Source organism: Sphingopyxis sp. H115, assembly GCF_001468465.1.
In the GTDB taxonomy this organism is placed as follows: Bacteria; Pseudomonadota; Alphaproteobacteria; order Sphingomonadales; family Sphingomonadaceae; genus Sphingopyxis.
The window spans coordinates 1-52,859 of the sequence record NZ_LNSA01000030.1 but is presented as its reverse complement, the minus strand read 5'-3'; the positions used below and the strand labels follow the sequence as shown (position 1 = coordinate 52,859).

Genomic DNA, 52,859 nt, shown 5'->3' with positions numbered 1-52,859 from the left:
CCTCTGACGAAGCCCCCGGCCGCCGGGGAGGGGGGGCGGCGGCCGGGGGCTTCGTCAGAGGCTGTCGACGAGAACCAGTTCGGCGTCGTCGAGCGCCTCGACCTCGATCGTGCCGACATCGCGGATCGCGATGCCGTCGCGCGGATCGGCGTCCGTCCCATTGACCCGGATGCGGCCCTTGGCAGCGACCAGATAGGCGTGGCGTCCGTCTTCGAGGTTGTAGGAGACGCTCTCGCCCGCATTCACCGTGGCGGCAGCGACGCGGGCGTTGGCGCGGATCGGGAGGGCCCCAAATCCTTCAACGTCGCCATCGATCCCGCTCGCCAGCGTCACGAACTGTCCCGACCGGTCGGCCTTGGGGAACTGGCGCGCGCCCCAGCCGGGATTGCCGCCGTCGCGGTCGGGCATGATCCAGATCTGGAACAGCGTCGTTTCCTCATCCTCTAGGTTGAACTCGCTGTGCGTCACGCCGGTGCCCGCGCTCATCACCTGCACATCGCCCGCTGCGGTGCGGCCGCTGTTGCCCATGCTGTCGCGGTGCGTGATCGCGCCGGTGCGCACATAGGTGATGATTTCCATGTCGCGGTGCGGGTGCGGCGGGAAACCCGACTGGGCGGCGATTTTATCGTCGTTCCAGACGCGCAGCGCGCCCCAACCCATGCGGTCGGGCTCGTAATAATTGGCGAAGGAAAAATGATGACGAGCGTCGAGCCAGCCATGGTTGGCGTGGCCCAGCGTGTCGAATTTCCGAATGTCGATCATTGGCCTTGTCCTTTCTTCGCCGCCCGGCGCTTTGGTGCCCGGCGGCGTTCATCTGTTGAGGACAAAATAGGCTCTTGGATCGTTTCTAAAATAGCGTAGATGGAAAACCATCGTTTCCAATCATGAGGTGTTCGTGGCGCTTCCCGATTATGAAGGCTGGGCCTGTTTTGTCGCCGTCGCCGATGGTGGCAGCTTTACCGCCGCCGCCGCCGCGCTCGGCCTGTCGAAGGCCAGCGTGTCGAAGGCGGTGACGCGGCTCGAGGCCTCGCTGGGCATCACGCTGCTGCACCGGAGCTCGCGCGTGGTCGCGGTGTCGACCGCGGGGGCGGGGCTGCTCGACGAGGCGCGCGCGATGGTCGCGGCGGCGACCGCCGCCACCGAAGCGGCGCGCGGCGACCGCGTCGACCTGGCGGGCCCGATCCGCCTCGCCGCGCCGATGAGTTTCGGGATCAAGGTGCTCGGCCCGCCGCTCGCGGCCTTTCTCGACCGGCATCCGGCGGTCGAGATCGAGGTCCTGCTGAGCGACGCGCGCAACGATCCGGTGGCCGAGGGGATCGATTTGACGCTGCGCATATCGCCGCTAGCCGACTCGAGCCTGCTCGCGCGCACGATCGCGCCGGTGGCGGCGTCGGTGATCGCGAGCCCGGCCTATCTGGAGAAGCATGGAGAGCCGAGGCACCCGCTCGATCTCGCCGGCCACCGGCTGATCGGCTATGGTCACCGCCAGCGCGCCATGCCGCTGCATTTCCGTCGCAAGGACGAGGAGGCGACCGTGCTGCCCACGGGGCCGCTGTTCGCAAATAACGGCGATGTCATGGTGCCGTTGATCGTCGCCGGGGTCGGGATTGCGGTGCTGCCGGACTTCATTGCCGCCGAAGCTCTGGCCTCGGGCGCGGTCGTCCCGATCCTGACCGATTGGTCGCTGCCGCAGTCGCACCTGCACCTTTTGTCGCCGCCGTCGCGGCTGCGTCCGGCGCGCGTCCGCGCGTTGTCGGACCATCTGGTCGATACGCTCAAAATGTCCTGCAGCGGGGCACATGATCGCCATCTGGCGCTTCACCATAGTCCGGAAAGGGCCTGACCGACTGTTGCAAATAAGGCGCGACTCGTGGACTTGTGCGGGTTAAATCAAAATTAACCTTTTCCCTTCATTAGTTTCGTGGTTAATGTTCCGGCAGTCCTGCAACGGGGGTTGGTCGGTGACATCCTTGATAGTCACGCGATCGGTTCGCGGGATTATCGTGGGAACAATCAAGGGGTGCCCAATGCGCGTACTGCTGATCGAGGACGAGCCGACGACCGCGAAAGCGATCGATACGATGCTCACGACCGAAGGCTTCAACGTCTATACCACCGATCTGGGTGAGGAAGGCTTGGACCTGGGTAAGCTCTATGATTACGACATCATCCTGCTCGACCTGAACCTGCCCGACATGCACGGCTATGACGTGCTGAAGAAGCTGCGCACCGCCAAGGTGCAGACGCCGGTGCTGATCCTGTCAGGCATTTCGGAAATGGATTCGAAGGTGCGCTCGTTCGGCTTTGGCGCCGACGATTATGTCACCAAGCCGTTCCACCGCGACGAGCTGGTCGCCCGCATCCATGCGGTCGTCCGTCGCTCGAAGGGCCACAGCCAGAGCGTCATCAAGACCGGCAAGCTCGCGGTCAACCTCGATACCAAGACGGTCGAGGTCGACACGACGCGCGTGCATCTGACCGGCAAGGAATATCAGATGCTCGAGCTGCTCAGCTTGCGCAAGGGCACGACGCTGACCAAAGAAATGTTCCTGAACCACCTTTACGGCGGGATGGACGAACCCGAACTGAAGATCATCGACGTCTTCATCTGCAAGCTGCGCAAGAAGCTGGCGCTGGCCTGCGGCGGCGAAAATTACATCGAGACGGTCTGGGGCCGCGGTTACGTCCTTCGCGACATCGACGACGAAGGCAATGAGGTGCGCCGCGTCGCCTGACGCGAAACGTTTCACATAAGGTTACCGAGGGAAGCCGGCGCGGAGCGATCCGCGCCGGTTTTCCTTTGCGGGTCGCCGGCCTCCTGTCGGAACGCTCGCGCGTTGCCGCGCGCTATTGGGCCTTGCCGCGCCAGACGCTGCGCCCGAAATGCGCCGGCTGTGCCGCGCCGAGGACGAGGCCAGGCCGTCGCACCGGGGCGGTCGGGGGCGGAATGATTTCGAATCCCGAAGCGACGGCATGCGATGCGGGCACGGCGCCGCCGTGCGCGGCGCGCAAAAGGCTGGTGTCGATCACGCGGTCGGTTTCAATCCCGAATTTCTTCTCGACGACCCAGCGCACCGTGCCGAGCATCGGGTCGTGCCCGGGAAGGAGGAGGGTGATCCGTTCGCCGATGTGCAAGGGCGCGGGTCCCTGGCCGCCGATGCCGGTTTCGGAGACGTTACGGATCGTAATGTCGAATTGCCCGAGTCGCGAGCAGGCGAGCGCCGCCTTCACCAGCCGCGACTGGCGCGGCTGGCGCTTGTCGGAAGGGGCGGAAGAGGCCGGGGAAGCCTCGGGATTCGACATGCGCGACTCATCTCTGTCGCCCGACCCCCACGTCGACCGATTATTATGGTCCCGATCCAACCGTAACCGGAGAAGGTAAATTTTCGTTATAGACGTTCGGTGACGACTGGGACGCGGCGCGCCTTGGTGGTGCTGCGGCCACGCGGCAAGTCTATCCCGCGAGCGCACTCGCGATGCGTGCGACGAGCGCCTCGGCGCCTGCCTGGTCGTTGGTGGTGAAGCGCGCGGGGCGCGGGCTGTCGAGGTCGAGCACGCCGACCAGCTGGTCGTGCGCGATCACCGGCACGACCAGCTCGCTGCGGCTGTCGGCGTCGCACGCGATATGGCCGGGAAAGGCGTGGACATCGTCGATGCGCTGGGTCGCGCGCAGCCGCGCCGCGGCGCCGCACACGCCCTTTTCCAGCGGGATGCGGATGCACGCCGCCTTGCCCTGGAAGGGGCCGAGCACGAGCTCGGTCCCGTCGAAACGATAGAACCCCGCCCAATTGAGGTCGGGGATCGCCTGCCAGATCAGCGCCGCGACATTCGCCATATTGGCGATGCCATCGGGCTCGCCCGCGACAAGGGCCGCGGCGGCATCGCCCGCCTCGGCCCACAGCTCGGCGGGATCGGTCGCGGTGAAGGAGAGGGCGTAGCTCATTATTCGACGGCGAGCCCGGTCCACTTCGCCGCAAAGGCATATTTGTCGGCCGCCTCCGCGATGATCTTGTCGGTCGGCTTGCCGCTGCCGTGGCCGGCGCGGGTTTCGACGCGGATCAGGTGCGGCTTGTCGCCCGCCTTCGCGTGCTGGAGCGCGGCGGTATATTTGAAGCTGTGCCCCGGCACGACGCGGTCGTCGGTATCGGCGGTGGTAACCAGCACCGCGGGATAGGCCGTGCCGTCCTTGATATTATGATAGGGCGAATAGGCGAGCAGGTTCTTGAAATCGGCTTCCTTCGACGGATAGCCATAATCATCCACCCAATAGCGGCCTGCGGTGAAGCGGTCAAAGCGCAGCATGTCCATCACGCCGACCGCAGGCAGCGCCGCGGCGAACAGGTCGGGGCGCTGGTTGGTCACCGCGCCGACAAGCAGGCCGCCGTTCGACCCGCCCTCGATCGCGATCTGTCCTTTGCCCGCGATCCCCTCGGCGATCAGATATTCGCCGGCGGCGATGAAATCGTCGAAGACATTCTGCTTCTTGTCGAGGCGGCCGGCGTCGTGCCACGCCTTGCCATATTCGCCGCCGCCGCGCAGGTTCGCGATAGCGAGCACTCCGCCCTTGTCGACCCAGGCGAGGCGCGTGGGCGAGAAGCCGGGGGTCATCGACACGTTGAAGCCGCCATAGCCGTAGAGCAGCGTCGGCGATCCCTTGCTGCGGTCGAGACCCTTTTTCATCACCACGAACATCGGCACCTGGGTGCCGTCTTTCGATTTGTAGAAGCGCTGCTCGACGGTGAAGTCGTCGGGTTTGAAGGTCAGCTTGGGCTCGGCGAAAATCTCGCTCTTGCCCGTAGCTGTGTCGAAGCGATAAATCGTCGTCGGCCGCGCGTAGCTGGAGAAGGCATAGAAGGTTTCGGGATCGCTCGACTTGCCGCCGAAGCCCGAGGCCGAACCGATGTCGGACAGATTGATGTTCGCCACCGGCTTGCCGTCAAGCGCGACCATGCGCGCCTCCGACTTGGCATCGCCGAGGTAAGAAAGGATGATGCGGTCGCCGACGCGCGACGCCCCGACCAGCGTGTCGGCATTTTCGGCGACCAGCTGGGTCAGCTCGGCCGGATTCCTGATATCCATCGACACCAGCCGCTGGCGCGGCGCGCCCTTGTTGGTGAGGAAGGTGAAGCGCGTGCCCGCGTTGGTCACATATTCCCAGTTGTTCGCGAAATCGTCGACCAGCGTGATCGGCTTTCCAACGCGCTTGCCGAGCGGATAGAGCGTGAGGCCATAGCGTTCGTCGGTGCCTTCGGAGCCGACGACGAGCAGATATTTGCCGTCGTCGGTGACGACCGCACTGTTGTTCAGCTTGGGCTTGTCGGGGGTCGCGTGGATCAGCACATCTTCGCTCTGCGGCGTGCCGAGCTTGTGGAAATAGACGCTGTGGTTTTCGTTGAGCGACTGGAACGCCTCGCCCTCGGCGGGCTCGGGAAAGCGCGAATAATAGAAGCCGCTGCCGTCCTTTGCCCAGTCGAGCGCCGAAAATTTGACCCAGCGCACCTCGTCGGAAAGGTCTTCGCCGGTCGCAACGTCCTTGATGCGGACGATGCGCCAGTCGGTGCCGCCGTCCTGCACCGAATAGAGGAGATATTTGCCGTCCTCCGACGGGGTCCATTCGGCGAGTGCGGTGGCGCCGTCCTTGGCCCACAGGTTCGGGTCGATGAGAACGCGGCCCTCGCCCTTCAGCCCTTCGCGGACATAAAGCACCGACTGCGGCTGGAGCCCGTCGTTGCGGCTGTAGAAATAGCGCGTTCCCGCCTTGGTCGGCAGGCCGAAGCGTTCGTAATTGTACAGCTCGGTCATCCGCGTCTTGAACGCGTCGCGACCGGGCAGCGTTTCGAGATAGGCGTCGGTAACCTTGTTCTGCGCGGCAACCCAGTCGGCGACCTTCGGATTGACGCGGACATCGTCCTCCAGCCAGCGATAGGGGTCGGCGACATCGACGCCGAACTGCGGATCGACCGTGTCGCCGCGCGGCGAGTCGGGATAGGCGATCGCCGTCGAGGTCGCCGATGCAGCGGCTTCGGTCGCCTGCGCCGCCGCCGGGGTCATGAACAGGGCAACCAGCGCGAGCGGCGCGGACAGGACTTTACGAGACATGGCAAGGCGATCCTCTTTTTTTCCGGAAGAAATTATCGTGCGCCGATATGTAAGCATCGGCATGCGGCGGGCAAGGGGATTCGGTACCGCGAAACGCGGCTCAACGGCGCTCAGTGGCGATCCCGAGGCGAGCGAAATCGGTTTCGGTCTCTGCCAGCGTCAGGATGCCGGTGCAGGGTCGCGCCCCCGCCGGGGGAGGGCTGCCGTCCCGAAACCGGCGGAGGAGCGCGAGCGCCGCCAGCGTCGGGACATAGGGACCGCGATTGCCGTCGGCGCGTAAAGTCCAGCGCGCTTCGACGGGATTGTCGCTGCGATCGCGTCCGCGCACTACCATGTCCATCGCGCCGATGTCGGTGCCGAAGGGAAGCAGTGTTTTCGCAATCGCGAGGAGCGGGCGCGAGGCGGGGCGCAAGCTGGCGATCCAGCCAAGGCGGACGGGAATTGCGAGCAGGGCGAGGCCAAGATGCAGGATCGACAATTCCATGCCGGCGAAAAATTCGGCGCTGTCGCGCGGATGGTAACGCTGGACGAGAAGATCCTGTTCGGGTGTGTCGCAGACGCTGGCCCAGCGCGCGCCGACGCCCGGCACCCGCCAGCGGTGGAGCATTCCCCAGCCGGGGACGTCGGTCCAGCGCCCGCCGCGCCAGACGCGGACCGGATGCCCGACGTAGGACAGGATCGCCTGCACCACAGCGAGCCCGCGCGGGGCGCGGTTGCCGGGGAAGATGCCGATCCGGATCCGGTCGATGCCTTGCCAGCCATCGGTCAGCGCGTCGATGACCGCGTGCGACAGCGCGGGAATCGAGCTGGCCCCCGTCGTGACGCTGATCCCCGCTGCCTTTGCCCCAGCGTCATGGGCGCCGATCGCCGCGACGAAGGCGCGTCCGTCGGCGAGGTCGACATAATGGACCTTCGCCGCGATCGCCGCTTCGATCACGGTCGGGGCCGATGCCTGGAAAGGCCCGGCTGCGTCGATCACCACGTTGAAACCCGCAAGGTCGCTGGCGGTCAGCCGATTGCGGTCGAGCGGCCGTACCGGCAGCCCGCCGAGCCGCGCCGCAAGCGCATCGAGCGGTCCGCGCTTCCGGGCTGCCAGAGTGAGCGCGAGCCCGGGTTCGCGCGCGGCGAGTTCGGCAAGCCGGCTGCCGAAAACTCCGGTCGCGCCGATGATCAGGACGCGCAGCTCAGCCATCGCTGAACAGCGCGTGCTGGTTCACGACCTCGCCCAGCAGGGGGTGCGTCACCTTGAGGTCGAAGGCGAAGCGGCCGGACCCCAGATGCTGGTGCGTGACGATCGTCGTGCCGGGGGCAAGCCAGCGCGGCAGGCGAAGGCGCATGCCCGCCGCCGGCTGCCAGAAATAATGGTCGGACACAAAGATCAGTGCGTCGGCTTCGGCCCTCACGGTCAGCGCCATGCCGAACCCGCCGCCGATATGTTCTTCGAGCCCCGTCGGGCCGGTAAAGCTTTTCGCGCTATGGATCACCTGTGGATGGCCGCTCGCGCGTCCGTAAAGCCGCGTCCAGCATTGCCCGCCGCTCGCGCGATCTTCGCTGACCGCGACGGCGGCGGGCGCCGGCCCGCTGGCGGCGAGGGGGAGCGGGGCGCCGATCAGCCGGCATAATTGAGCAAGAAGCCAGCCGGCGCGGGACAGCCGCGTCCAGATGATTTCGCCGCTGTAGGCCGCGACCGCCTGCCCGGCGAGGCGCTTGGAAAAACGGCGACGGACATCGGCGGGAAGCGCGTCCCAGTCGGCGGAGGGGACGAGGCGGCGGAAGCGATAATCGTAGAGCGCATCGTCGCCGCATGCGGAAGGAGCGGGGGCCGTTTCGGCCGGTCTATGCTGCATGCCGCCCCACATCGCCTTCCTCCTACTGCGCGTCCTTGCCCTTACCCGGGCGCCAGTTGATGAGTTTCGTGACCCCGGCACCCAGCTTGATCAGCCGCATCAGCGCGGGTTTGGGCACGCCCAGCATCTCGTCGTGCCAGCGGCCCATCGTCGTGACGAAGTCGAGCATGTCGGCGAGGCGCGCCTTGGCCGCGGGGCTGAGCCCCGGATCGTCCGCCGCGCGCGCGACACACGCTTTCAGCGCCGCTTCGGCGGGGTCGACCTCGCGCGCCTTGCGTCCCGCAGCGATGCGCGTGACCATTTCCCAGATATCCTTTTCGGCGGTGAAATGGTCGCGCCGGTCGCCGAGCAGGGGGACGCGCTCGATCAGCCGCCAGCCGAGCAGTTCCTTGATCGAATTGGACACGTTCGAGCGCGCGAGCCCGAGCATCTCGGCAATTTCCTCGGCATGAAGCGCGCGATCGGAAATGAAGAGCAGTGCATGGATCTGCGCCACCGACCGGTTGACGCCCCATTGCCCGCCGAGATTGCCCCAATGGAGGATGAACTCGGTCGCCGCCGGGGACAGTTTCGAATCATATTCGTTTATTTCTGTCATAACAGAAATATCGGACATAACCGATTTTTGGTCAAGCTTTTTCAGTGGCGGGGAAGCGGAGAACGACCGATTGCAGACGCTACGAATCTTATGACTTCGTCATTCCCGCGAAAGCGGGAACCCAGAGCGTATGTAGGCTGATGCCACACTGGGTTCCCGCTTTCGCGGGAATGACGATATAGGGGAATGATGGCTTTCGAGCGATTTTTGGCCGTTAGAGATGTACACCCCGGCGAAAGTCGGGGCCCGGGATGTCAACGCTAACCTTGCATTTTGCCGCGCTGGGCCCTGGCTTTCGACGGGGTTTACGAGAGGCTGCTCACAACCCCGAGCCGGACAACCGCGCGATGGCGCGGTTCGGTCAGTCGCAGGCGCGGTGGAGCTTGACCGCGAGCCAGGCGGAGACCAGGCACATCGCCGCGCTCATCAGCAGCTGGTCGACGACGCCAACCCCGGCGAAACCAAGGCCCATCGCGAGCAGCGAGCCCGCGACCATCGCGCCCGAATTGACGATATTGTTCGCGGCGACGGTGCGCGCGGTCTGGTCTTTGGGCACTGTCGTCGTCAGGAAGGCGTAGAGCGGGACGACGAACATGCCGCCGCTGATCGCGATGCCGAGCAGCGCGGCGAGGAGCGGGATGACGTCAGCATGACCGAGGAAGCCTTCGATGCCGTACATCACCCCCGACGGGTCATGTTCCCAGTTGCGGCACACCCAATAGAAGGCGACGACGAAGGCCCCCATGACGATGACGCTGGCGGGGCTGTAGCGCGCCGACACCTGCCCCTTGAGCAGGCGGTTAACGGCGACCGAACCGATTGCGATGCCGATCGAGAAGATCGCGAGGAAGAGGCTGGCGACGCTCTTGTCGGCGTGGAGGATATTCTTCACCAGCGGCGGGAACTGGATGAACAGCACCGCGCCGATCGTCCAGAAGAAGCTGATCGACAGGATCGCGAGATAGAGGCGCGGGATGTGCATCGTGCCGCGGACCAGCGCGACCGACGACCGGATGATGTGCCAGTCGATGCCCGTTTCGGCATGTTCGGGCGGGGCAGGGGGCACCTTGCGCCCGGTCCAGTAACCGAGGCCCGCGACGAGCACGACGCCGAGCGCCGCCCATTCGACGTCGATCACGCCCGCAAGGATCGTGCCCGCGAGGATCGCGATATAGGTGCCCGCCTCGACCAGCCCGGTGCCGGCAAGCACCTCGTCGCTTTTCAGGTGCTGCGGCAGGATGGCATATTTGATCGGGCCGAAAAAGGTCGAGTGAATGCCCATTGCGAAGAGCGCGAGCATCATCAGCGGGATCGCGAGCAGGTGGACGGCAAAGCCCATCCAAGCGAGGACGAGCCCGATGCCGCCGACGAGCATGATCAGGATTTCGCAGAATTTGACGATACGGATGATCCGCGCCTTGTCGCGCGTGTCGGCGAGCTGGCCCGCGAGCGCGGAGAGCAGGAAGAAGGGCAGGATGAAGAGCCCGGTCGCGACCGCGCTGAACAGGGTTTCAGAGGCTTCGTCGTTGAACACGCCGTAAACGACGAACAGCACCATCGCATTCTTGAACAGATTGTCGTTGAACGCGCCGAGGAGCTGGGTGACGAAAAGGGGCAGGAACCGGCGTTGCTTCAATAGCGCAAAGGAGCCGGTCATGCGTGGTCCAATCTTTTCAAACTAGTTCGGTCAGCACGCGGGTCGCGGGCAATATGGTTGTCGCCCGGGGGGCTTATCGGCTAGGGCGGACAGGGTCAAAGGTCATTTTGGACCGCCTATATCGACGGGGATCATGCTGAGCCTTCCCAACATTCTGACCCTTTCGCGGATCCTTGCGGTTCCCATCCTGCTTTTCCTTCTGTGGCCCGGGGTGCGCGCGGGATCGCACCAGCCGCTCGCGATCGACTATGCGCTGGCTTTCGGCCTTTACTGCCTGATGGGAATTACCGACTATTTTGACGGTTATGTTGCACGCTCGCGCGGGATCGTGTCGCGGCTCGGCGCTTTCCTCGACCCGATCGCCGACAAGATCATGATCGCGGCGGTGATCTTGCTGCTCGTCTTCACGCGCGATATCGCGGGCTATCATGTCATCGCCGCGCTGATGATCCTGCTGCGCGAGATCATCGTGTCGGGGCTGCGCGAATTCCTCGCAACCCTGCAGGTGTCGATGCCGGTCACGCAGCTTGCGAAGTGGAAGACCACCTTTCAGCTTGTCGCTTTCGGTGCGCTGATCCTGGCAGGGGCCTTGCCCGCGATGGCATGGATCAAGACCGTCGGGCTTGTCTCGCTGTGGGGCGCGGCGGTGCTGACGCTGGTCACCGGCTGGGATTATCTGCGCGTCGGCTTGAAGCATATGGATTGAGGCAGAGACAATGGCACTGAATATCGCCTATTTTTCGTGGGTCCGCGAACGGATGGGCGTGGCCGGCGAGATGGTCGATCTGCCCGCCGACGTGGGCGACCTCGGCGCGCTGATCGCGTGGCTGGCGGCGCGCGACGGTCGCGGCGCGCTGGCATTCGCCGAACCGAATCGTATCCGGGCCGCGATCGACGGTAGCATGACCGGTTCCGACGCGCCGCTGGCCGGGGTGGGCGAAGTGGCGCTGTTCCCGCCGGTCACGGGGGGATGATCCGCGTTTCGGTCCAATCGGCGGCGATCGACATAGCCGCCGAGTTCGACCTGCACGATGCGGGAGGGCATGGCGCAAGCGCGAGCTTTATCGGGCGCGTGCGCGGCGATGATGGATTGGCCGAGCTGTTCCTGGAACATCATCCCCAAATGACCGAGGCGGGGCTCGCCGCGCTCGCGCACGCCGCGTCCGATCGCTGGAAGCTGTCGGCGCTGACGCTTGTCCATCGCGTCGGCGCCATGGCGCCGGGCGAGACGATCGTACTGGTGCTGACGAGCAGCGCACATCGCGCCGAGGCGCTTGCAGCGGTCGAGTATCTGATCGACCGGCTGAAGACCGATGTGATGCTGTGGAAGCGCGAGAGCTTCGCCGACGGGCGCGTGCAGTGGGTCGAGGAGCGCGAGGGCGACCAGCGGCGCGCGGAGCGGTGGGAATAGACTGTCGGGTGAAGGCGGACGCCGCGCGGCGGGGCGCACCCGGGCGCTTGCGGCCGTCGCTCCCCTTTATCGATATTCGATCTTCAGCTTCGATGCCGCCGCGACGGCCGCCGCGCGCGCATCGTCGGTGGTGCCGCCTTCAACGCGGGCGAGCGTAACGCCCATGCGGCGGTACGGGCGCGTGACGGGTTTGCCGAAGATGCGCGCATCGATGGCGGTTTCGGCGTTCGGCGCGGCGAGCGCCTCGGCGAGGCCGGTGATCGCGAAATCTGCGGCGTCGCAGTCGGCGAGCAGCACCGCGCTGGCGCTCGCGTCGGGAACCGCGATTGTCGGAATCGGCAAGCCGAGGATTGCACGCGCGTGAAGGTCGAACTCGGACAGCGATTGCGAAATCAGCGTGACCATGCCGGTGTCGTGCGGGCGCGGCGAGAGTTCGGAGAAGATTACCTCGTCGCCCTTCACGAAAAATTCGACGCCGAAAATGCCGTGGCCGCCGAGCGCATCGACGACCTTGGTCGCCATATCCTCTGCCGATGCGAGCGCGGCGTCCGACATCGCCGCCGGCTGCCAGCTTTCGCGATAGTCGCCGCGTTCCTGCCGGTGGCCGATCGGCGGACAAAAGGCGACGCCATGCTTGTGGCGGACGGTCAGCAGCGTGATCTCATAATCGAAATCGATGAACGCCTCGGCGATGACGCGCAGCCGGTCGCCGCGCATCCCCGCGGCAGCATAATCCCATGCGGCGTCGATCCCGGCGGCGTCCTTGACCGTGCTCTGCCCCTTGCCCGACGACGACATCACCGGCTTGACGACGAGCGGAAAGCCGATCCGCCCCGCCGCCGCCTGTAATTGCTCGCGCGTCTCGGCATATTCGAAGGTCGAGGTTTTGAGCGCCAGCTCGCGCGCGGCAAGGTCGCGGATCGCGTCGCGGTTCATCGTCAGCTGTGCGGCGCGCGCCGAGGGAACGACATGGAAGCCTTCGGCCTCGACTTCGGCCAGGATTTCGGTGCGGATGGCTTCGACCTCGGGCACGATATGGTCGGGGCGGTGCTTTTCGATCGCGGCGCGCAGCGCGTCGCCGTCGAGCATCGAGAAAACTTCATTTTCGTCGGCGACCTGCATCGCGGGCGCGCCGGCATAGCTGTCGCACGCGATCACCTGCGCGCCGAGGCGTTTCGCCGAGATGACGAATTCGCGGCCAAGCTCGCCCGAGCCGAGAAGGAGGATTTTTGCGGTGGGGGTCATGACAAACTCTCCATCGACGTTGGGCGCAAGATTCGGGACGACCCACTCTGTCCGCCTTGCCATATGAAGTTCATCGCCAAAGCGCGACAGCAAATGACAGGATTTCAGGCATGACCCACTATCACAAAACCATCTGGTCGCCGGTCGGCGACCTGACGCTCGTCGCCGATGCGGCCGGGCTGGCCGCGATATTGTGGGAGAACGACCAGCCGGGCCGGGTACCGCTGGGTCCGCTGGTTCGGGCCCCGCGCCATCCGTTGCTGTGCGAAACTGAACGCCAGCTAGGCGAATATTTTGCCGGCGCGCGGACGGCATTCGACGTGCCCTTGTCCTTTGCGGGCAGCGATTTCCAGCAGCGTGTGTGGCGTGCGTTGCTCACCATCCCCTTTGGTGAGACGCGGAGTTACGGCGAAATGGCGCGCCAGCTTGGCAATCCCGCGGCATCGCGCGCGGTCGGTGCCGCCAATGGCCGCAATCCCATATCGATCATCGCGCCGTGCCACCGCGTCGTCGGATCGACGGGCAAGCTCACGGGTTTTGCGGGTGGACTGGACGCGAAGGCATATCTGCTCGACCTGGAACGGCAGGCGCTAGGCGGTTGGAGCACCCGGGACAGAATGCTTCGCGCCGCGACGCTTATGTGATAGCCTTCGTCCAACGCTGCGTAACAACCATGAGGTTGATTATGACGGACGATTGGCGAGTGGATGACCTGGCGCTGTGCATCAGCCGGCACGCGCGCTATCCGGCTGCGGTGCGGCCCGGCGCGGTGTTTACCGTGCGCGCGGTGATTGCCAACATGCCCGACGTCCGTGGCGGGCAAGCGGGGACCGCGCTCAACTTCCGCGATGTGCCCGACCTCGGCCCGCGCGCCGCTTATTGCGCGCGGCGGTTCCGCAAGATCACCCCCGGCGCGCCCGATGATTTCGATAGCGAAGTAATCGATCTGATGGGCAAGGTGGCGAACCCGCACCGCTGATCGCGGTTTTGCGCAAATTCCGATCTATGATCGATTGCGTCGATAAGTCTGCCCGGAAATTTGGGGTTGAGTGCGGCGGCCGCTCGGCATAGCTGGCCCCTGCAAATATTTTTGCAGTGCAGCAAACAGCAGCAGATAAAAGGAAACACTCTCCCATGGGTATCATCGGAAGCTCGATCAAGCCGTTCAACGCCACCTCGTACCACCAGGGCAAGTTCGTCCCCGTGACGGATGCCGACACCAAGGGCAAGTGGGCGGTGTTCTTCTTCTATCCGGCCGATTTCACCTTCGTTTGCCCGACCGAGCTTGAAGACCTCGCCGACCAGTATGAAACGCTCCAGGGCCTCGGCGTCGAAGTCTATGCCGTGTCGACCGACACGCATTTCAGCCACAAGGCATGGCACGACAGCTCGCCGGCGATCGGCAAGATCAACTATCATATGCTGGGCGACCAGAACCACGTCCTCGCCAACAATTTCGGCGTGCTGCGTGAAGATTCGGGCCTTGCCGACCGCGCGACCTTCGTCGTGGATCCCGACGGCGTGATCCAGGTTATGGAAATCACCAGCGAAGGCGTCGGCCGCAATGCCGAGGAACTCGTCCGCAAGATCAAGGCCGCGGTCTATGTCCGCGCCAACCCCGGCCAGGTCTGCCCGGCGAAGTGGGAAGAGGGCGCCGAAACGCTCGCGCCCTCGATCGAACTCGTCGGCAAGATCTAAGCCGACCATTTGAATAAGCCCGTGCTCCCGCGAAGGCGGGAGCCCATCTCCCGGCGGCCTGATTTTGAACCCGCCGGTGATGGGTCCCCGCCTTCGCGGGGACACGGCATCTTATTTGCTCCCCACCCGAATCCGCCCGTCGTGCCCTCGCGCGGCGAACCCCTGCACCTGTCCGAAAGCCTCTCCCCATGCCGATGCTCGACGCCAATACGACCGCCCAGCTCAAAACCTATCTCGGCAACCTCCGCCGTCCGATCGAGCTCGTCGCGAGCCTCGACGCCTCGCCCAAGGCGGCCGAGATGCGCAGCCTTGTCGAAGAGGTCGCGGCGCAGTCGGATCTCGTCACCGCGCGTTTCGACGGTGATGACGCGCGCCGTCCGTCCTTCGCAATCCGCGCCGATGAAGGCCGCGCCGAAGCGGTGTTCGCCGGCCTGCCGATGGGGCATGAATTCACCTCGCTGATCCTTGCGCTGCTCCACGTCGGCGGCCACCCGCCGAAGGAAGAGGCCGAACTGCTCGACGCGGTGCGCGGACTGGAACGCGATTTCGTCTTCGAAACCTTCTTTTCGCTGTCGTGTCAGAATTGCCCCGACGTCGTGCAGGCGCTCAACATCATGGCGGCGCTCAATCCGAACATTCGCCACACCGCAATCGACGGTGCGCTGTTTCAGGACGAGGTCGAGCGGCGTCAGGTGATGGCGGTGCCCGCGGTATTCCTGAACGGCGAACCCTTCGGCCAGGGCCGCATGGATCTCGCGCAGATCGTCGCGAAGCTCGACACCGGCGCAGTCGCCCGCGCGGCCGAAAAGATCGCCGCGAAGGAGCCCTTCGACGTGCTCGTCGTCGGCGGCGGGCCCGGCGGCGCTGCGGCCGCCATCTATGCCGCGCGCAAAGGCATCCGCACCGGCATCGTCGCCGAACGCTTCGGCGGGCAAGTGCTCGACACGCTGGGGATCGAGAATTTCGTCTCGGTCCAGCACACCGAAGGCCCGAAGCTCGCGGCGCAATTGGAAGCGCATGTGAAGGATTATGATGTCGACGTCATGAACGTGCAAGAAGCCGCCGAGCTTATCCCGGGCGGGGCGCACGGCCTGCACGAAGTGAAGCTGAAAAGCGGCGCGAGCGTCAAGGGCAAGACCGTCATCCTGTCGACTGGCGCGCGCTGGCGCCAGATGGGCGTCCCCGGCGAGGCCGAATATCGCAACAAGGGTGTGGCCTATTGCCCGCACTGCGACGGTCCCCTGTTCAAGGGCAAGCGCGTCGCGGTGATCGGCGGCGGCAATTCGGGCGTCGAGGCGGCGATCGACCTCGCGGGGCTCGTCGCACATGTGACCCTGATCGAATTCGACGCGCAGCTACGCGCCGACGCGGTGCTCCAGACCAAATTGCGCAGCCTGCCCAACGTCACGGTCATCACCTCGGCGCTCACCACCGAGGTGCTCGGCAATGGCGAAAAGGTCGTCGGCCTGCGCTATCGCGACCGCAATCGCGACGAAGAGCATCTGGTCGAGCTCGAGGGCATTTTCGTCCAGATCGGTCTGATCCCGAACACCGAATGGCTCGGCAATGCCGTGGCGCTCAGCGACCGCGGCGAGATCGAGGTCGATGCGCGCGGCGCGACCAGCCAGCCCGGCATCTTCGCCGCGGGTGACGTAACGACGGTGCCCTACAAGCAGATCGTCATTGCGATGGGTGAGGGGTCGAAGGCGTCGCTGTCGGCCTTCGATCATTTGATCCGTTCGGGCGCCTGACGCCGCGCTCGCGGTCCATCAGCTCTCCGGCCAGACGTCGGTGTCATGGTCGGGGTGCTGATGGTTGCTCGCCTTGATCGCACCGACATAGGCCGCCATCGTTTCCTCGGTCGTACCCTCGGCGGGGATCGTAAGCGATTCGAACACCGCTAACCGCGCTTCCACCCCGAACTGCACGCGCGGCGGGAATTGCGAGGGATCGTCGAACGACCCGGTGGTCAGGTTGATGTGCCCGCTTTCGGCATAATCGTAGAGCAGCGGCGTTCCGCAGTCGCGACAGAAACCGCGCGCCGCTTTGTCCGAACTGTTGAAGGTTGCAGGGCTGCCGCGCGTCCATGTGATCGCATCGCGCGGCACGCCGATTAGCGCGATGAAGAAATTGCCCGCCGCCTTCTGGCACATACGGCAATGGCAGATGTGCGAGCTGTCGCGCACCGCGGTGACATGATAGCGCACCGCGCCGCACTGGCATCCGCCCGATGCCTCGGTTTCGATCCTGTCCATGGCCGCTGGGTAACAGCGGCGGCGCGGCCTCGCAACCGCGCCGCCGCGCGTCATTACGCGCCGTAGCGCTCGATCACCTCGGCCAGCGGCACATGCCCAAGACAGAGGCCGCTGCCGGCCACGCTTTCGCCGCTTTCCAGCGCGGTAGCGTAGACCACCGCCGGATCGGCCTCCAGCCGCGCGCGCAGCGCTGCGAGCTTCGGCCAGCGGGTGGGCGCAGCGACCTCATGAAAATCGAGCCAGCGCGCGATGCCGACGAACAGCGCATCGGCCAGCGTCGGGCGATCGCCGACCAGATAGGGGCCGTCGCCGACCATTGCTTCCAGCTTGTCGTGGCGTTCGATCACCGCTTCCTTGCCAAATTCGCGCAAGGATGCCTGAAGCGCCGGACGCGGCGGGTCCATTTCGAGCGCGACCCACAGGGGACTGAACGCGCCGGTGAAGCCGGTGTTGATGAACGCCATGATCTGCCACATCCGGTCGGCGTCGGGCGACAGCGGATCGGGGCTGATCCGCCGTTCATCGTCGCGCACCGCCAGCCAGCTGGCGATCGCCATCGTTTCGGTCAGCGCGCGGCCCTGATCGGTAATCAGCGCGGGCGTCTCGTGCCGCGCGTTGATGCGGGCATAGGCGGGCTCGCGCATTTCGCCGAGCATGTCGACGCGGCACAGGCGATAGGGTTTGCCCAGCCACTCGAGCGCGGCGACAAGCCCCATGGAACTTCCCAGCGGGAAGCCATAGATAAGGATCGGTTCCAAGATATTGCTCCATCGTCTTGTAAAAGAGGGGGGAGCTGCGCAGCGATTTCGGATATAGGGCGCTCGTCGCTCGCGTAAATAACGCACCTTTTTGTTACCATGGGGACGATGATGAAAGAGCTGGTTTCGCGCTGTCCGATCGAGGAGGTGATGCAGGTGCTGAGCGGGCGCTGGCCCAGCTTGCTGATCTATTATCTCAGCGACGGGACCAAGCGGTTCAGCGACCTGCAACGCGACAATCCGACGATTTCGCACAAGATGCTGACGCTCGAACTGCGCAAGCTCGAGGACGCCGGGATCGTCCAGCGCACCGAGTTCGACGGCTATCCACGGCGCGTCGAATATGACCTGACCCCCGCGGGGCTGCGCCTCGTCCCGCTGATCGACGCGCTCGGCGACTGGTGGGAGGAGGTCAGCGGAGGGTCAGATGCTTCGGTGGATCGCGCGGCGGGCAAGATACAAATGATATGAAGCAACATTGCCATCTGGCCGGACGGGCGAAAGCCGCGCATAGCGGCCACGAGGGAACGAGGGAAAATTTCGAAAATGCTGGATAGTCTGCCGCAGATATTGCTGCGCCATCGCCGCGCCGTCGGTCTTTCAGCCATCTTGATTGCGGTTTTAACCTGGACGGTCGACCTGACCGACCTCGTCTATGAATGCCCCTATTGCCGCAGTCAGCGCACTGTTATCGGTCTGCTTGGGCTGTTGCTGATGCTCCCCAATCCGGCGCATTGGCTGGCGCGCTATCTATCGGCGGTCCTTGCAGTTTTCGGACTTTCGGTCGCGGCCGCCCAGCATTTTCGCGGCTGGGCGCGCATCATGGGCGGCGAGTTCGAATGGGGCGAACAATGGTATGTCAATGCGTGGATGCTGTCGGGCTTTGCCCTGTTCATCATCGTCGGCCTGCTGCTCCTGATCTGGATCTGGCGGCCCGGTGAGGCTGCGGCCCCCTGACCCGTCAGGCCGTCACTCCCACTCGATCGTCCCCGGCGGTTTCGAGGTATAGTCGTACACAACGCGGTTGATGCCCTGCACCTCGTTGATGATGCGCGTTGCGCAGCGGCTCAGGAAACTGGCGTCGAAGGGATAGATGTCGGCGGTCATGCCGTCGGTCGAGGTCACGGCGCGCAGCGCGCAGACATGGTCGTAGGTGCGCCCGTCGCCCATCACGCCGACGGTCTTGACGGGCAGCAGCACCGCAAACGCCTGCCAGATCGCGTCATACAGCCCGGCATTGCGGATTTCTTCGAGATATACGGCGTCGGCCTTGCGCAAGATGTCGCAGCGCTCTTTGCTGACTTCGCCGGGGATGCGGATCGCGAGGCCGGGGCCGGGGAAGGGGTGGCGGCCGACGAAAATGTCGGGCAGGCCGAGCTCCTTGCCGAGCAGGCGGACCTCGTCCTTGAACAGCTCGCGCAGCGGCTCGACCAGCTTCATATTCATGCGTTCGGGCAGGCCGCCGACATTGTGGTGGCTCTTGATCGTCACGCTCGGCCCGCCGGTGAACGATACGCTCTCGATCACGTCGGGATAGAGCGTGCCCTGCGCGAGGAAGTCGGCGCCGCCGATCTTCTTCGCTTCTTCCTCGAACACGTTGATGAATTCGGCGCCAATGAATTTGCGCTTCTTCTCGGGGTCGGTGACGCCTGCAAGACCCGCCATGAAGCGCTCCTCGGCATCCACGACGACCAGCGGGATATTATAATGGTCGCGGAACAGCCGTTCGACCTGTTCGCGCTCGTTCATGCGCAAGAGGCCGTGGTCGACGAAGACGCAGGTCAGCTGCTCGCCGATCGCTTCGTGGATCAGCACCGCGGCGACCGCGCTGTCGACCCCGCCCGACAGGCCGCAGAGCACGCGCTGGTCACCGACCTGCGCCCGGATTTCGGCGATTTTCGTGGCGCGGAATTCGGCCATCGTCCAGTCGCCGCTGCACCCGCAGACGTGGCGGACAAAATTGGCGATCAGCTTCGCGCCGTCGGGGGTGTGGACGACTTCGGGGTGGAATTGCGTACCATAATAGCGGCGCTCGTCATTCGCGATGACCGCGAAGGGCGCGCCGTCGCTTACCGCAACGATGCGAAAGCCGGGGGCGAATTGGGTGACGCGGTCGCCGTGGCTCATCCACACCTGATGGCGCTCGCCGACCTCCCACAGTCCGTCGAACAGCACGCAAGGCTCGGTGACGGTCAGGAAGGCGCGGCCGAATTCGCCGTCGCGTTCGCCGTCGATGCCGCCGGGTTCGACCTGCCCGCCGAGCTGCTGGCTCATCACCTGCTGACCGTAACAGATGCCGAGCACGGGCAGGCCGCTGTCGAACACCGACTGCGGCGCGCGCGGGCTGCCGTCGGCGGGGACCGATGCGGGCGAGCCCGACAGGATCACCCCCTTGGGCTGCATCCGCTCCAGCGCGGCTTCGGCGGCGCTGAACGGGACGATTTCGCTATACACCCCCGCCTCGCGGACGCGGCGGGCGATGAGCTGGGTGACTTGCGATCCGAAGTCGATGATCAGGATCGATTCAGGGGCGGGGGAAGAGTTGGGAGTCGGCATGGCTGGCCGATAAGGAAGCCGGGCCATGCTGTCCAGCGGTCGATATGCGCCGCCCGTCGAACAGGCATCGCCCCGACACATTGTTGCGACAATTGCGACATAACTGAACGCCGAACAAAGAGCGGCGTCAGCGGGTGTTAAGCCCCCGCCGTGCAAATGAAAAACCAAGACAGAAAAGAAACAAGGCTTTCCCCCATGAATAACGTCCGTCTTTCGATTTCCGCGCGCGCTGCCTTGTTGGCGGCCGGCGCCTCGTTCGCGCTGCCCGCCGCCGCGCAGGCGCCGGTCGGCCCGCCGGTCGCCGCCGCGGTGGCCGACCAGCCCGCCGATCAGGCCCCCGCGGCAGCGGAAACGGTCGACGACGCCTATGACGATTATGCCGAGGACGAGATCGTCGTCACCGCGCCGCGCCTCGCGGGCCAGCTCGATACCGACATCAAGGCCGAGGCCGAACTCGATGAAGCCGCGATCGCCAGCTACGGCGTGTCGAACGTCGCCGAACTGCTCGAGGCGCTGGCGCCGCAGACGCGCTCGGGGCGCGGCCGCGGCAGCGGGCGGCCGATCATCCTCGTCAACGGGCGGCGCATCGGCGGTTTCGGCGAAGTCCGCAACCTGCCCCCCGAAGCGATCGCCAAGGTCGAGGTGTTTCCGGAGGAAGTCGCGCTGCAATATGGCTATTCGGCCGACGAGCGCGTCGTCAACCTGGTGCTCAAGCCCAATTTCCGACAGGTTTCGGTCGAGGCCGAGGGCGGCATCCCGACGCAGGGCGGCCGGTTCCAGAGCGAAATCGAGCCCAGTTTTCTGGCAATCACCGATAGCGGCCGGATCAACATCAACACTGGGTGGGAACATAAGTCGATGCTGCTCGAAAGCGAGCGGAACCTCGTTTATGACGATCCAGCGCAGGCGGCCGAGGCGCCGGCGCGCAGCCTGTCGTCGGCATCGGACGAATATCGGATCGACGCGACGGTCCAGCGCAGTCTGAACAAAGTGACCGATGCGTCGCTCAACGTGCGTTTCGACCAGACCGACACGCGCTCGCTGCTCGGGCCGGGGCTCGGCGGCGTCGGCGATCCGCTCGAACGCGACAGCCGGGCGCGCAATCTCACGTCGACCGCCAGCGTCAACGGCATGCTTGGCGACTGGCGCTGGTCGGTGTCGGGCAATTATGCCGATGCCGACCAACGGACCTTCACCGACCGCATAAGCGGCGCCCGCGACCGGTTCGACAGCAGCCAGCAGACGTTCGGCGGCAACGCGAACCTGTCGGGGACGGTGACCGAGGGCTGGGCGGGTCCGATCCGCCTGTCGCTAACGGGCAGCTATTCGGGCCTGCGGTTCGACAGCCGCTCGGAAAATGCGAATGGCGTCACGACGACCGACCTCGCGCGCGACCTGCCCGGCGTCTTCGGATCGCTCACCGTGCCGCTGCTCGACCCCGAATATGAGGTCGGCAAAGTGGGTCGCGTCTCGTTGACGCTGAGCGGGCAGGTGCAGAACCCGAGCGATTTCGATGCGCTCAAAAGCTGGGGCGCGAACGTCAACTGGGGCGTGACGGACAATCTCTCGCTGATCGCGAGTTTCAACCAGGATGAGGCGGCGCCCGGCATCCAGCAACTCGGCGCGGCGCCGCTGGTGACGCCCGCGGTGACCTATTATGATTTTGCGACCGGCCAGACGGTGCAGATCACGACGACGACGGGGGGCAACCCCTTCCTGCTCGCCGAACAGCGCCGCGACATCAAACTGGGACTTAATTGGTCGCCACCGATGGTCGAGGGGCTCAATTTCTCGGTCAACTACAATCGCAACAAAAGCTATGACACGGCGAACAGCCTGCCATTGCTGACCCCCGAGATCGAGGCGGCTTTCCCCGACCGGGTGACGCGCGATGCCAATGGCGTCTTGCTGGCGATCGACCAACGGCCGGTCAATTTCGACCGCGCCGAAAATTCGCAGATCCGCTGGGGCCTCAATTTCGGCAAGAGCTTCGGCCAGCAGGAACAGCGCCGGCCGGCCGGCGCGCCGGGCGGCGAAGGGGCACGGCAAGGCGGCCGCGAGGGCGGCGGCGGTCCGCGGATGGGCGGGCGCCGCGGTCCCGGTGGCCGGTTCGGCGGTCCGCAAGGCGGGCGCTGGCAGGTATCGCTCTATCACACGATCAAGCTGACCGACACGGTGCTGATCCGCCCAGGCGTTCCCGAACTCGATCTTTTGAACGGGTCGGCGACGGGCAGCGGCGGCGGTAGCAACCGTCACCTGTTCGAACTCGACGGCGGCCTGTTTAACAAGGGCGTGGGCGTGCGGCTCAGCGCCAAATATGACAGCGGCAGCACGGTGACGGGCGGGACCGCGGGCGACCTGAAATTCGGCGACCTCGCGACCTTCAACCTGCGCTTTTTCGTCGATTTCAACCAGAAACCGAAACTGACCGAAGATTTGCCGTTCCTCAAGGGATCGCGCCTGCGGCTTTCGATCGACAATGTCTTCGATGCGCAGCGCAAGATCACCGATGCGAATGGCGTCGTACCGCTCAACTACCAGCCCGGATATATCGATCCGCTCGGCCGCTATATCGAGCTGGAGTGGCGTAAGACCTTCTAGGCCGCGACGCCCGCGATGCCGGCCTTGGCATCGGGGGCGGGTTCGGCGGGAACGAAGGTCAGCGCTTTCACGAACTGCGCGGTGCAGCTCGACCAGCTGTAGCGCGCCCCGAGTGCCGCCGCATCGGCGCGGTCGCACGCCAAGGCCGCGTCGATCGCCCGGCCGAGGTCCTCGTCGAGCGCGCCGGCACCGCCCGTCACGATATCGCCCGGTCCCGGCACCGGATAGGCGGCGACCGGCGTACCGCAGCTCAGTGCCTCGATGACGACAAGGCCGAATGTATCGGTACGGCTCGGAAAGACGAAAACGTCGGCGCCCGCATAGGCTGCGGCAAGCGTTTCGCCGCCAAGCTTGCCAAGGAAGACCGTGGCGGGATGGCGGGCCTGCAACTCGGCGAGCGCGGGCCCGTCGCCGACGACCACTTTCGTGCCCGGCCGCTCGCAGTCGAGGAAGGCGCCGATGTTCTTTTCGACCGCCACGCGGCCGACGTAGAGCTGGATCGGTCGCGCAAGGCTCGCATAGGCGGGGTGCGGCGCGCGATCGGGGCGGAACAGGTCATGGTCGACGCCGCGTTCCCACATCATCGTCTGGGTCAGGTCCTGATCGGCGAGTTCGCGCGCGAGGCTGCGCGTCGCGACCATGATGTGCCGCGCCGGGCGGTGAAACCAGCGGATGAAGCGCCACACGAAAGCGGGGGAAACCGGGAACCGCGCCGCGACATATTCGGGAAAGCGCGTGTGATAGGCGGTGGTGAACGGGAATTTGTTGCGAATGCACCAGCGCCGCGCGGCCATGCCGAGCGGCCCCTCGGTCGAGATATGGATCGCCTGCGGAGCAAAGGCGCGGATACGCCTCCCCACCGCGCGCCGGCCGGCAAAGGCGAGGCGGATTTCGGGGTAGGAGGGGCAGGGGATAGAGCGGAAGAGGTCGGGCGAGATCACCCCAACCTCATGCCCCGCCGCCTTGAGTTCGCCGATCGTCGCCTGGAGCGTGCGAACGACGCCGTTGACCTGCGGCTCCCACGCGTCGGTGACGATCAGAACCCTCATGCCGCGGCCGGGAGCGCGAGCTTGGCCGGTGCCGCTCGGGCCGCGACCTCCTCGGCCCAATGGAGGATTTCCATGCGTCCGTCATGATGTTCGACCAGCGCGGTGCAGCCTTCGACCCAGTCGCCGTCGTTATAATATTCGGTGCCCTCGATCTCGCGCATCTCGGCGCTGTGAATATGGCCGCACACCACGCCGTCGACTCCGCGCGAGCGCGCGGCGTGGGCGACGACTTCCTCGTAACGCCCAATAAACTGGACCGCGTTCTTGACCTTGTGCTTGGCGACCATCGACAGCGACCAATAGGGCAGGCCGAAGGCGCTGCGGATGCGGTTCACCACCACATTGCACTTCATCAGCGCGGTGTAGGCGGCGTCGCCGACGAAGGCGAGCCAGCGGTGCGCGAGCATCACCGCGTCGAATTCGTCGCCATGGACGACGAGCAATTTGCGGCCATCGGCGGTTTCGTGGATCGCTTCGCGGCGGATCTCGACGCCGCCGAAATCGAAGCCGTCGAACGGCTTGACCATCTCGTCATGATTGCCGGGGACATAGACAACGCGCGTGCCGCGCTTCGCGCGCTTCAGCACGCGCCAGACGACATCATTATGCTCGGGCGGCCAGAAGTGGCGCTTCTTCAAACGCCAGCCGTCGATGATGTCGCCGACAAGATAGAGCGTCTCGCAATCGACATGATCGAAGAAATCAATCAGCAGCGGCGCGTTGCAGCCGCGCGTGCCGAGGTGGATGTCGCTGACCCACACGGCGCGGTAATTGCGGCGTTCGCCGATCACACGCTCGGGAATATGCGGATCGGTCGTGAAGGGGTCGGGAAAACGGGCGGGGATCGGCAGGGTGGAAATCGATGCCATGTCGCACTCCGAAAGCAGCCTCTAGCTGCTCCCGGCGTAGACACGCGAAATGTTACAGCGTGCGACTCAAACTGACGACAATTTGAAGAAAGTTCGAAGTCGGTTCGGTGACGTTGCCTATTTGACACATATCCGATTAACCATGATCCAATCAGGTTCGCCGGATCACCAAATTCCTGATTTCGCTCATATCTTCCATCGCGAAGCGCACACCCTCGCGCCCAAGGCCGCTGTCCTTCACCCCGCCATAGGGCATATTGTCGACGCGGTAGGAGGAGACGTCGTTGACGACGATGCCGCCGACGTCGAGATGGTCCCACGCCTCCAGCACCTTGTGGATATCGCGGGTGAAAATGCCCGCCTGCAGTCCGAACTTGCTGTCGTTGACCTCCGCGAGCGCTTCTTCCCAGGCTGAGAATTTCGACAGGACGACGACGGGGCCGAAAGCTTCCTCGATCACGACATCGGTATCGCGCGGGACATTTTCGAGCAACGCCGCCTCGAGCATGTTGCCATCGCAGCCGCCACCCGCGAGCAGTGTCGCGCCCGCGGCAACCGCATCGTCGATCCAGCCCTTGAGTCGCTGCGCTTCCTTGACCGAGATCATCGGGCCGATGAAGGTGTCGCGCAGCTTCGGATCGCCCGATTTCAGCGTCTTGACCTTCGCAGTGAGCATGTCGCGAAACCGGTCGTAGATATCTGCATGGACGATCGCGCGCTGGACGTGGATGCAGCTTTGCCCCGACTGATAATAGCCGCCGAAGATGATCCGCGCGAGCGCATGGTCCAAGTCGGCATCCTTGTCGACGATCACCGCGGCGTTGCCGCCGAGTTCGAGCACGACCTTCTTCTTGCCCGCCTTCGCCTTCAGCTCCCAGCCAACGCCGGGCGAGCCGGTGAAGCTCAATAATTTCAGTCGTTCGTCGGTCGTGAACAGATCGGCGCCCGCGCGGCTCGCCGGCAATATGCTGAACGCGCCTTCGGGCAGGATATCGCATTCGGCGAGCACCTCGCCCATGATGATCGCGCCGAGCGGCGTCAGCGACGCGGGCTTCATCACGAAGGGACAGCCCATCGCGATCGCCGGCGCGATCTTGTGCGCGGCGAGGTTGAGCGGGAAGTTGAACGGCGAGATGAAGCTGCACGGCCCGATCGGCACGCGCTTCCACATCCCCATATAGCCCTTGGCGCGCGCCGAAATGTCGAGCGGCTGGACCTCTCCATAATTGCGCGTCGCTTCTTCGGCGGCGATGCGGAACGTGTCGATCAGGCGCGTGACCTCGCCTTCAGAATCCGCGATCGGCTTGCCCGCCTCGACGCACAAAGCATAGGCGAGTTCGTCGAAACGCTCCTGGAACCGCGTCACGCAATGGGAGAGCACGTCGCGCTTCTCGTAGCTCGCGAGCCGCGCCATCGGCTCGGCGGCACGGACGGCGCCCGCGATCGCTTCGTCGATGACGTCGGGGGTCGCCAGCGCGGTGCGGAACGCGACCTCGCCGGTGAACTTGTCGATCACCTCGAGGTCGGTGTTCGGCTGCACCGCCTTGTTGTTGAGGTAGAGCGGATAGACGTCCTTGAGTTTCATATCATTCTCCCCCCTCCCGCTTGCGGGAGGGGTTGGGGGTGTGCACAGGCGGTGGGGTTGCCTACCCCGCTGCGACTAGCGAGCAAGCTCACCAGCGTCGCTGCCCCTCCCGCAGGCGGGAGGGAAACCGAAATCAAAGCTCCTTCGACAATTTCTTGATGTCGATGTTCAAAATCTGGTCATTCTCCGAATAATCGACCGGACAGTCGATCAAATGCACCCCCGGCGTATCGCGCGTATGCGCGAGCAACTCCTTAAGGTGCGCGGCGCTTTCGACGCGATATCCGTTGGCGCCGTAGCTTTCAGCATATTTGACGAAATCGGGGTTACCATAGGTCAGACCCCAATCCTTGAACCCCATATTCGCCTGCTTCCAGCGGATCATGCCATAGCTGTTGTCGTTAAGGATGAGCAGGGTGAGGTTGAGGCCGAGGCGCACCGCGGTCTCCATTTCCTGGCTGTTCATCATGAAGCCGCCGTCGCCGCAGATCGCCATGACCTTGCGGTTCGGATACAGCATCGCCGACATCATCGCGCTGGGCAGGCCCGCGCCCATCGTCGCGAGCGCATTGTCGAGCAGCACCGTGTTCGGCTTGCACGCGGTATAGCCGCGCGCGAACCAGATCTTGTAGACGCCATTGTCGAGGCAGATGATGCCGTCGTCGGGCATCGCATCCCGGACCGATTGCACCAGATGCGGCGGGAAGATCGGAAAACGCTCGTCCTTCGCGAGCGGCGCCGAATGGTCGACCTCGGCCTGGCGGTAGGCGAGCAGGTGATCGAATTTCCAACCGCCGTTGGGGACGATATCCTCCTTCATCTGCCACACGGCGTTGGCGATGTCGCCGATCACTTCGATATCGGGGAAATAGACGGGATCGACCTCGGCGGTCTTGGTCGACACATGAATGACGGTAGGGCCGCCGCGCTGCATGAAGAAGGGCGGCTTTTCGATCACGTCATGGCCGAGGTTGACGATGCAGTCCGACGCCTCGACGGCGCGGTGGACGAAGTCGCCCGCGCTCAGCGCGGCGCAGCCGAGGAATTTCGGGTGCCGCTCGTCGATCACCCCCTTGCCGAGCTGCGTCGTCAGGAAGGGAATGCCCGTTTTTTCGATGAATTGCAGCAGCATGCGGCTGGTCATCGTGCGGTTCGCGCCCGCCCCGATGACGAGAACCGGCGAGGTCGCATTTTCGAGCGCCTTAACCGCTTCGCGGATCGATTTGCTGTCGGCGTTGGGGCGCCGCGAATGGCTGCGTTTCAGTGGCAGGCTGTCGGTATGTTCGTCGGCAATGTCCTCAGGCAGCTCGATATGCACCGCGCCGGGCTTTTCCTCCTCGGCGAGGCGAAAGGCCTCGCGCACGCGGCTCGGGATATTGTCCGACGAGGCCATCTGATGGGTGAATTTGGTAATGGGGCCCATCATCGCGACGACGTCGAGGATCTGGAAACGCCCCTGCTTCGACTTCTTGATCGGCTTTTGCCCAGTGATCATCATCATCGGCATACCGCCCAATTGCGCATAGGCGGCAGCGGTGACGAAATTGGTCGCGCCGGGGCCCAGCGTCGCGAGGCACACGCCGGTCTTGCCCGTATGCCGGCCATAGGTCGCGGCCATGAAGCCCGCCCCCTGTTCGTGGCGCGTCAGGATGAGCTTGATCTTGCTCGACCGCGAAAGGCTGTCGAGGAAATCGAGATTTTCCTCCCCTGGAACGCCGAAAATATATTCGACGCCCTCTTCCTCAAGACATTCGATGAACAGGTCGGATGCTTTTTTCATGTGACAGTCGCCCCCCTCAGCCACGCACCCCAGCGGTGCGGCCCCAAGCCATGCTGGCGACCCACAGCATGAATGACGGTGCACCGGCGCTCGTCGTCAGGCCGCGAGTCCCTGCTGCTCCATGGGCAGTTTGTAACGAGGGGGGAGGGGGTTGTCACGGGGGGCATCGCTTGGATTTTCGCGCTTCCGTCAATTCGGCGTATCCGGCAGCGAAATCCGCTTGCCAATCCCGCAAAGCGCGATACCTCCCGTCATGGGGAGGTCGCGACATGGGGGTGTTGCTGCATATCATGCGCCGGGCCGCGATGGCATTGGCGGCATTGGGGGGCATGGTTTGCACGCCATTTGTCCAAGCGCAGCAAGCCGAAGCGCCCGCGGCGGTCCTTGTCGTCGATCCCGCAGCGCCCACCGTCGATCCGCCGCCGTCGGCCATGGCCGTCTCGCCAGCTCCGCAACTCGATCATCTTCCCGCCGGGACGATCATCGAAATCCGCATCGACGAGCCGGTGAATTCAAAAACGCACGAGACGGGCGACTGGTACGGGATTTCGCTCGCGCGCCCGATCATGCTCGGCGACACGGTCCTGATCCCTGCGGGGACGCCGGGGCGCGGTCAGGTCGTGCATGCGGCCAAGTCGAGCTGGGGCGGCAAGGCGGGCGAGTTGATCCTCGGCGCGCGCTACCTCGAATTCGAAGGCCGGCAGATAGCCCTACGTGGCATGAAGCTGGGCGGCGTAGGCGGCCATAACGAGGGGCTGGCCTTTGCCACCTCGGTCGCCGGCGGGGTCGTCGCAATGCCGTTGGTTTTTGCGATTAACGGCAAGAATGCCGACATCCCGGTTGGCACGCTGGCAACCGCCAAACTGGCGGCGGAGTTGCGTCCCCCAGTCATTGCCGTGGCACCTGCGGACGCATCCACCCCCGCCATCGAAGCGCCGCCTGTCGCCGGTCCCGACCCGCAGGTCGGCACCGCGCCCGGCGCGACTTCCGAAGTTATCAAAAGCGTACCGACCAAAGAGGAGGATATATGAAGAAGTTTGTTGCGAACGCCGCGCTGGCAGTCATCCTGGCCGGGAGCATCGGCCTGTCAGCCACCGCGATCGCCAAGGAAAAGGAAGAGAAATCCGAAAAGGGTGTGGCAAAGATTGTCCCCGCCCCGCCCGAGGGCATGGGCCAGGTCGTCTTTTTCCGTCCCGGCGGTATGGGTTTCGCGCTCGGCTGCGGCGTCAACGAAAATGGCGAGCGCATCAGCGCGCTGGGGGCCGGTAAATATTTCGTCCACCCGACCACGCCGGGATCGCACAGCTATACGGTCAAGAGCGAGGCGACCGACCTGCTGACGCTCGAGGTCGAACCGGGCGAAACCACTTATGTGAAGTGCAAGATCAAGATGGGTATCATGGTCGGCCGCCCGAACATCGCGCCGTCGACGCAGGAGGAATTCGACAAGCTGAGCCCCAAGCTCGAATATGTGGACGCCGACGACATCGGTCCGAAAAAGGAAAAATAGCCGGCGAGGCGCCGCGCGCCCGCCCGAATGGGCTTGGGCGCCTCGACCATTTCGGGTGGGGGCTTTAGCTCACCAGCCGTGCGGCTTTCGGAGAACGATTTTTTGGAAGGAATTCGAAGCATCGTCGGGTGAACGAATGCGCATCTATCTGGAACGAATGCATCAATTGTCGCGTGAGCTAATCGGCGAGTTAGCTGGCGTCTGACGTCCGGCGTGACCGTACTCGACATTCAATCGATGTCGAACAGTCCCGCGAGCTGTTCGACCATCGTGCCGCCCAATTGCTCGGCATCCATGATCGTCACGGCGCGGCTGTAGTATCGCGTCACGTCGTGGCCGATGCCGATCGCGCAGAGCTCGACAGGCGAGCGATTCTCGATCCATTCGATGACCTGGCGCAGATGCTGGTCGAGATAGGCGCCGTGGTTGACCGACAGCGTGCTGTCGTCGACCGGCGCGCCGTCGCTGATCACCATTAGGATGCGGCGTTCCTCGGGGCGGTTGATGATCCGCTGGTGCGCCCACATCAGCGCTTCGCCGTCGATATTCTCCTTGAGCAGCCCCTCGCGCATCATCAGCCCGAGCGACTTGCGCGCGCCGCGATAGGGTTCGTCGGCGGGCTTGTAGATGATGTGGCGGAGGTCGTTGAGGCGGCCGGGGTGCGGTGGGCGTCCGGCGGCGAGCCAGTCCTCACGGCTCTGCCCACCCTTCCACGTCCGCGTGGTGAAGCCGAGGATCTCGGTCTTCACGCCGCAGCGTTCGAGTGTGCGCGCGAGGATGTCGGCGCTGATCGCGGCGATGCTGATCGGCCGCCCGCGCATCGATCCCGAATTGTCGATCAGCAGGGTGACGACGGTATCGCGGAAGTCGGTGTCGCGTTCTACCTTGTACGACAGTGAACTGCCGGGCGAGACGATGACGCGCGCAAGTCGTGCGGCGTCGAGCTGGCCTTCTTCCTGATCGAAATCCCACGCGCGGTTCTGCTGCGCCATCAACCGCCGCTGGAGGCGGTTCGCGAGCTTGGTCACCGCGCCCTGCAGATGGGTCATCTGCTGGTCGAGATAGGCGCGCAGCCGCGTCAGTTCGTCGGCATCGCACAGTTCGGTCGCGGCGATGATCTCGTCATGCTTTTCGGTGAAGCGGAGATAGTTGAAATCGGGAATGTCGCTCGGCAGGCGGTTGGGACGCACGGGCAGCATGCCCTCGTCGCCTTCGCCGCCCATTTCGGGTTCGCCGTCGGCTTCCATTTCCTGCGCGTCGGGGTCGCTGTCACCGTCGTCGGCCTGGTCGCCCGCCATTTCGGCGCGCGCATCGACTTGGGCTTCGCCGGCGCCGCCGTCTTCGCTTTCCTGCTCTTCCTGGCTCTCGTCGGCTTCGCTCTCGTCCTGTTCGCCGCCGTCCTCGCTGCCTTCTTCGAGCGGCTCGTCGCTCTGGATGAGGTCGAGGTGGCGGAGCGCGAGCTTGGCGGTCTCGGCGAAGGCGGCCTGATCGTCGAGCAGCATCGACAATGCGGTGAGGTCGCCGCCCGCCTCCCTGCTGATCCATTCGCGCACCAGCGAAAGCCCGGTTTCGGTGCCCTGCGGCGCCTGTTCGCCGGTCAGCGCCTCGCGCAACATCAGTTCGAGCGCGCTCGACATCGGGACATCGGCCCGATCCTGCGCGCGGCTGATCGGGTCCGAGCGCATCCGCATCGCCAAGCTGGCCGCCAGATTGCCGCGCATCCCGTCCATATGACGCGCGCCCAGCGCCTCGATGCGCGCGCGCTCCATCGCGTCGAACGCGGCGGCGGCGAGCGGCTCGGCGGGGCGCGCCGCGGCGTGCAGTTTTTCGCTGTGATGCTTCATGCGCAGCGTATAGCTGTCCGCAAATCCGCGCGCTTCGGCGACCTGATCGGCGGGCAGAGTGCGCGACGGGGTCGGCACCTTGATCGCCTTGCCGACCTGCGCCGGGGCATCGGCGGTAAAGCCAACCTCGACCTCGGCATCGCGGGTCACCGCGCGCGCGACGCTCGACAGCGCAGTCTTGAAATCGTCGAGGGGAGATTGGGCAGACATTTCGACTCGGCTCTAACCAGCTTTGATGCGGGAAGGAAGAGAAGAGCGGGGCTTATTGCAATCGTCACCCCGGACTTGATCCGCGGTCCATGGATTCACCCGCGGAATGGACCCCCGGATCAAGTCCGGGGTAACGAAGGGAGAATGGATGCAGCTATAGCTAAGCTCGCTTGACGTCCCGCAGGCACGGGCGCATCCGCCGCACATGTCCTCCCCCGTACTCTCCCCCATGAAACGCCCCTGGGTCGTCATCCTCTGCGCGGCCTTGATCGTCACGCTGGCGATGGGGGTGCGCCAGTCGTTCGGGCTGTTCCTGCCGCAGATGAGCGCCGACATCGGCATCAGCCGTTCCGATTTCGGCCTCGCGATGGCGCTCCAGAACCTGCTGTTCGGGCTCGTCCAGCCGTTCGTCGGGGCGCTTGCCGACAAACATGGTGCGGGGCGCGTCGTGCTCGGCGGGGCGCTGCTCTATGCGCTCGGGCTGGTCGGCGCGGCGTTCGCGACCGATGCGATCGGGCTCCATATCAGCTTCGGCATCTTCATCGGCATGGCGCAGTCGGCGACGACCTTCGTTGTCGTACTCGGCGCCGTCGGGCGTGTCGTCAGCCCTGAAAAGCGCAGCAGCGCGTTCGGCATCGTCACCGCGGGCGGGTCGCTCGGCCAATTTCTTGTCGTGCCGCTGGCGTCGATGCTGCTGCGCGACATCGGCTATCACGAAACGCTTTGGATCATGGCGGGGCTCGTTGCGCTGTGCGGCCTGCTCGCGATCGGCGTGGCGGGGCGCACCGATGGCGGCGCAAGCCTGACCCTCGAGGTCGAGCAGACCGCGCGCGACGCGCTGCGCGAGGCAGCGGGGCACCGCGGTTACTGGCTGTTGAATGCGGGCTTTTTCGTTTGCGGTTTCCATATCGCCTTCATTGCGACGCATCTTCCGGCCTATCTCGACGACAAGGGGTTGGGGATCGAGATCGGCGCGCAGGTGCTCGCGCTCGTCGGGCTGTTCAACATCCTCGGTTCGTACGTCTTCGGGCGGGCGGGCGACCTGCTGCGCCAGAAATATGTGCTGTCGGCGCTCTACACCGCGCGCTCGGCGGTGATCGCGATCTTCCTCTTCGTGCCGCTGACCCATTGGACCGCGCTCGCCTTCGCCGGCGCGATGGGTTTCCTGTGGCTCGGCACCGTGCCGCTCACCAGCGGCATCGTCGGGCGCATCTTTGGCATCCGTTATCTCTCGATGCTTTATGGCATCGTATTCCTGAGCCATCAGCTCGGTAGCTTTTTCGGTGCCTATACCGCCGGGCTGATTTTCGATGCGACGGGCAGCTATAACATCGCCTGGGGTTTTTCGATCGCGCTCGGCCTGTTCGCGGGGCTCGTCCACCTGCCGATCGCCGACGCGCCAGTCAAACGGCTCCAGTCGGCATGAAACTGTCGCGGCAGGACTGGATCGCGCTGGCGCTGTTCGGGGTGGTCGCGGCAGGCGGCCTGTGGCTCTGGACCGGCGAGGGACCCGTCGTCTGGCTCGCCAATTTCGCGATCATGTGCGGGTTCTAGCGACTCACCGCGGCTCTTCCACTTCGGGCGTCCGCTGACAGATTGAATCGTCGCCGTCCTTCAGCACCGCAGGATCGGGCATCAGGCGGAACACATGCGCCCATTCGGTTGCGACCCGCTCGGGGCGCGTGCGCTTGTTCGCGACCACGTCGACGAAATCGCGGCACACCACTGCACTGCGCAGGAAATCGCTGTGACCCGTCGGTCCGCGCGATACGTCGGTCGTGTCGACGACCGTCAGGCCGGGGCGCGACGCGGGATAGCAGCGTTCGGGCAGCCCCCTGGCCTTGAGTTCCGCCGCTTCGAACGGGTCGAAGCAATAGGGCGAGCCGAGCCGTGGATAGCCGTGGATCGCGCGCGAGGCGGCAAGTGCCTTGTCGGCGCGCGACGTGTAGACGGTGATCCGGCGGTTGTTGGCGACACGCCGCGCCGACAGCACTTCGTCCTCGATGTCGCGTTCGAAGGTTTCGCGATCGATATCGGGCGAGGCGAGGATGATGTTCGAGATATTGCTACTGTCGGCGCTGCTAGACGTGCGATCGACATAGGAAATCGCCGGGATCACCAGCCGCGCGCCCAGCGAATGCGAAACGACGACGATCTCCTTGACCCACGGCTGTTCGGCTAGCGACTTCAGGAAGTCGCGGAAATTGCGGACGTCGTGATACATGTTCGTCTCGTCGACGACATAGCTCAGAAGCCTGCCCTGCGACGGCCAGCTGTATTCGACGATCGGACCGTCGAAACCCGTCATGCGCGCGATCTGCGCGGCGTCCTTCGACGTGGTCGAGAAATTCTCCCGGTAGCCGTGTACATAGAGCAGTACGCGCCCTTGCTTGCGATCGGTTTCGGCCTGCAACGCGCGCCACCAGTCGACGGAGTTCTGGAAGGCGAGCGGCGGGAGGAAGCGTTTCTTCTTGCCCACGACGACCTCGCGCGGCGCGTTGAAGCGGCCGTAGCGGATGCGGTCGCCGCGGTGGCGGAGCAATTCGATCTCGCTCGTGCGGCAATCGGGCAGGCGGCTCGTCGCAAAGAAATAGGGCAATGCAGCCTCGTCGACCGCGGCGCCGGGCTGCGCCGTGCAGCGCGGTTCGGCGACATAGTCGGCGTGGCGGATCTTGCCATAATCGACCGCCGCAATGCTGCACCCTGACAACAGGATGGAGGCGATTGCGGCGAACAACCGGTAGGACAGGGGGACGGCAGACGTGCGCTGAGGGGGGCAGGGCATGACGGAATGCTGGCAGACGAGGCCCGGCAGGGGAAGTCGTAAAATAGCGCAGCCAACTGTGTTGACTGAATAACACACATTGATATGCTCGCAAAGACTTGGCGTGGACACGCCGCATGAACGGGACACAGCCTTTGACCCTGATCGCCGCACTGATGCTTGCCGCCATACCTACGGCCGCCGCGCCGGCGCCGACCACTTATGTACCCAGCTTCGATCCGAGCGCGCTCAAGGAGAATGTCGGCGGTCCGCCGGGCGAGGTGCTGGTGCTCGGCACCCCGCATCTTTCGGGCTTCCCAAAGGAGTTTCAGGCGCAAAGCCTCGATCCGCTGCTTGATCGTCTTGCGGCGTGGCGTCCGCAGAAAATCGCTATCGAGGCCGTGTCGGGGCCGCAATGCGACATGCTGCGGCGCTATGCGGCGGTCTATCCCGACGTGCACAAAAGCTATTGCTGGGATCCCGAACCCGCGCGCGAGGCGACCGGGCTCGATGTGCCGGCAGCGACCGCCGAAGCGGAAAAGCTGCTCGCGGCCTGGCCCGACAATCCGACCGCGGCGCAGCGCCGCCGCCTCGCCGCCGTGTTCCTTGCGGGCGGCGAGCAGGCCTCGGCACTGGTCCAATGGCTCCAACTACCCCCCGCCGAACGCCGCGCCGGCGACGGGCTCGGCGATCCGCTCGTCGAACGGTTGAACAAGCTTGTGGGCTGGCGGAACGAAAATTATCTGATCGCCGCGGCGCTCGCGGCGCGTCTCGGCCTCCAGCGCGTCTACTCGGTCGATGATCACAGCGCGGACTTTCCTTCCGAATCGGCGGAAGACGAGGCTGCCTATGGCGCCGCGCTCCAGCGCGCATGGGACAATCCCGCGACCGACAAGCGCAAGGCGATCGACGATCAACTGATGAAGCGGCTCGACGGCGACGGCGTGCTCACCATCTACCGCGAATATAACAGCGCGCAGGCCATGCGGCTGGCCTTTGAAAGCGATTTCGGCGCCGCGGTCGCCGACGTGTCATCCAAACATCAAGCGCGACGCTATTCGGGCTGGTGGGAAACGCGCAACCTGCGGATGGTCGCCAATATCCGCCGCGTAATGGCGCGGCAGCCCGGCACGCGAATGCTCGCGATCGTGGGCGCATCGCACAAGGGCTATTATGAAGCCTATCTGCACATGATGCACGACATCCGGCTGGTCGACGCCAAGGCCGTGCTGGAATAGCTGCCGAGCGGGCCCGGCGTCCGACGATTTATTTGCCGATCACGCTTTCGGGCAAATCCTCACCGAACACGCGCTGATAATATTCGGCGACGATCATCCGCTCGGCCTCGTCGCATTTGTTGAGGAAGGAAAGGCGGAAGGCGAAGCCGATATTGTTGAAGATTGCGGTGTTCTGCGCCCAGCTGATGACCGTGCGCGGCGACATCACCGTCGAGATATCGCCGTTGATGAAGCCCTGGCGCGTGAGGTCCGCGACCTTCACCATATTGGCAATCGTCGTCTCGTCGGTGTCTGGCACCTTGGCGAGGATGATCGCGCTTTCGGTCGCGGCGGGCAGATAGTTCAGCGTAACGACGATGTTCCAGCGGTCCATCTGGCCCTGGTTGATCTGCTGCGTGCCGTGATAGAGCCCGCTCGTGTCGCCGAGCCCGACGGTGTTCGCGGTCGAGAAGAGGCGGAAGTGCGGGTTCGGACGGATGACGCGGTTCTGGTCGAGCAGGGTCAGCTTGCCCTCGGTCTCCAGCACGCGCTGGATCACGAACATCACGTCGGGACGGCCGGCGTCATATTCGTCGAAGACGAGCGCGGTCGGGGTCTGCAACGCCCAAGGGAGAAGGCCTTCGCGAAATTCGGTGACCTGCTGGCCGTCGCGCAGCACGATCGCGTCGCGGCCGACGAGGTCGATGCGGCTGATATGCGCGTCGAGGTTGACGCGGATGCACGGCCATTTGAGCCGCGCTGCGACCTGTTCGATATGCGTCGACTTGCCGGTGCCGTGATAGCCTTGCACCATCACGCGGCGGTTATATTTGAAGCCCGCGAGGATCGCGAGCGTCGTATCGCCGTCGAAGACATAAGCGGGATCGAGATCGGGGACGCGCTCGTCGGCTTCGCTGAACGCCGGGACCTTCATGTCGATATCGACGCCGAAGACTTCGCGCGCATCGACCTCGGTATCGGGCGCTGCCAGCAGCGTCGAGCCGTGGTGATCGGGAAGGCTGTTCGGAATATCGGTCATGGCAAAAGTCCAGCAAGCAAACGGGGAGAGTCGCCGCGCGGCGGCGCTTCGCCGTGGCGGTATCGTCATGGGTTGCGGCTTGCAACGCCTTTTCAGAGCAGGCCGAGCGCCTTCATCACCGCCGACTGGTCGTAATAGGGACGTTCGCAGACGATCTTGTCGCCGCCGGGCGCGAATTCGAAGGTCGCGGCCATCCGAATGCGGAACGCCTTGCCTGTCGGCTCGATCGTGCGCAGGCCGAGCTTGAGCGGACCGAGATGCGTGCCGGTTAGCCAGAATTCAACGAGTACGGTGTTCGTCGCCGCGTCAGCGGCGATTGCGATGACTTCGTTCGCCTGGTCGGGAAAAGGCTCGCGCGACGAGGCGAAATAGGATCGGACCGCGGCCTCGCCGTCGAAAATCGTCCCCGGCCCCATCAATTCATAGCGCGGATGATCGAAGGTCGCGAGGACGCCGTCCCAGTCGTGCGTGATCTCCAGCGCCATATGGCGGCGCACCACCTCGATCCGTGCTTCGTCCAAGTCGGTCATTGCGGCTCTCCTATGCGAACGCCTTGCTCTTCCTGAGCAGTTGATACGCTTCGACTACCGCACCCAGCCTTGCTTCGAAACTGCGATCGCCGCCATTCCGGTCGGGATGATATTTGCGCACGAGTTCGCTGTAGCGCCGCCGCAGCGCCGCGCGGTCGGCGTCGGCGGGCAGCGCCATCAACTGCATCGCGTCATGTTCCTCACGCGATAGGTGGGGATTTGCCGCTTCGCGCCGCGCCGCGTCCATCCGCTGGCGAAAGCGTGCGCCGAGCGCGTCCATCGGGTCCTTGAAATCGGCCCAGCGCGGCGGCAGGTCGGCGCTACCCGCGGGGCGGAAGGCGCGGCTTTCGGTTTCCCATCCGGCGGTCGGCGATTGCGCCGCCATGATCTGGTCGGCGCTCATCCCTTCGAAGAAATTATAGCCCGCGTTGAATTCGCGCACATGGTCGAGGCACAGCCAGCGGTATGGCGGCGGGCCGTCGGGCGATCGCTGCGACGAGACTGGTGCGCGAAACTCGCCTGCCTCGCGGCAGCCGGGCGCGGCGCAGCGTTCCTCGCGCGGGACGCGGCCGTGAAATCGGGAAGGGCGGGCAGAGGACGGCACGACGGGCTTTCGGAATCGAAGGGGGAGGGCTTTGGGGGGCCTTATAATTTGGCGACGGAGGGCTTATGGTCAACCCCATGAGCAACAAAGGCCCCGTACAGCGAGAGATGGAAAACCTGCTCCGTGCAGCTTTTCCCGACGCCAACTTCACCCTCAGCAACGACAGCGCAAAACATCATGGGCACGCTGGCGACGACGGTAGCGGCGAATCGCATTTTAGCCTGCACGTCGAATGGGCGGGCTTTGCCGGAATGAACCGCGTCGCGCGCCAGCGCACCGTGAACAGGGCGCTCGGCGACCTGCCCGGACAGCGTGTCCACGCACTCGCGATCCGCGCGACAGCGCCGGGCGAATGACGATGGTGGACAAGGTCAACCTTGCCGACGCTTTCGCAAATATTCCCGATGCGTGGAACCCGCGCGTCGCGGGCGACATCAACGATTTCCAGGTCAAGCTGGTCAAGCTCGACGGCAAGTTCGACTGGCATCATCACGACATCGAGGACGAGCTTTTCCTCGTCGTTGCGGGCCGGATGAAAATGGCGTTTCGCGACCGTGCCGTGATCGTCGAGCCCGGCGAGTTCATCATCGTGCCGCACGGCGTCGACCATTGTCCCGAGGCGCTGGACGGCGAATGCCATGTGCTGCTGCTCGAACCCAACTCGACGCTGAACACCGGCAATGTCGAAACCGAGAAAACCCGAAAGACTCTGGAAAGGCTCGACTGATGTTCACCGTCATCACCCCCTCGACCCACGATATCGGCGCCTTCGACGTGCGCCGCACCTTGCCGAACAAGGCACGGACCATGGTCGGCCCCTTCATCTTTGTCGACCAGTTCGGCCCCGCGAATTTCGACATCGGGCAGGGGATGGACGTGCGCCCGCACCCGCATATCAACCTGTCGACGGTCACCTATCTGTTCGAGGGCGCGATCGACCATCGCGACAGCCTTGGCACCTATGCGACAATCCGCCCCGGCGCGTGCAACCTGATGACCGCGGGACGCGGCATCGTGCATTCGGAGCGCACGCCACCGGCCGAACGCGCGGCGGGATCGGGCATTTCGGGCATGCAGACCTGGCTCGCGCTCCCCGACGGGAAGGAAGAGGTCGACCCGGCGTTCGAGCATGTCCCCGCCGATCAGCTGCCGCTCGTCGAGGACGGCAGCGTATCGGCGCGCGTGATCATGGGCAGCCTGTGGGGCGCGACCGCGCCGACGACGCAGCATAGCGCGACCATCTATGCCGACATCTTGATGAACGCCGGTGCGACGCTGCCGATCGACGCCGAGGCGGACGAGCGCGCAGTGCTGGTGGCGATTGGCGATGCGACCCTCGATGGTGAGCCGCTCGAGCGTTACAGCCTCTATATCCTCAAACCCGGGCAGGCGATGACGCTCCGCGCAACCAGCGACGCGCGCGTGATGCTGCTCGGCGGCGAGGCGTTCCCGACCCCGCGCCATGTGTGGTGGAATTTCGTGAGTTCGTCGCGCGACCGCATCAACGAAGCGAAGCAGGAATGGAAGGACCGGAAATTCCCGATCGTGCCCGGCGACAGCGAGGAATTCATCCCGATTCCCGAGGTGCCGAAGACGGTGAGTTATCCATAAGTCCGCTTTTGGCCCAAAGCTGCCCTTTCGACCATCGCCGCCCCGGACTTGATCGGCGTCCATGACTTCGGCGCTGCTTCGACTCCGGATCAACTCCGGGATGACGAAGGGAAGAAATCCGCCGCAAAGCCGACGTTACCTGCCGGCCGTCAGCCGGTCCATTCGATCCACGCGCCATGGGCATGGGCATGGGCGAGCTTTTTCGGCGCGCCGCCGGCGGGCCAGTGGCGCACCACCAGTTCGTGATGATGCACGGTCCGGTTGGCCTCCAGCGCGACCCACGCAAGCGGCCGTTCGGGTGTCGCCCGGCCGCCAGCGGCTTCCATCGCTGCGGTGATCCGCGCCTGCTGGTCGCTGGGCACATATTGCCACACGATCGAGTGCATCAGGACGCGCGTCGTGCCCTTGGCCTGTGGCCGCGCTAGTTCGGCCTCGACGAAATCCGCAGCATTGGCATGGACCAAATGCGGCGGCTTGTCCGATGCGGCGGCGATCGCCGCCTCGATGCGGGCGAAGCGGATATGATGTTCGGGCCAGATATAGGCCTTGAGCCGCAGGGCCTGCGCCGGGTCGGTCAGGTCGACGGGCGCCACGTCGCAGCCCCTGAGCCCGGCGAAGGCGATATCGTGCATCGGCGGATGGTGGCCGCGCCATTCGGGCGTGAAGGCCATCGCGCCGGGCTCGGGCCCGACCTGCACCCCGCACAGGTCGTAGTGATAGCGGTCGAGCATCAGGTTGATCCCGGCACTCGATCCGATTTCGAGGCAGTCGAAACGCGGCGGCAGGCCCTGCTCGGCGAGCCACAGCATCGCCGCGATGAAATTCGAGGAGCGCCCGGCTTCGTTGGTCTGGGGCGGTCCGTCGAGCCACGGCAGCAGCGCCGCCTCGTGCCGGTTGACGACGCCGGCGACGATGGCGTCGTCGTTGATATCCTCGGCATCGGCATAGACGGGCGCTAGCTCGTGCGCTGCGCCCGACAGGTGGAGCGCGTGAAGGCCGCCCGCGGCGCGCAGCGGCAGCGCATCGGCGAGGGGGGCACCCTTCCAGCCCGCGATACGGCGCGCGAACTCGCTGGCGGGCTTGTCGAGCAGCGACCCCAGTGCCGCAACGACGCGTGCGGTGACCCGCGCATCATTATGACGGCAATAGGCGACCTGATTGGCAAAGGCGGTGCGGACGGCCTTCGGGCCGGTTTCCGCCATATCGATGAAGTCGTAGCGGTCGCTCATTGCCCTTTTTCCTCTCGCCGCTTATGGGCGCGCAAGCCTATGCCCGAACCGATCATCTTTGCCATCCCGAAGGGGCGCATCCTCGATGAGGCGCTGCCCCTGCTTGCGCGCGTTGGGATAGAACCGTCCGACGAGTTTTTCGACAAGAAAAGCAGGGCGTTAGTTTTTGGGACAAATCAGCCCCACATCTCGCTGATTCGCGTGCGCGCGTTCGACGTCGCGACCTTTGTCGCGCACGGCGCGGCGCAGCTTGGCATCGTCGGATCGGATGTGGTCGACGAGTTCGATTATTCGGAACTTTATGCGCCGGTCGACCTCGGCATCGGTCATTGCCGCCTGTCGCTCGCGGGACCCGAAGGCAGCGCGCCGCCGGGGCTGGGCGAAAGCCATATTCGCGTTGCGACCAAATATCCCGCGACGACGCGGCGCTGGTTCGCGGCGCAGGGCATCCAGGCCGAGTGCATCAAATTGAATGGCGCGATGGAGATTGCGCCGAAGCTGGGGCTCGCGTCGCACATCGTCGATCTGGTGTCGACGGGGCGCACGCTCGTCGAAAATGCGCTCGCCGAGCAGAAGATCATCAGCGAGGTTTCGGCGCGGCTGATCGTCAATCGCGCGGCGTTCAAGCTCAATTCGGCCGAGGTGCCGGCGCTCGTCGAACGCTTCCGTCAGGCGGTGGGCGATGCGGCGGCTTGACGCTTCGGCGCCCGGCTTTGCGGCCGAATTCGACGCGCTGGTGAATGACCGGCGCGAAAGCGCGTCCGACGTGTCGGCCGACGTCGCCGCGATCGTTGCGCGCGTGAAGGCCGAGGGCGACGCGGCGCTTGCCGGTTATACCGCAAAATTCGACCGGTTTGACCTCGATGCGCGTGGGTGGAGCATTTCGAAGGAGGATTGCGCCGCCGCCTATGCGGCGCTCGCGCCCGAGCTGCGCGATGCGCTGAACCTCGCCGCCGACCGTATCCGCGCCTATCACGCCGCGCAATTGCCTGAGGATCGCGACTATCGTGATGCGACGGGCGCGCGGCTTGGTGCGCGTTGGAACGCGGTCGATGCCGCGGGGGTCTATGTCCCCGGAGGGCGCGCGGCCTATCCCTCGTCGGTGCTGATGAACATCTTGCCCGCGAAGGTCGCGGGGGTGGGGCGCATCGTGATGGTGACGCCGACGCCCGATGGCCAAGTCAACCCGGTCGTGATGGCCGCGGCGCATGTCGGGGGCGTCGATGAAATCTGGCGGATCGGCGGCGCTCAGGCGATCGCGGCGCTCGCCCATGGCACGACCCGCATCGCGCCGGTCGATGTCGTGACCGGCCCCGGCAATGCCTGGGTCGCCGAGGCGAAGCGCCAGCTTTACGGCGTCGTCGGCATCGACATGGTCGCGGGGCCGAGCGAGATCGTTGTCGTTGCGGACAACAAGAATGCGCCGCACGTCATTGCCGCCGACCTTTTGAGCCAGGCCGAGCATGACCCGACGAGCCAGTCGATCCTGTTCACCGATGACGGCGATTTTGCCGATGCGGTCGCGGCGGCGGTCGCGCAGGTCATCCCGACGCTCGGCACCGCGGCGACGATGCAGGCGAGCTGGGCCGATAATGGCGCGGTGATCGTCGTGCCGACCTTGGCTGACGCAATTCCGCTCTGCGACCGGCTGGCGCCTGAACATCTCGAACTTGCGGTCGATCCCGCCGAGGCCGACGCGCTTTTCGCCAAGGTGCGCCACGCGGGCTCGGTCTTTCTCGGCCGCCAGACGCCCGAAGCGATCGGCGATTATGTCGCCGGCCCGAACCATGTCCTTCCCACCGGCCGCCGTGCGCGCTTTTCGAGCGGGCTGTCTGTCACCGACTTCATGAAACGCACCAGCTTCCTCGCGCTCGACGAGGCGAGCCTTGCCGCCATCGGTCCGGCCGCGGTCGCGCTTGCCGGTGCCGAGGGACTTCCTGCGCACGCGCTCAGCGTCGCCAACAGATTGAAACAGGCATGAACAAACGCACCCAATCCCGCTCCGCCGCCCGCCTTGCTGCCGTGCAGGCGCTGTACCAGCACGAGATGGAAGCGACCCCGGTCGCCAAGCTGATCCACGAATTCCACCAGCATCGCATCGGCGCGACGATCGAGGACGCCGAATATGCCGATGCCGACACAGCGTTCTTCGACGATATCGTCCAAGGCACGCTCGCGCGCGCCGACGAGATCGACGCGGCGATCGTCGCACGGCTCGCCAGCGGCTGGACGATGGACCGGCTCGACCGCACGATGAAAGCGATCCTGCGCGCCGGCGTGTATGAACTCGTCGCGCGCGGCGACGTGCCGGTCGGCGCGGTTGTCAGCGAATATGTCGATGTCGCCAAGGCCTTTTTCGACGGCCGCGAGGCCGGCTTCGCCAACGGCCTGCTCGACGCGATCGGCAAGGATGTGCGCAAAGCCACTTAAAACACGAACGGAATTAGGGCACATTCTTCGGGCGAAAGGGGCGCGCATGTCCGAAGCCGATTTCATTGCCCGTCTACGCAGCATCGCGACCGATCCCGCCGCGCGCGGCCTCGTCGACGACGCGGCCGAGTGGGAAGGGCTGGTGCTCACCCACGACATGATCGTCGAGGGCATCCATTTCCTGCCCGACGACACGCCGCAAGATGTGGCGTGGAAACTCGTTGCGGTGAACCTGTCCGACCTGGCGGCCAAGGGGGCGGCGCCCGTCGGCGTGCTGGTCGGTTACAGCCTCGGCGACGACGCGTGGGACGCGGGGTTCGCCGAAGGACTCGACCTTGTGCTGCGCCGTTTCGGCATCATCCTGCTCGGCGGCGACACGGTGCGCGTGCCAGCGGGTGCGCCGCGCAGCTTCGGGCTGACCGCGATCGGGCACGCGCCGCCGGGAGGAGCCCCCTCGCGCAGCGGCGCGCGGCCGGGCGACCAGATATGGGTGACGGGAACGATCGGTAACGCCGGGCTCGGCCTCGCGATGCGGCTGGGGCAGGAGCAGGCCAATGAAACCTGTCTCGCCGCCTATAAACGGCCGCAGCCGCAGCTCACCTTTGGTCAGGCGGTGGCGCGCCATGTTCACGCGATGATGGACGTGTCCGACGGGCTGCTCATCGATGCGCAGCGGATGGCACAGGCGAGCGGGTGCGAACTTGGCTTCATGCTGGAATCGCTGCCCCTGTCGGCGGCTCTGCTCGCGGTGCGTCCCGACATTCTCGATACGCGGCTTGCCGCCGCGACGGCGGGCGACGATTACCAATTGCTGTTTGCCGCCGATCCGTCGGCGGCGGTGGCGATCCGCGAGATCGCTGCCGGGTTGAACGTCGCGGTGACGCCGATCGGCCACGCCGGGGTCGGCGAGGGAATCATGCTCACGCATCGCGCGCAGCGCATCGCCTTGCCCGCTCGCCTCGGTTTCATGCATTGATCCTGCGGGTACGGAATTCAGCCGAATAAGCGGGGTTGCGCGCCGCATCCTTTCTTCCCATAACTCGGCGTCCAAATTTGGGGCGGTCGCATCAGGGGAGAGAGCGAACCGGCATCAATAAGTCGGACGTGCTCGACTGCTATCTTCTGCGTCGCCCTTCTCATGGGAAGGAAGCAACACGCATGAATCCGGTTTTGATCGCGATAGCGTGCGGCCTTTTGGCTGTGCTCTATGGGTTCATTACCTCGCGGCAGGTGCTCAGCGCATCGGCGGGGAATGAAAAGATGCAGGAAATCGCCGGCGCCATCCAGGAAGGCGCCAAGGCCTATCTGGGCCGCCAATATCGTACCATCGCCATCGTCGGCGTCGTCGTCGCCATATTGGTCGGGCTGTTCCTCGGCCCGATTTCGGCGACCGGCTTCGTCATCGGTGCCGTCCTGTCGGGGGTCGCCGGTTTCGTCGGCATGAATATTTCGGTCAAGGCGAACGTCCGCACCGCGGCCGCGGCGCAGACCGGGTTGCAAGCGGGGCTGACCATGGCGTTCCGCGCCGGCGCGATCACCGGCATGCTGGTGGCGGGCCTTGCCTTGCTCGCGATCTCGGTCTTCTTCTGGTATCTGATCGGCCCGGGCGGCTATACTGTGGGCGGTGACGACCGCACCGTCGTCGACGCGCTCGTCGCGCTGGCGTTCGGCGCGTCGCTGATTTCGATCTTCGCGCGTCTTGGCGGCGGCATCTTCACCAAGGCGGCCGACGTCGGCGCCGACCTCGTCGGCAAGGTCGAGGCGGGGATTCCCGAGGATGATCCGCGCAACCCTGCGGTGATCGCCGATAACGTCGGCGACAATGTCGGCGACTGCGCCGGCATGGCAGCCGACCTTTTCGAAACCTATGTCGTCACCGTCGGCGCCACCATGGTGCTGATCGCGCTGCTGTTGAAAGGCGCGGGGGATATGCTGGTGCCGCTGATGACGCTGCCGCTGCTGATGGGCGGTGTGTGCATCATCACGTCGATCATCGGCACCTATTTCGTGCGTCTCGGCAGCGGGACGAATGTCATGGGCGCGATGTACAAGGGCTTCCTTGTCACCGCCGTTCTCTCGATCCCGGCGATATGGTTCTCGACCAGCTATGCGCTGGGCGGCGACATGAGCAGCAACATCACGGGCACCGAGTTCAACGGCAGCGACCTCTTCTATTGCTCGCTGCTCGGTCTCGTCATTACTGGGCTGATCATCTGGATCACAGAATATTACACGGGCACCAATTATCGCCCGGTGCGCAGCATCGCCAAGGCGTCGGAAACGGGCCATGGCACCAACGTGATCCAGGGCCTCGCCATCAGCCTTGAATCGACCGCGCTGCCGACGCTCGTCATCTGCGTCGGCATTATCGTCGCCTATCAGACCGCGGGCATCATCGGCATCGCTTTCGGCGCCACCGCGATGCTGGCACTCGCTGGCATGGTCGTCGCGCTCGACGCCTATGGCCCGGTCACCGACAATGCCGGCGGCATTGCCGAAATGGCCGGTCTCGACGATTCGGTTCGTGAAAAGACCGACCTGCTCGACGCCGTGGGCAACACCACCAAGGCGGTGACCAAGGGCTATGCGATCGGTTCGGCGGGTCTTGCGGCGCTGGTGCTGTTCGGCACCTATACCGCTGACATCGCGGAATATTCGGCGAAGCTCGGTATCGATGCACCGCTGACCTTCTCGCTGTCGTCGCCCTATGTCATCGTCGGGCTGCTGCTCGGCGCGCTCCTGCCGTACCTGTTCGGTGCGATGGGGATGACCGCGGTGGGCCGCGCGGCGGGCGACGTGGTGAAGGACGTCCGCGACCAGTTTGCGAACAACAAGGGCATCATGGACGGCACCAGCCGCCCCGACTACGCCCGCACCGTCGACCTCGTCACCAAGGCGGCGATCAAGGAAATGATCATCCCGTCGCTGCTGCCGGTGCTCGCGCCGATCGTCGTATTCTTCGTGATCCGCGCGGTGGCTGGCCCGGCCGCGGCACTGGAAGCGCTCGGTGCGCTGCTCCTCGGCGTGATCGTCGGCGGGCTGTTCGTCGCCATCTCGATGACCTCGGGCGGCGGTGCATGGGACAATGCCAAGAAATATATCGAAGACGGCAACCATGGCGGCAAGGGCAGCGAGGCCCATAAGGCCGCGGTGACCGGCGACACCGTCGGCGATCCGTACAAGGATACGGCAGGTCCGGCGGTCAACCCGATGATCAAGATCACCAACATCGTGGCGATCCTGCTCCTCGCAGCACTGGCGCACGGCGCGGCGTAAGCCGGGCGGCCCCGGGGGCAATGAAGGGCCCCGCCGGAGCGATCCGGCGGGGCCTTTTTTGGTCTTGACCTGACAGTCGCTAACGTTGCCGATCATCAGCGCGACCTTGCGCGCTTCGGCCGCCGATGGCGCACGCAGAAACAGGAGGGAGGCGGTGAGCAGCCAGACACCGATCATCTCGCAATGCTCTCTTCGTCAGGCGGGGTGCGCGGCTCCATATTCGTACCAGCCGAACGGGCGCGGCGTTTTGGGGATATAGGCAGCGGCCTGCCGATCGACCGCGAAGCCCGCCTTGGCATAGGCATCGGCGATCGGGCGGGTCAGGTGGCAATTGCCGCCGATCCGTTTCCATATGGGCTCGATCCGCCGCTGCCATTTCGCGACGCCGGCATCGGGCGCGGCGCCATGCTCGAGGAACAGCGCGGTGCCGCCCGGTTTCAGCACGCGGCGGATTTCGCGCAGCACCGCCGCCTGATCGGCGACCGAGCAGAGCGTGAAGGTCGTGACGACAGTGTCGAACTGCGCGCTCTCGAAAGGCATCGCCTCGCCGACGCCTTCGCGGATATCGGCATTGATCCCGCGCGCCGCCGCCGCCGCGACGCTCATCGCGAGCAATTCGGGCGAGGGGTCGAGTCCGCTGAAGCTCTCGATCTGGCCAAGGCGATAGAATTCCATGTTGATCCCGCCGCCGCAGCCAAGCTCCAGCACCTTGCCCCGCGCATGCGGCACGACCTTGCTGCGCACCTTCATGATCTGCCCCTGCGAACAGGCGCATTTGATCAGGCGCGGTACTCCGTGACGTTCCCACCAGCTCGCCATTTGCGTCGCTCCCCCTTGGCGCGGAAGGTGAGCCTTGCTAGCGCGGTTGGCAACACCCATCTGTGCTGTCCGCACAGCCAATGAAAGATCGCCATGCCCGCCGTCCACCACACAAAGATGCTCATCCTCGGTTCCGGTCCCGCCGGCCTGTCGGCCGCCATCTATGCCGCGCGTGCGGGCATGATGCCGATCGTCGTGCAGGGACTCCAGCCGGGCGGCCAGCTGACGATCACCACCGATGTCGAAAATTATCCGGGCTTTGCCGAAGTCGTGCAGGGTCCCTGGCTGATGGAACAGATGACCGCGCAGGCGATGCACGTCGGCACCAGCATGATCTGGGACACGATCGTCGACGTCGACCTGTCGCGCCGCCCGTTCAAGCTGACCGGCGATGGCGGCGAGGTCTATATGGCCGAAACGCTGGTGATCGCCACCGGTGCGCAGGCCAAATGGCTGGGCGTTCCGGGCGAGCAGGAACTTGGCGGCAAGGGTGTTTCGGCTTGTGCGACCTGCGACGGATTTTTCTATCGCGGCAAGAAGGTCGTCGTGATCGGCGGCGGCAACACTGCGGTCGAGGAAGCGCTTTACCTTACCAACCACAGCGAGGACGTCACGCTGATCCATCGCCGCGACAGCCTGCGCGCCGAAAAAATCCTGCAAGACCGGCTGATGGTCAATCCGAAGATCAAGACGCTCTGGAACAAGCGCGTCGAGCGCTTCGTTGCGGGCGAAGGCCTGACCGGCCTCGTCGGCGTCGACCTGGTCGACACGGTCACCGGCGAGAAAAGCCACGAACCCACCGACGGTGGCTTCGTCGCGATCGGCCACAGCCCGTCGACCGACTTGTTCAAGGGCAAGCTACCGCTCGACGACGATGGCTATCTTCAGGTGACCCCGGGTACGTCACTCACCGCGATTCCGGGCGTCTTCGCCGCGGGCGACGTCACCGACAAGGTCTATCGCCAGGCGGTGACCGCCGCGGGCATGGGCTGTATGGCCGCGCTCGACGCCGAACGCTTCCTCGCCGAAGCCGAATATCACGCGATGGCGACGGCCTGACCGGACAGCGCCGCCAATATCCGTTCCGCGAGCCATTCCGCGTCGTCGCCGGCAAAGCTGTGCGACGCGCTGGCGAGGCGCTCGACCGGAATGCGTTGCAGCGCCGCAGGGCAATTTTCGATAAAGGCCTGTGCGGTCCGGTCGCCGGTCGCCAGCAGGATCGTTGCGGGCGCCGCAAGCGCCGCGATCGCGCCGTCGATCCGCGCCGCGAGGCCGCCGGGCGGAGCGAGTGCCGCCGGAGCGCCGAGCGCTGACAGTCCGCGGAACAGCTTCCGCAAATCGACTTCGCCCCTGATCAGCCGGAACAGGCTCTTGGGATCCTTCAGCCGGGACAAATAGCGCGCACGGATTGCCGAGACCGGCGGGAGGGCCGGTTCGGCCGCCTCGTCGGCCTGTTCGCCGTCATAAGTCCATGGATTGGCAAGTATGAGCGCGTCGAGCGCGAGCGGCTGGTGCAGCAGCAACGCGCTCGCCGCATCGCAATTGCCGAAAGCAATGATGCGCGTAACCTGCGGCGCGGCCCGCCGAAAGGCGGCGATCGCAGCCGCGATGTCGGAGCGGCTGTTTTGGAATCCGCCGTTCGTCCCTTCGCTGTCGCCGATTCCGCGACGGTCGAACCGCCATACTGGATATCCAGCCAGCGCGACCTGCTGCGCCAGCGTCGCCATGCCCCGGTGGGCGCCGCTGCGGACTTCGTTGCCGCCCGAGACGATCAGCAGCCCGGTGGTGCCCGGCGCATCGTCGAGCGTCGCCGCGAGCGTGCAACCTTCGCAGGTGAAACTCAGCTGATGCCGCATGTCTTGCTCCACGCCGCAATGTCGGCGGCGATTGCTTGCGCCATCGCCGCGTTTTCGCCGGGTTCGGCGCGCAGCCACAGCGGCGTTCCCGCGATGCCGTCGGTACCCAGGCCAATGCTGCGCAAAGGCCCCACCGCCTGTGCCTCGCTCGCGCCGAGGCCGGCGATCATCGCGGGCGAAAGGCGATTGCCGGCGAGCAGCAGCGGCGCGGTTCTGGCTTGATCCTGAAGCTCCTGAAGCGACGACGCGATGCCGGCTTCGCGGTCGGCGCTGACACGCGCGCGCAACAAGGTGCGAAGCAATGATGCGCCGCCGACCGGCGCTAGGCGCCACCACGCCTCGGCGTTCGCCTTGTGATCGATGAGGGCGCCGCCGCGAAACGAAGCGACGATCACCGGGCCATCGACCCCCGATACCGCTTCGGCAAACGCATCCCGCCAGCGATCAAGGTCGACCTCGGCCAGCGGGACCGGGCTCTCGTTCTGCCCCGGCAGATCGGGCAGCACCGCTGCAAAGCCGTCGGCTGCCAGCGCGCGCATCGCGAGCACCAGCGTGCGGCGCATGCGGTTCGCTTCCTCGAACAGCGGCGGAACCACGACGATGGTGGCGCGCGGGGCGCCGGCATGGTCAATGCGCAACTGATGTTCGGCCATGCGTCCCGCGTCCGGCTCAGTCGGTCACTTTGCGCAGCGAGAAGGCGAGCAAATTGCCGTAGGTTTCAAAGATTTCGCCATCGACCTCGTCATCGTCGATGATGATGCCAAGCCGGTCTTCCATCTCGGTCAGCACTGTCGCGACCGCCATCGAATCGAACTCGGGCAACTCGCCGAACAGGCCGCTGTCTTCGGTCAGCGCCGCGGCGCGTTCCTCTCCCAGCCCAAGCACGTCGGCGAGCAAGGTACGGAGGGTGGCATCGACGCTATTGGCTTGGGTCATGTGTCTTTCCTGAGCAGGGTTCGCGCAAAGGCTTTGAATGCCGGACCCCATGCCGCGATGCGCGATGGATTGAAAGCCTCGATGCGCCACAGCGGATCGTGCCGGTTCATCCAGTCGCGCTTGTACGCGTCGTTGCCAGTGCCGAAATCCACGCGCCGCACCCCATCGATCTCGATCACATGGCGGAACAAGGCGGCCGACAGCAGGGTGCCTGGCGAGGCCTTCAGGCTGTCCTCGACATGCGCGAGCTTGTGGATGAAGGCCGTGCCATCCTCCACCGTCCAGAACTGCGCCGCGACCGGCGCACCCTCGATCCGGGCGATCCCCATGCGCAGCCGCCCGCCCGCACCCTCGGCTTCGGCGAAGGCGCGGAGCAGGGCGGGATGGCCCTCTTCGGGTTTCCAACTCGCGGCGTAGATTTGCTCATAGGCCGCCCAGTTTTCGGGATCGAAGGTGGTGGACAGCCGGATATCGACCACCCCCTTTTTTGCCTTGCGCTGCACGGTGCTGCGGAGCGCGCCGGGGCGGGTGGCCCACCAGCCGTCGTGATCCATGTCGCCCAGATCGAGCCAATGGCGGTGGCCCGCTGCGACCGCCTTCGTCCACCAGCCCGCGGCGCGGAGCGCAGCGTCGATGCCCTCGCGATCTTCGTCGCGGACGGGATAGAGCGAAAGCCGTGCGGCGCGTTTGCGGAAGCTGCGGAAGAGCTCCGTCAGCGCAGCATCGCGATCGGCCGCGCCCCGGTAAAGCGGCCGGATGGCGAAGCTGTACCAGTTCGTTAGCCCGGAAACCTGCCCGGGCTTGTCGATACGGAGCGGTAAAAAGGCGGTGGTCGCCCCAGCCTCGCCGCGCGCATCAATCCGGCCTTCGCCGGCGAAGCCATGCGCCGCCAGCAGGTCGAACCAGGACGTGCGATCGAACGGCGAGGCAAAGCCTGCGGCGCGTGCCGCATTATCATTAGCTTGATCTTCACCGTTCCCTTGCATGGTGCGGCCCTCTATCACTGCAGTCCTAACAGCCGATGACCAAAGCCGAAAACCCTTCTTCCAGGCCGATCGACCACCTCGCCCGCCGTGGCGCGCCCGATGCGGTTGCGCTGCTGACCGGCGACAAGGTGATGACCTTCGCCGAACTCGATGCCGGCGTCGGGCGGCTGGCGTCCTGGCTGCTCGAACAGGCGGGCGGTCCCGGCGAACGCGTCGCAAGCTGGAGCGCCAAGACGCGGCTCGCCTGCCTGATGCCGCTTGCCGCGGCGCGCGCCGGGCTGATCCATGTTCCGGTCAATCCGCTGCTCAAGGGCCCGCAGGTCGCGCATATCCTGTCCGACAGCGGCGCAAAATTGCTCGTTACGAACGGCGCGCGCGGCGAGATGCTCGGCGATAGCCTTCCCAATGGATGCGTGGTGCGGAATCTCAAGATCGGCGAGGAAGTCATTGATTCAGAAGGGCAGGGGCTGCCGCTCTCGGTCGCCGAACCCGACGATCTCGCCGCCATTCTCTATACCAGCGGATCGACGGGCCGGCCCAAGGGCGTGATGCTCAGCCACGCCAATCTCTGGCTCGGCGCCGAAAGCGTGGCGTCCTATCTCGAAATCACGCCCGGAGACCGGGTGCTCGGGGTGTTGCCGCTCAGCTTCGATTATGGCCAGAACCAGCTGCTTTCGAGCTGGCATGCGGGCGCCGCTGTGGCGCTGCTCGACTATCTGACCGCGCGCGACGTCGTGAAGGCGGTCGCGCGGCATGGCGCCACGACGCTCGCCGGAGTGCCGCCGCTCTGGGTGCAGCTGGTCGAGGCCGAATGGCCCGCCGACACCGCGGCGCTCCTCAAGCGCCTGACCAACAGCGGCGGCGCGTTGACGCCCTCGCTGATAGAAGCGATGCGGAGGACATTTCCGAAGGCCGATATCTATCCGATGTATGGGCTTACCGAGGCCTTTCGTTCGACCTACCTCGACCCCCAACTCGTCGCCTATCACCCGACTTCGATGGGCCGCGCGATCCCGCACGCCGAAATCCTGGTATGCCGGCCCGACGGTACGATCACCGCCGACGAGGAACCGGGCGAACTCGTCCATTGCGGTCCGCTCGTCGCCAAGGGCTATTGGCAGGATGAAGAGCGCACCGCTCAGCGTTTCAAACCCGCGCCGCGTGCGTCCGAATATGGCGGAATGGCGGTGTGGTCGGGCGATACCGTGCGCCGCGACGGCGAAGGCCTGCTCTATTTCGTTGGCCGCGACGATGCGATGATCAAGACGGCGGGCAACCGCGTCAGCCCGACGGAGGTCGAGGATGTCGCGGTCGCGTCGGGCCTGATCTTTGAGGCGGTGGCGTTCGGGGTGCCCGATGCAAGGCTCGGCGCGGCGATCATATTGATCGTGCGCGGCCGGGGCGGGGTGGCTGATGAAGAGGGGTTGGCCGGATATCTCCGCCAGAATCTGCCCAATTTCATGCAGCCGCAGGTCATCGAATGGCGCGGCGAACTGCCGCGCAACCCGAACGGCAAGCTCGACCGCGTCGCGATCGCGGCCGATTGGGCGCTGGAGGTGCCGGTATGAAACCGCATGGTCCGATCCCTCCCGGCTTCCGGGCCGATGCGGGTGGCATGTTGCTGATCGGCGGCGACCGCGCCGAGGCGCTCGCGGACGCCGCGGGCGACACGCCCCTGTTCGTTTATGACAGCGCGATGCTGACCGCGCGTGTCGCCGAATGGCGCGCGGCGATGCCCGCCGAGGTCCAGCTTCACTATGCGATGAAGGCCAATCCCTATCCGCCCTTGCTCGCCTATATGGCGGGGCTCGTCGACGGGTTCGATGTAGCCTCGGGCGGGGAACTCAAGGCTGCGTTGGGCTGCGGCATGGCGGCCGGACACATCAGCTTTGCTGGGCCCGGCAAGCGCGACCGCGAGCTCGAGGCGGCGATTTCGGCAGGCGCAACGCTCAATCTCGAATCGGCGGGCGAGGCGGACCGGGCGCTGTCG

The 52,859-nt window shown here is 65.2% G+C and carries 54 protein-coding genes and 1 pseudogene; 28 read left to right on the top strand and 27 right to left on the bottom strand.

Annotation, left to right across the window (positions count from 1 at the left end; translation table 11 throughout):
• Nucleotides 1–54: 54 nt before the first annotated feature.
• Nucleotides 55–762, bottom strand: coding sequence for a pirin family protein (locus tag ATE71_RS17665; protein ID WP_058804654.1), 708 nt, complete (start codon nucleotides 760–762; stop codon nucleotides 55–57).
• A 133-nt stretch (nucleotides 763–895) separates the two neighbouring features.
• On the opposite strand from ATE71_RS17665, the gene ATE71_RS17660 reads away from it, so the two are divergent.
• Together ATE71_RS17660 and ctrA are read left to right on the top strand one after the other, a co-directional pair.
• Nucleotides 896–1,843, top strand: a complete 948-nt coding sequence (locus ATE71_RS17660) for a LysR family transcriptional regulator (protein ID WP_058804661.1) — start codon at nucleotides 896–898, stop codon at nucleotides 1,841–1,843.
• A 184-nt stretch (nucleotides 1,844–2,027) separates the two neighbouring features.
• Nucleotides 2,028–2,735: a response regulator transcription factor CtrA gene (gene ctrA / locus ATE71_RS17655; protein WP_058804653.1), complete on the top strand. Its 708-nt coding sequence runs from the start codon at nucleotides 2,028–2,030 to the stop codon at nucleotides 2,733–2,735.
• Nucleotides 2,736–2,847: 112 nt separating this feature from the next.
• Here the strand turns inward: ctrA and ATE71_RS17650 are convergent, their stop codons facing one another.
• The 7 genes from ATE71_RS17650 to ATE71_RS17620 all read right to left on the bottom strand — a co-directional run bounded on the left by ATE71_RS17650 (nucleotide 2,848) and on the right by ATE71_RS17620 (nucleotide 10,201).
• A complete protein-coding gene (locus ATE71_RS17650; RefSeq protein ID WP_058804652.1) occupies nucleotides 2,848–3,303 on the bottom strand; it encodes a PilZ domain-containing protein in 456 nt (151 codons plus the stop codon).
• 151 nt (nucleotides 3,304–3,454) lie between these two features.
• Nucleotides 3,455–3,943 (bottom strand): GAF domain-containing protein, encoded by a 489-nt coding sequence (locus ATE71_RS17645; RefSeq protein WP_058804651.1) that lies wholly within the window; start codon nucleotides 3,941–3,943, stop codon nucleotides 3,455–3,457.
• The gene (locus tag ATE71_RS17640) at nucleotides 3,943–6,099 is read right to left on the bottom strand and encodes a prolyl oligopeptidase family serine peptidase (RefSeq protein WP_082665287.1); all 2,157 of its coding nucleotides are present in this window, start codon (nucleotides 6,097–6,099) and stop codon (nucleotides 3,943–3,945) included. Before ATE71_RS17640 ends, ATE71_RS17645 begins: the two co-directional genes overlap by 1 nt.
• A 100-nt stretch (nucleotides 6,100–6,199) precedes the next feature.
• Complete coding sequence (locus ATE71_RS17635) at nucleotides 6,200–7,291, bottom strand: saccharopine dehydrogenase family protein (protein WP_058804650.1); 1,092 nt, start codon at nucleotides 7,289–7,291, stop codon at nucleotides 6,200–6,202.
• A complete protein-coding gene (locus ATE71_RS17630) occupies nucleotides 7,284–7,946 on the bottom strand; it encodes a DUF4166 domain-containing protein (protein ID WP_058804649.1) in 663 nt (220 codons plus the stop codon). The genes ATE71_RS17635 and ATE71_RS17630 overlap by 8 nt, the downstream gene beginning before the upstream one ends.
• A 22-nt stretch (nucleotides 7,947–7,968) precedes the next feature.
• Nucleotides 7,969–8,544 (bottom strand): GbsR/MarR family transcriptional regulator, encoded by a 576-nt coding sequence (locus ATE71_RS17625; protein WP_058804648.1) that lies wholly within the window; start codon nucleotides 8,542–8,544, stop codon nucleotides 7,969–7,971.
• 361 nt (nucleotides 8,545–8,905) lie between these two features.
• Nucleotides 8,906–10,201, bottom strand: coding sequence for an MFS transporter (locus tag ATE71_RS17620; protein WP_058804647.1), 1,296 nt, complete (start codon nucleotides 10,199–10,201; stop codon nucleotides 8,906–8,908).
• 133 nt (nucleotides 10,202–10,334) lie between these two features.
• Between ATE71_RS17620 and pgsA the strand changes: the two genes are divergently transcribed.
• The 3 genes from pgsA to ATE71_RS17605 are packed head-to-tail and all read left to right on the top strand — an operon-like array spanning nucleotide 10,335 to nucleotide 11,612.
• Entirely contained in the window at nucleotides 10,335–10,907 is a 573-nt protein-coding gene (pgsA, locus tag ATE71_RS17615; protein ID WP_058804646.1) for a CDP-diacylglycerol--glycerol-3-phosphate 3-phosphatidyltransferase, read from the top strand.
• 10 nt (nucleotides 10,908–10,917) lie between these two features.
• Nucleotides 10,918–11,175: a MoaD/ThiS family protein gene (locus ATE71_RS17610; RefSeq protein WP_082665286.1), complete on the top strand. Its 258-nt coding sequence runs from the start codon at nucleotides 10,918–10,920 to the stop codon at nucleotides 11,173–11,175.
• Nucleotides 11,172–11,612 (top strand): molybdenum cofactor biosynthesis protein MoaE, encoded by a 441-nt coding sequence (locus ATE71_RS17605; RefSeq protein WP_058804645.1) that lies wholly within the window; start codon nucleotides 11,172–11,174, stop codon nucleotides 11,610–11,612. Before ATE71_RS17610 ends, ATE71_RS17605 begins: the two co-directional genes overlap by 4 nt.
• 66 nt (nucleotides 11,613–11,678) lie before the next feature.
• Here the strand turns inward: ATE71_RS17605 and purT are convergent, their stop codons facing one another.
• Nucleotides 11,679–12,857, bottom strand: coding sequence for a formate-dependent phosphoribosylglycinamide formyltransferase (purT, locus tag ATE71_RS17600; protein ID WP_058804658.1), 1,179 nt, complete (start codon nucleotides 12,855–12,857; stop codon nucleotides 11,679–11,681).
• A gap of 110 nt (nucleotides 12,858–12,967) precedes the next feature.
• Here purT and ATE71_RS17595 point away from each other — a divergent pair, with 110 nt between their 5' ends.
• The 4 genes from ATE71_RS17595 (at nucleotide 12,968) to ahpF (ending at nucleotide 16,306) form a co-directional block, all read left to right on the top strand.
• Nucleotides 12,968–13,501, top strand: a complete 534-nt coding sequence (locus ATE71_RS17595; RefSeq protein WP_058804644.1) for a methylated-DNA--[protein]-cysteine S-methyltransferase — start codon at nucleotides 12,968–12,970, stop codon at nucleotides 13,499–13,501.
• Nucleotides 13,502–13,542: 41 nt separating this feature from the next.
• Complete coding sequence (locus ATE71_RS17590; protein WP_058804643.1) at nucleotides 13,543–13,836, top strand: hypothetical protein; 294 nt, start codon at nucleotides 13,543–13,545, stop codon at nucleotides 13,834–13,836.
• Nucleotides 13,837–13,991: 155 nt separating this feature from the next.
• Nucleotides 13,992–14,555: an alkyl hydroperoxide reductase subunit C gene (ahpC, locus tag ATE71_RS17585; protein ID WP_058804642.1), complete on the top strand. Its 564-nt coding sequence runs from the start codon at nucleotides 13,992–13,994 to the stop codon at nucleotides 14,553–14,555.
• A 194-nt stretch (nucleotides 14,556–14,749) separates the two neighbouring features.
• Nucleotides 14,750–16,306, top strand: coding sequence for an alkyl hydroperoxide reductase subunit F (gene ahpF, locus ATE71_RS17580; protein ID WP_058804657.1), 1,557 nt, complete (start codon nucleotides 14,750–14,752; stop codon nucleotides 16,304–16,306).
• A gap of 18 nt (nucleotides 16,307–16,324) precedes the next feature.
• Here ahpF and ATE71_RS17575 read toward each other — a convergent pair whose 3' ends face one another.
• Nucleotides 16,325–16,810: a GFA family protein gene (locus ATE71_RS17575; protein ID WP_058804641.1), complete on the bottom strand. Its 486-nt coding sequence runs from the start codon at nucleotides 16,808–16,810 to the stop codon at nucleotides 16,325–16,327.
• Nucleotides 16,811–16,863: 53 nt separating this feature from the next.
• Nucleotides 16,864–17,568 carry a glutathione S-transferase family protein gene (locus ATE71_RS17570; protein WP_058804640.1) on the bottom strand — a complete coding sequence of 235 codons (705 nt, stop codon included), beginning with the start codon at nucleotides 17,566–17,568 and terminating at the stop codon, nucleotides 16,864–16,866.
• Nucleotides 17,569–17,676: 108 nt separating this feature from the next.
• On the opposite strand from ATE71_RS17570, the gene ATE71_RS17565 reads away from it, so the two are divergent.
• Together ATE71_RS17565 and ATE71_RS17560 are read left to right on the top strand one after the other, a co-directional pair.
• Complete coding sequence (locus ATE71_RS17565; RefSeq protein WP_235588064.1) at nucleotides 17,677–18,039, top strand: winged helix-turn-helix transcriptional regulator; 363 nt, start codon at nucleotides 17,677–17,679, stop codon at nucleotides 18,037–18,039.
• Nucleotides 18,040–18,114: 75 nt separating this feature from the next.
• Nucleotides 18,115–18,525 carry a hypothetical protein gene (locus ATE71_RS17560; protein WP_058804639.1) on the top strand — a complete coding sequence of 137 codons (411 nt, stop codon included), beginning with the start codon at nucleotides 18,115–18,117 and terminating at the stop codon, nucleotides 18,523–18,525.
• A gap of 12 nt (nucleotides 18,526–18,537) precedes the next feature.
• Here ATE71_RS17560 and guaA read toward each other — a convergent pair whose 3' ends face one another.
• Nucleotides 18,538–20,124 (bottom strand): glutamine-hydrolyzing GMP synthase, encoded by a 1,587-nt coding sequence (guaA, locus tag ATE71_RS17555; protein WP_058804638.1) that lies wholly within the window; start codon nucleotides 20,122–20,124, stop codon nucleotides 18,538–18,540.
• A gap of 195 nt (nucleotides 20,125–20,319) precedes the next feature.
• Here guaA and ATE71_RS17550 point away from each other — a divergent pair, with 195 nt between their 5' ends.
• Entirely contained in the window at nucleotides 20,320–22,725 is a 2,406-nt protein-coding gene (locus ATE71_RS17550) for a TonB-dependent receptor plug domain-containing protein (RefSeq protein WP_058804637.1), read from the top strand.
• On the opposite strand, the gene ATE71_RS17545 is transcribed toward ATE71_RS17550, so the two are convergent.
• From ATE71_RS17545 to ATE71_RS17530, 4 genes are all read right to left on the bottom strand, one after another.
• Nucleotides 22,722–23,774: a glycosyltransferase family 4 protein gene (locus ATE71_RS17545; protein ID WP_058804636.1), complete on the bottom strand. Its 1,053-nt coding sequence runs from the start codon at nucleotides 23,772–23,774 to the stop codon at nucleotides 22,722–22,724. The genes ATE71_RS17550 and ATE71_RS17545 overlap by 4 nt on opposite strands.
• Nucleotides 23,771–24,643, bottom strand: a complete 873-nt coding sequence (locus tag ATE71_RS17540) for a UDP-2,3-diacylglucosamine diphosphatase (protein ID WP_058804635.1) — start codon at nucleotides 24,641–24,643, stop codon at nucleotides 23,771–23,773. The genes ATE71_RS17545 and ATE71_RS17540 overlap by 4 nt, the downstream gene beginning before the upstream one ends.
• Before the next feature lie 151 nt (nucleotides 24,644–24,794).
• Nucleotides 24,795–26,228, bottom strand: coding sequence for an aldehyde dehydrogenase family protein (locus tag ATE71_RS17535; RefSeq protein WP_058804634.1), 1,434 nt, complete (start codon nucleotides 26,226–26,228; stop codon nucleotides 24,795–24,797).
• A gap of 133 nt (nucleotides 26,229–26,361) precedes the next feature.
• The gene (locus tag ATE71_RS17530; RefSeq protein WP_152998826.1) at nucleotides 26,362–28,008 is read right to left on the bottom strand and encodes an acetolactate synthase large subunit; all 1,647 of its coding nucleotides are present in this window, start codon (nucleotides 28,006–28,008) and stop codon (nucleotides 26,362–26,364) included.
• 269 nt (nucleotides 28,009–28,277) lie between these two features.
• Here ATE71_RS17530 and ATE71_RS17525 point away from each other — a divergent pair, with 269 nt between their 5' ends.
• Together ATE71_RS17525 and ATE71_RS17520 are read left to right on the top strand one after the other, a co-directional pair.
• Complete coding sequence (locus ATE71_RS17525) at nucleotides 28,278–29,039, top strand: hypothetical protein (RefSeq protein WP_152998825.1); 762 nt, start codon at nucleotides 28,278–28,280, stop codon at nucleotides 29,037–29,039.
• Complete coding sequence (locus ATE71_RS17520) at nucleotides 29,036–29,518, top strand: DUF2846 domain-containing protein (protein ID WP_058804631.1); 483 nt, start codon at nucleotides 29,036–29,038, stop codon at nucleotides 29,516–29,518. Before ATE71_RS17525 ends, ATE71_RS17520 begins: the two co-directional genes overlap by 4 nt.
• A gap of 230 nt (nucleotides 29,519–29,748) precedes the next feature.
• On the opposite strand, the gene cobT is transcribed toward ATE71_RS17520, so the two are convergent.
• Entirely contained in the window at nucleotides 29,749–31,572 is a 1,824-nt protein-coding gene (gene cobT, locus ATE71_RS17515; RefSeq protein ID WP_058804630.1) for a cobaltochelatase subunit CobT, read from the bottom strand.
• 229 nt (nucleotides 31,573–31,801) lie between these two features.
• Here cobT and ATE71_RS17510 point away from each other — a divergent pair, with 229 nt between their 5' ends.
• Nucleotides 31,802–32,998: an MFS transporter gene (locus ATE71_RS17510; RefSeq protein ID WP_201022977.1), complete on the top strand. Its 1,197-nt coding sequence runs from the start codon at nucleotides 31,802–31,804 to the stop codon at nucleotides 32,996–32,998.
• Nucleotides 32,995–33,126 (top strand): hypothetical protein, encoded by a 132-nt coding sequence (locus tag ATE71_RS23080; protein WP_268801437.1) that lies wholly within the window; start codon nucleotides 32,995–32,997, stop codon nucleotides 33,124–33,126. Before ATE71_RS17510 ends, ATE71_RS23080 begins: the two co-directional genes overlap by 4 nt.
• A gap of 4 nt (nucleotides 33,127–33,130) precedes the next feature.
• Here ATE71_RS23080 and ATE71_RS17505 read toward each other — a convergent pair whose 3' ends face one another.
• Entirely contained in the window at nucleotides 33,131–34,357 is a 1,227-nt protein-coding gene (locus ATE71_RS17505) for an alpha/beta hydrolase (protein WP_058804628.1), read from the bottom strand.
• A gap of 116 nt (nucleotides 34,358–34,473) precedes the next feature.
• On the opposite strand from ATE71_RS17505, the gene ATE71_RS17500 reads away from it, so the two are divergent.
• Nucleotides 34,474–35,574, top strand: coding sequence for a DUF5694 domain-containing protein (locus ATE71_RS17500; RefSeq protein WP_201022976.1), 1,101 nt, complete (start codon nucleotides 34,474–34,476; stop codon nucleotides 35,572–35,574).
• 28 nt (nucleotides 35,575–35,602) lie between these two features.
• Here the strand turns inward: ATE71_RS17500 and cobS are convergent, their stop codons facing one another.
• From cobS to ATE71_RS17485, 3 genes are all read right to left on the bottom strand, one after another.
• Complete coding sequence (cobS, locus tag ATE71_RS17495) at nucleotides 35,603–36,592, bottom strand: cobaltochelatase subunit CobS (protein WP_058804627.1); 990 nt, start codon at nucleotides 36,590–36,592, stop codon at nucleotides 35,603–35,605.
• 92 nt (nucleotides 36,593–36,684) lie between these two features.
• The gene (locus tag ATE71_RS17490) at nucleotides 36,685–37,122 is read right to left on the bottom strand and encodes an ester cyclase (protein WP_058804626.1); all 438 of its coding nucleotides are present in this window, start codon (nucleotides 37,120–37,122) and stop codon (nucleotides 36,685–36,687) included.
• Nucleotides 37,123–37,132: 10 nt separating this feature from the next.
• Complete coding sequence (locus tag ATE71_RS17485) at nucleotides 37,133–37,726, bottom strand: J domain-containing protein (RefSeq protein ID WP_058804625.1); 594 nt, start codon at nucleotides 37,724–37,726, stop codon at nucleotides 37,133–37,135.
• 77 nt (nucleotides 37,727–37,803) lie between these two features.
• Here ATE71_RS17485 and ATE71_RS17480 point away from each other — a divergent pair, with 77 nt between their 5' ends.
• From ATE71_RS17480 to ATE71_RS17470, 3 genes are read left to right on the top strand one after another with little or no spacing between them, the layout of a single operon-like run.
• The gene (locus tag ATE71_RS17480; protein WP_235588063.1) at nucleotides 37,804–38,082 is read left to right on the top strand and encodes a BolA family protein; all 279 of its coding nucleotides are present in this window, start codon (nucleotides 37,804–37,806) and stop codon (nucleotides 38,080–38,082) included.
• A complete protein-coding gene (locus tag ATE71_RS17475) occupies nucleotides 38,079–38,453 on the top strand; it encodes a cupin domain-containing protein (protein WP_058804623.1) in 375 nt (124 codons plus the stop codon). The genes ATE71_RS17480 and ATE71_RS17475 overlap by 4 nt, the downstream gene beginning before the upstream one ends.
• Entirely contained in the window at nucleotides 38,453–39,337 is an 885-nt protein-coding gene (locus tag ATE71_RS17470) for a pirin family protein (protein ID WP_058804622.1), read from the top strand. The genes ATE71_RS17475 and ATE71_RS17470 overlap by 1 nt, the downstream gene beginning before the upstream one ends.
• A gap of 149 nt (nucleotides 39,338–39,486) precedes the next feature.
• On the opposite strand, the gene ATE71_RS17465 is transcribed toward ATE71_RS17470, so the two are convergent.
• A complete protein-coding gene (locus tag ATE71_RS17465) occupies nucleotides 39,487–40,566 on the bottom strand; it encodes a DUF2332 domain-containing protein (RefSeq protein ID WP_058804621.1) in 1,080 nt (359 codons plus the stop codon).
• Nucleotides 40,567–40,605: 39 nt separating this feature from the next.
• On the opposite strand from ATE71_RS17465, the gene hisG reads away from it, so the two are divergent.
• The 5 genes from hisG to ATE71_RS17440 all read left to right on the top strand — a co-directional run bounded on the left by hisG (nucleotide 40,606) and on the right by ATE71_RS17440 (nucleotide 46,272).
• The gene (gene hisG, locus ATE71_RS17460) at nucleotides 40,606–41,262 is read left to right on the top strand and encodes an ATP phosphoribosyltransferase (RefSeq protein ID WP_058804620.1); all 657 of its coding nucleotides are present in this window, start codon (nucleotides 40,606–40,608) and stop codon (nucleotides 41,260–41,262) included.
• Nucleotides 41,249–42,547, top strand: coding sequence for a histidinol dehydrogenase (gene hisD, locus ATE71_RS17455; RefSeq protein WP_058804619.1), 1,299 nt, complete (start codon nucleotides 41,249–41,251; stop codon nucleotides 42,545–42,547). Before hisG ends, hisD begins: the two co-directional genes overlap by 14 nt.
• Nucleotides 42,544–42,996 carry a transcription antitermination factor NusB gene (gene nusB, locus ATE71_RS17450; protein WP_058804618.1) on the top strand — a complete coding sequence of 151 codons (453 nt, stop codon included), beginning with the start codon at nucleotides 42,544–42,546 and terminating at the stop codon, nucleotides 42,994–42,996. The genes hisD and nusB overlap by 4 nt, the downstream gene beginning before the upstream one ends.
• 46 nt (nucleotides 42,997–43,042) lie before the next feature.
• Nucleotides 43,043–43,972: a thiamine-phosphate kinase gene (gene thiL, locus ATE71_RS17445; RefSeq protein ID WP_058804617.1), complete on the top strand. Its 930-nt coding sequence runs from the start codon at nucleotides 43,043–43,045 to the stop codon at nucleotides 43,970–43,972.
• 182 nt (nucleotides 43,973–44,154) lie between these two features.
• On the top strand, nucleotides 44,155–46,272 hold the full coding sequence (locus ATE71_RS17440; protein WP_058804616.1) for a sodium-translocating pyrophosphatase: 2,118 nt from the start codon (nucleotides 44,155–44,157) through the stop codon (nucleotides 46,270–46,272).
• Between the two features lie 195 nt (nucleotides 46,273–46,467).
• Here ATE71_RS17440 and ATE71_RS17435 read toward each other — a convergent pair whose 3' ends face one another.
• Nucleotides 46,468–47,091, bottom strand: coding sequence for a class I SAM-dependent methyltransferase (locus tag ATE71_RS17435; protein WP_058804615.1), 624 nt, complete (start codon nucleotides 47,089–47,091; stop codon nucleotides 46,468–46,470).
• Nucleotides 47,092–47,184: 93 nt separating this feature from the next.
• On the opposite strand from ATE71_RS17435, the gene trxB reads away from it, so the two are divergent.
• Nucleotides 47,185–48,150 carry a thioredoxin-disulfide reductase gene (trxB, locus tag ATE71_RS17430; RefSeq protein WP_058804614.1) on the top strand — a complete coding sequence of 322 codons (966 nt, stop codon included), beginning with the start codon at nucleotides 47,185–47,187 and terminating at the stop codon, nucleotides 48,148–48,150.
• Here trxB and ATE71_RS17425 read toward each other — a convergent pair.
• From ATE71_RS17425 to ATE71_RS17410, 4 genes are read right to left on the bottom strand one after another with little or no spacing between them, the layout of a single operon-like run.
• Nucleotides 48,129–48,947, bottom strand: coding sequence for a hydrolase 1, exosortase A system-associated (locus ATE71_RS17425; protein WP_058804613.1), 819 nt, complete (start codon nucleotides 48,945–48,947; stop codon nucleotides 48,129–48,131). The two genes, trxB and ATE71_RS17425, sit on opposite strands and share 22 nt — an antisense overlap.
• Entirely contained in the window at nucleotides 48,932–49,600 is a 669-nt protein-coding gene (locus ATE71_RS17420) for a hypothetical protein (RefSeq protein WP_058804612.1), read from the bottom strand. Before ATE71_RS17420 ends, ATE71_RS17425 begins: the two co-directional genes overlap by 16 nt.
• A gap of 16 nt (nucleotides 49,601–49,616) precedes the next feature.
• Nucleotides 49,617–49,883 (bottom strand): acyl carrier protein, encoded by a 267-nt coding sequence (locus ATE71_RS17415; protein ID WP_058804611.1) that lies wholly within the window; start codon nucleotides 49,881–49,883, stop codon nucleotides 49,617–49,619.
• Nucleotides 49,880–50,869, bottom strand: coding sequence for a GNAT family N-acetyltransferase (locus tag ATE71_RS17410; protein WP_058804610.1), 990 nt, complete (start codon nucleotides 50,867–50,869; stop codon nucleotides 49,880–49,882). The genes ATE71_RS17415 and ATE71_RS17410 overlap by 4 nt, the downstream gene beginning before the upstream one ends.
• Nucleotides 50,870–50,904: 35 nt before the next feature.
• On the opposite strand from ATE71_RS17410, the gene ATE71_RS17405 reads away from it, so the two are divergent.
• Together ATE71_RS17405 and ATE71_RS17400 are read left to right on the top strand one after the other, a co-directional pair.
• Nucleotides 50,905–52,437, top strand: coding sequence for an acyl-CoA ligase (AMP-forming), exosortase A system-associated (locus ATE71_RS17405; protein WP_058804609.1), 1,533 nt, complete (start codon nucleotides 50,905–50,907; stop codon nucleotides 52,435–52,437).
• A pseudogene (locus ATE71_RS17400) lies at nucleotides 52,434–52,859 on the top strand (pyridoxal-dependent decarboxylase, exosortase A system-associated); the annotation flags it as partial. The gene ATE71_RS17405 and the pseudogene ATE71_RS17400, both read left to right, overlap by 4 nt.

What these genes read in the sequence shown, in the direction of transcription:
- cobS (WP_058804627.1), bottom strand. Translation starts at nt 36,592, where the DNA reads ATGACCGATATTCCGAACAGCCTTCCCGATCACCACGGCTCGACGCTG.
- ATE71_RS17610 (WP_082665286.1), top strand. Translation starts at nt 10,918, where the DNA reads ATGGCACTGAATATCGCCTATTTTTCGTGGGTCCGCGAACGGATGGGC.
- ATE71_RS17545 (WP_058804636.1), bottom strand. Translation starts at nt 23,774, where the DNA reads ATGAGGGTTCTGATCGTCACCGACGCGTGGGAGCCGCAGGTCAACGGC.
- ATE71_RS17465 (WP_058804621.1), bottom strand. Translation starts at nt 40,566, where the DNA reads ATGAGCGACCGCTACGACTTCATCGATATGGCGGAAACCGGCCCGAAG.
- ATE71_RS23080 (WP_268801437.1), top strand. Translation starts at nt 32,995, where the DNA reads ATGAAACTGTCGCGGCAGGACTGGATCGCGCTGGCGCTGTTCGGGGTG.
- purT (WP_058804658.1), bottom strand. Translation starts at nt 12,857, where the DNA reads ATGACCCCCACCGCAAAAATCCTCCTTCTCGGCTCGGGCGAGCTTGGC.
- cobT (WP_058804630.1), bottom strand. Translation starts at nt 31,572, where the DNA reads ATGTCTGCCCAATCTCCCCTCGACGATTTCAAGACTGCGCTGTCGAGC.
- ATE71_RS17425 (WP_058804613.1), bottom strand. Translation starts at nt 48,947, where the DNA reads ATGCGGCATCAGCTGAGTTTCACCTGCGAAGGTTGCACGCTCGCGGCG.
- ATE71_RS17645 (WP_058804651.1), bottom strand. Translation starts at nt 3,943, where the DNA reads ATGAGCTACGCCCTCTCCTTCACCGCGACCGATCCCGCCGAGCTGTGG.
- ATE71_RS17475 (WP_058804623.1), top strand. Translation starts at nt 38,079, where the DNA reads ATGACGATGGTGGACAAGGTCAACCTTGCCGACGCTTTCGCAAATATT.
- ATE71_RS17525 (WP_152998825.1), top strand. Translation starts at nt 28,278, where the DNA reads ATGGGGGTGTTGCTGCATATCATGCGCCGGGCCGCGATGGCATTGGCG.
- guaA (WP_058804638.1), bottom strand. Translation starts at nt 20,124, where the DNA reads ATGCCGACTCCCAACTCTTCCCCCGCCCCTGAATCGATCCTGATCATC.
- ATE71_RS17410 (WP_058804610.1), bottom strand. Translation starts at nt 50,869, where the DNA reads ATGCAAGGGAACGGTGAAGATCAAGCTAATGATAATGCGGCACGCGCC.
- ATE71_RS17530 (WP_152998826.1), bottom strand. Translation starts at nt 28,008, where the DNA reads ATGAAAAAAGCATCCGACCTGTTCATCGAATGTCTTGAGGAAGAGGGC.
- ATE71_RS17440 (WP_058804616.1), top strand. Translation starts at nt 44,155, where the DNA reads ATGAATCCGGTTTTGATCGCGATAGCGTGCGGCCTTTTGGCTGTGCTC.
- ahpF (WP_058804657.1), top strand. Translation starts at nt 14,750, where the DNA reads ATGCTCGACGCCAATACGACCGCCCAGCTCAAAACCTATCTCGGCAAC.
- ATE71_RS17505 (WP_058804628.1), bottom strand. Translation starts at nt 34,357, where the DNA reads ATGCCCTGCCCCCCTCAGCGCACGTCTGCCGTCCCCCTGTCCTACCGG.
- hisD (WP_058804619.1), top strand. Translation starts at nt 41,249, where the DNA reads ATGCGGCGGCTTGACGCTTCGGCGCCCGGCTTTGCGGCCGAATTCGAC.
- ATE71_RS17550 (WP_058804637.1), top strand. Translation starts at nt 20,320, where the DNA reads ATGAATAACGTCCGTCTTTCGATTTCCGCGCGCGCTGCCTTGTTGGCG.
- ATE71_RS17535 (WP_058804634.1), bottom strand. Translation starts at nt 26,228, where the DNA reads ATGAAACTCAAGGACGTCTATCCGCTCTACCTCAACAACAAGGCGGTG.
- thiL (WP_058804617.1), top strand. Translation starts at nt 43,043, where the DNA reads ATGTCCGAAGCCGATTTCATTGCCCGTCTACGCAGCATCGCGACCGAT.
- ATE71_RS17650 (WP_058804652.1), bottom strand. Translation starts at nt 3,303, where the DNA reads ATGTCGAATCCCGAGGCTTCCCCGGCCTCTTCCGCCCCTTCCGACAAG.
- ATE71_RS17405 (WP_058804609.1), top strand. Translation starts at nt 50,905, where the DNA reads ATGACCAAAGCCGAAAACCCTTCTTCCAGGCCGATCGACCACCTCGCC.
- ATE71_RS17630 (WP_058804649.1), bottom strand. Translation starts at nt 7,946, where the DNA reads ATGCAGCATAGACCGGCCGAAACGGCCCCCGCTCCTTCCGCATGCGGC.
- pgsA (WP_058804646.1), top strand. Translation starts at nt 10,335, where the DNA reads ATGCTGAGCCTTCCCAACATTCTGACCCTTTCGCGGATCCTTGCGGTT.
- ATE71_RS17640 (WP_082665287.1), bottom strand. Translation starts at nt 6,099, where the DNA reads ATGTCTCGTAAAGTCCTGTCCGCGCCGCTCGCGCTGGTTGCCCTGTTC.
- hisG (WP_058804620.1), top strand. Translation starts at nt 40,606, where the DNA reads ATGCCCGAACCGATCATCTTTGCCATCCCGAAGGGGCGCATCCTCGAT.
- ATE71_RS17595 (WP_058804644.1), top strand. Translation starts at nt 12,968, where the DNA reads ATGACCCACTATCACAAAACCATCTGGTCGCCGGTCGGCGACCTGACG.
- ATE71_RS17540 (WP_058804635.1), bottom strand. Translation starts at nt 24,643, where the DNA reads ATGGCATCGATTTCCACCCTGCCGATCCCCGCCCGTTTTCCCGACCCC.
- ATE71_RS17565 (WP_235588064.1), top strand. Translation starts at nt 17,677, where the DNA reads ATGATGAAAGAGCTGGTTTCGCGCTGTCCGATCGAGGAGGTGATGCAG.
- ATE71_RS17480 (WP_235588063.1), top strand. Translation starts at nt 37,804, where the DNA reads ATGAGCAACAAAGGCCCCGTACAGCGAGAGATGGAAAACCTGCTCCGT.
- ATE71_RS17590 (WP_058804643.1), top strand. Translation starts at nt 13,543, where the DNA reads ATGACGGACGATTGGCGAGTGGATGACCTGGCGCTGTGCATCAGCCGG.
- ATE71_RS17520 (WP_058804631.1), top strand. Translation starts at nt 29,036, where the DNA reads ATGAAGAAGTTTGTTGCGAACGCCGCGCTGGCAGTCATCCTGGCCGGG.
- ATE71_RS17625 (WP_058804648.1), bottom strand. Translation starts at nt 8,544, where the DNA reads ATGACAGAAATAAACGAATATGATTCGAAACTGTCCCCGGCGGCGACC.
- nusB (WP_058804618.1), top strand. Translation starts at nt 42,544, where the DNA reads ATGAACAAACGCACCCAATCCCGCTCCGCCGCCCGCCTTGCTGCCGTG.
- ctrA (WP_058804653.1), top strand. Translation starts at nt 2,028, where the DNA reads ATGCGCGTACTGCTGATCGAGGACGAGCCGACGACCGCGAAAGCGATC.
- ATE71_RS17470 (WP_058804622.1), top strand. Translation starts at nt 38,453, where the DNA reads ATGTTCACCGTCATCACCCCCTCGACCCACGATATCGGCGCCTTCGAC.
- ATE71_RS17435 (WP_058804615.1), bottom strand. Translation starts at nt 47,091, where the DNA reads ATGGCGAGCTGGTGGGAACGTCACGGAGTACCGCGCCTGATCAAATGC.
- ATE71_RS17665 (WP_058804654.1), bottom strand. Translation starts at nt 762, where the DNA reads ATGATCGACATTCGGAAATTCGACACGCTGGGCCACGCCAACCATGGC.
- ATE71_RS17575 (WP_058804641.1), bottom strand. Translation starts at nt 16,810, where the DNA reads ATGGACAGGATCGAAACCGAGGCATCGGGCGGATGCCAGTGCGGCGCG.
- ATE71_RS17490 (WP_058804626.1), bottom strand. Translation starts at nt 37,122, where the DNA reads ATGACCGACTTGGACGAAGCACGGATCGAGGTGGTGCGCCGCCATATG.
- ATE71_RS17510 (WP_201022977.1), top strand. Translation starts at nt 31,802, where the DNA reads ATGAAACGCCCCTGGGTCGTCATCCTCTGCGCGGCCTTGATCGTCACG.
- ATE71_RS17605 (WP_058804645.1), top strand. Translation starts at nt 11,172, where the DNA reads ATGATCCGCGTTTCGGTCCAATCGGCGGCGATCGACATAGCCGCCGAG.
- ATE71_RS17620 (WP_058804647.1), bottom strand. Translation starts at nt 10,201, where the DNA reads ATGACCGGCTCCTTTGCGCTATTGAAGCAACGCCGGTTCCTGCCCCTT.
- trxB (WP_058804614.1), top strand. Translation starts at nt 47,185, where the DNA reads ATGCCCGCCGTCCACCACACAAAGATGCTCATCCTCGGTTCCGGTCCC.
- ahpC (WP_058804642.1), top strand. Translation starts at nt 13,992, where the DNA reads ATGGGTATCATCGGAAGCTCGATCAAGCCGTTCAACGCCACCTCGTAC.
- ATE71_RS17500 (WP_201022976.1), top strand. Translation starts at nt 34,474, where the DNA reads ATGAACGGGACACAGCCTTTGACCCTGATCGCCGCACTGATGCTTGCC.
- ATE71_RS17420 (WP_058804612.1), bottom strand. Translation starts at nt 49,600, where the DNA reads ATGGCCGAACATCAGTTGCGCATTGACCATGCCGGCGCCCCGCGCGCC.
- ATE71_RS17415 (WP_058804611.1), bottom strand. Translation starts at nt 49,883, where the DNA reads ATGACCCAAGCCAATAGCGTCGATGCCACCCTCCGTACCTTGCTCGCC.
- ATE71_RS17560 (WP_058804639.1), top strand. Translation starts at nt 18,115, where the DNA reads ATGCTGGATAGTCTGCCGCAGATATTGCTGCGCCATCGCCGCGCCGTC.
- ATE71_RS17635 (WP_058804650.1), bottom strand. Translation starts at nt 7,291, where the DNA reads ATGGCTGAGCTGCGCGTCCTGATCATCGGCGCGACCGGAGTTTTCGGC.